At 51.4% G+C, this 57671-nt stretch carries 48 protein-coding genes and 1 pseudogene (1 of these 49 cut by a window edge); 23 read left to right on the forward strand and 26 right to left on the reverse strand.

What is annotated here, in order from left to right; all coding sequences use genetic code 11:
* A pseudogene (locus tag PPL9_RS33305) lies at window positions 1-1504 on the reverse strand (1,4-beta-glucanase); the annotation flags it as partial.
* A gap of 625 nt (window positions 1505-2129) precedes the next feature.
* Here PPL9_RS33305 and PPL9_RS13230 point away from each other — a divergent pair.
* On the forward strand, window positions 2130-2345 hold the full coding sequence (locus PPL9_RS13230) for a hypothetical protein (RefSeq protein ID WP_057463122.1): 216 nt from the start codon (window positions 2130-2132) through the stop codon (window positions 2343-2345).
* 92 nt (window positions 2346-2437) lie between these two features.
* On the opposite strand, the gene PPL9_RS13235 is transcribed toward PPL9_RS13230, so the two are convergent.
* Genes PPL9_RS13235 through PPL9_RS13245 form a run of 3 tightly spaced genes read right to left on the reverse strand, consistent with a single transcriptional unit; the run spans window position 2438 to window position 5290 of the window.
* Entirely contained in the window at window positions 2438-3250 is an 813-nt protein-coding gene (locus tag PPL9_RS13235) for a heme ABC transporter ATP-binding protein (protein WP_057463123.1), read from the reverse strand.
* A 21-nt stretch (window positions 3251-3271) separates the two neighbouring features.
* Complete coding sequence (locus tag PPL9_RS13240) at window positions 3272-4363, reverse strand: iron ABC transporter permease (RefSeq protein WP_057463124.1); 1092 nt, start codon at window positions 4361-4363, stop codon at window positions 3272-3274.
* Window positions 4364-4375: 12 nt separating this feature from the next.
* Window positions 4376-5290 (reverse strand): ABC transporter substrate-binding protein, encoded by a 915-nt coding sequence (locus tag PPL9_RS13245; protein ID WP_244273391.1) that lies wholly within the window; start codon window positions 5288-5290, stop codon window positions 4376-4378.
* 412 nt (window positions 5291-5702) lie between these two features.
* Here PPL9_RS13245 and PPL9_RS13250 point away from each other — a divergent pair, with 412 nt between their 5' ends.
* The 4 genes from PPL9_RS13250 (at window position 5703) to PPL9_RS13265 (ending at window position 8192) form a co-directional block, all read left to right on the forward strand.
* The gene (locus PPL9_RS13250) at window positions 5703-6026 is read left to right on the forward strand and encodes an antibiotic biosynthesis monooxygenase (protein WP_057463125.1); all 324 of its coding nucleotides are present in this window, start codon (window positions 5703-5705) and stop codon (window positions 6024-6026) included.
* Between the two features lie 122 nt (window positions 6027-6148).
* Window positions 6149-6553 carry a MarR family transcriptional regulator gene (locus PPL9_RS13255; RefSeq protein WP_057463126.1) on the forward strand — a complete coding sequence of 135 codons (405 nt, stop codon included), beginning with the start codon at window positions 6149-6151 and terminating at the stop codon, window positions 6551-6553.
* A gap of 118 nt (window positions 6554-6671) precedes the next feature.
* Entirely contained in the window at window positions 6672-7109 is a 438-nt protein-coding gene (locus PPL9_RS13260) for a PaaI family thioesterase (protein ID WP_057463127.1), read from the forward strand.
* 366 nt (window positions 7110-7475) lie between these two features.
* Window positions 7476-8192 (forward strand): GntR family transcriptional regulator, encoded by a 717-nt coding sequence (locus PPL9_RS13265; protein WP_057463128.1) that lies wholly within the window; start codon window positions 7476-7478, stop codon window positions 8190-8192.
* Between the two features lie 91 nt (window positions 8193-8283).
* On the opposite strand, the gene gyrB is transcribed toward PPL9_RS13265, so the two are convergent.
* The 11 genes from gyrB to mtnA form a co-directional block, all read right to left on the reverse strand.
* Entirely contained in the window at window positions 8284-10737 is a 2454-nt protein-coding gene (gene gyrB, locus PPL9_RS13270) for a DNA topoisomerase (ATP-hydrolyzing) subunit B (RefSeq protein ID WP_057463129.1), read from the reverse strand.
* Between the two features lie 244 nt (window positions 10738-10981).
* Window positions 10982-11578: a LysE family translocator gene (locus PPL9_RS13275; protein ID WP_057463130.1), complete on the reverse strand. Its 597-nt coding sequence runs from the start codon at window positions 11576-11578 to the stop codon at window positions 10982-10984.
* A gap of 89 nt (window positions 11579-11667) precedes the next feature.
* Window positions 11668-12288: a LysE family translocator gene (locus PPL9_RS13280; RefSeq protein ID WP_057463131.1), complete on the reverse strand. Its 621-nt coding sequence runs from the start codon at window positions 12286-12288 to the stop codon at window positions 11668-11670.
* A gap of 13 nt (window positions 12289-12301) precedes the next feature.
* Complete coding sequence (locus PPL9_RS13285) at window positions 12302-12934, reverse strand: LysE family translocator (RefSeq protein ID WP_057463132.1); 633 nt, start codon at window positions 12932-12934, stop codon at window positions 12302-12304.
* Window positions 12935-13101: 167 nt separating this feature from the next.
* A complete protein-coding gene (gene recF / locus PPL9_RS13290) occupies window positions 13102-14232 on the reverse strand; it encodes a DNA replication/repair protein RecF (RefSeq protein WP_057463133.1) in 1131 nt (376 codons plus the stop codon).
* Between the two features lie 120 nt (window positions 14233-14352).
* Window positions 14353-15471 carry a DNA polymerase III subunit beta gene (dnaN, locus tag PPL9_RS13295; protein WP_057463256.1) on the reverse strand — a complete coding sequence of 373 codons (1119 nt, stop codon included), beginning with the start codon at window positions 15469-15471 and terminating at the stop codon, window positions 14353-14355.
* 347 nt (window positions 15472-15818) lie between these two features.
* On the reverse strand, window positions 15819-17285 hold the full coding sequence (gene dnaA / locus PPL9_RS13300) for a chromosomal replication initiator protein DnaA (RefSeq protein WP_057463134.1): 1467 nt from the start codon (window positions 17283-17285) through the stop codon (window positions 15819-15821).
* A gap of 176 nt (window positions 17286-17461) precedes the next feature.
* The gene (locus PPL9_RS13305) at window positions 17462-17896 is read right to left on the reverse strand and encodes a rhodanese-like domain-containing protein (RefSeq protein WP_057463135.1); all 435 of its coding nucleotides are present in this window, start codon (window positions 17894-17896) and stop codon (window positions 17462-17464) included.
* A 680-nt stretch (window positions 17897-18576) separates the two neighbouring features.
* Window positions 18577-18843, reverse strand: a complete 267-nt coding sequence (gene rpsT / locus PPL9_RS13310) for a 30S ribosomal protein S20 (RefSeq protein ID WP_057463136.1) — start codon at window positions 18841-18843, stop codon at window positions 18577-18579.
* 178 nt (window positions 18844-19021) lie between these two features.
* Window positions 19022-19795 (reverse strand): enoyl-CoA hydratase, encoded by a 774-nt coding sequence (locus PPL9_RS13315; RefSeq protein ID WP_057463137.1) that lies wholly within the window; start codon window positions 19793-19795, stop codon window positions 19022-19024.
* A gap of 90 nt (window positions 19796-19885) precedes the next feature.
* Window positions 19886-20992, reverse strand: a complete 1107-nt coding sequence (mtnA, locus tag PPL9_RS13320; RefSeq protein WP_057463138.1) for an S-methyl-5-thioribose-1-phosphate isomerase — start codon at window positions 20990-20992, stop codon at window positions 19886-19888.
* A gap of 237 nt (window positions 20993-21229) precedes the next feature.
* Between mtnA and PPL9_RS13325 the strand changes: the two genes are divergently transcribed.
* Window positions 21230-22084, forward strand: coding sequence for a GNAT family N-acetyltransferase (locus PPL9_RS13325; RefSeq protein ID WP_057463139.1), 855 nt, complete (start codon window positions 21230-21232; stop codon window positions 22082-22084).
* A gap of 20 nt (window positions 22085-22104) precedes the next feature.
* On the opposite strand, the gene PPL9_RS13330 is transcribed toward PPL9_RS13325, so the two are convergent.
* Both PPL9_RS13330 and PPL9_RS13335 read right to left on the reverse strand, forming a co-directional pair.
* A complete protein-coding gene (locus tag PPL9_RS13330; RefSeq protein WP_057463140.1) occupies window positions 22105-23406 on the reverse strand; it encodes a hypothetical protein in 1302 nt (433 codons plus the stop codon).
* A gap of 117 nt (window positions 23407-23523) precedes the next feature.
* Window positions 23524-24447 carry a LysR substrate-binding domain-containing protein gene (locus PPL9_RS13335; protein ID WP_057463141.1) on the reverse strand — a complete coding sequence of 308 codons (924 nt, stop codon included), beginning with the start codon at window positions 24445-24447 and terminating at the stop codon, window positions 23524-23526.
* Window positions 24448-24757: 310 nt separating this feature from the next.
* On the opposite strand from PPL9_RS13335, the gene PPL9_RS13340 reads away from it, so the two are divergent.
* From PPL9_RS13340 to PPL9_RS13350, 3 genes are all read left to right on the forward strand, one after another.
* Window positions 24758-26296, forward strand: coding sequence for an aldehyde dehydrogenase family protein (locus tag PPL9_RS13340; RefSeq protein WP_057463142.1), 1539 nt, complete (start codon window positions 24758-24760; stop codon window positions 26294-26296).
* 12 nt (window positions 26297-26308) lie between these two features.
* The gene (locus PPL9_RS13345; protein ID WP_057463143.1) at window positions 26309-27508 is read left to right on the forward strand and encodes an acyl-CoA dehydrogenase; all 1200 of its coding nucleotides are present in this window, start codon (window positions 26309-26311) and stop codon (window positions 27506-27508) included.
* Between the two features lie 175 nt (window positions 27509-27683).
* Window positions 27684-28868, forward strand: coding sequence for an FAD-binding oxidoreductase (locus PPL9_RS13350; RefSeq protein WP_057463144.1), 1185 nt, complete (start codon window positions 27684-27686; stop codon window positions 28866-28868).
* A 10-nt stretch (window positions 28869-28878) separates the two neighbouring features.
* Here PPL9_RS13350 and PPL9_RS13355 read toward each other — a convergent pair whose 3' ends face one another.
* On the reverse strand, window positions 28879-29829 hold the full coding sequence (locus PPL9_RS13355; protein ID WP_057463257.1) for a LysR family transcriptional regulator: 951 nt from the start codon (window positions 29827-29829) through the stop codon (window positions 28879-28881).
* 46 nt (window positions 29830-29875) lie between these two features.
* Here PPL9_RS13355 and PPL9_RS13360 point away from each other — a divergent pair, with 46 nt between their 5' ends.
* Both PPL9_RS13360 and PPL9_RS13365 read left to right on the forward strand, forming a co-directional pair.
* Window positions 29876-30859: an aldo/keto reductase gene (locus PPL9_RS13360; protein ID WP_057463145.1), complete on the forward strand. Its 984-nt coding sequence runs from the start codon at window positions 29876-29878 to the stop codon at window positions 30857-30859.
* A gap of 650 nt (window positions 30860-31509) precedes the next feature.
* A complete protein-coding gene (locus PPL9_RS13365; protein ID WP_057463146.1) occupies window positions 31510-32358 on the forward strand; it encodes a hypothetical protein in 849 nt (282 codons plus the stop codon).
* A gap of 40 nt (window positions 32359-32398) precedes the next feature.
* Here the strand turns inward: PPL9_RS13365 and pap are convergent, their stop codons facing one another.
* Entirely contained in the window at window positions 32399-33943 is a 1545-nt protein-coding gene (pap, locus tag PPL9_RS13370; protein ID WP_208989351.1) for a polyphosphate:AMP phosphotransferase, read from the reverse strand.
* 273 nt (window positions 33944-34216) lie between these two features.
* Here pap and PPL9_RS13375 point away from each other — a divergent pair, with 273 nt between their 5' ends.
* Window positions 34217-36220: a bifunctional DedA family/phosphatase PAP2 family protein gene (locus PPL9_RS13375; RefSeq protein ID WP_057463147.1), complete on the forward strand. Its 2004-nt coding sequence runs from the start codon at window positions 34217-34219 to the stop codon at window positions 36218-36220.
* Between the two features lie 11 nt (window positions 36221-36231).
* On the opposite strand, the gene PPL9_RS13380 is transcribed toward PPL9_RS13375, so the two are convergent.
* The gene (locus PPL9_RS13380; protein ID WP_057463148.1) at window positions 36232-36549 is read right to left on the reverse strand and encodes a metalloregulator ArsR/SmtB family transcription factor; all 318 of its coding nucleotides are present in this window, start codon (window positions 36547-36549) and stop codon (window positions 36232-36234) included.
* Between the two features lie 438 nt (window positions 36550-36987).
* Here PPL9_RS13380 and PPL9_RS13385 point away from each other — a divergent pair, with 438 nt between their 5' ends.
* The 4 genes from PPL9_RS13385 to PPL9_RS13400 all read left to right on the forward strand — a co-directional run bounded on the left by PPL9_RS13385 (window position 36988) and on the right by PPL9_RS13400 (window position 41915).
* Complete coding sequence (locus tag PPL9_RS13385) at window positions 36988-38358, forward strand: DEAD/DEAH box helicase (RefSeq protein WP_057463149.1); 1371 nt, start codon at window positions 36988-36990, stop codon at window positions 38356-38358.
* A gap of 29 nt (window positions 38359-38387) precedes the next feature.
* The gene (locus PPL9_RS13390) at window positions 38388-39440 is read left to right on the forward strand and encodes a hypothetical protein (RefSeq protein ID WP_208989352.1); all 1053 of its coding nucleotides are present in this window, start codon (window positions 38388-38390) and stop codon (window positions 39438-39440) included.
* A 75-nt stretch (window positions 39441-39515) separates the two neighbouring features.
* Window positions 39516-40016, forward strand: coding sequence for an MmcB family DNA repair protein (locus PPL9_RS13395; protein ID WP_057463151.1), 501 nt, complete (start codon window positions 39516-39518; stop codon window positions 40014-40016).
* A gap of 252 nt (window positions 40017-40268) precedes the next feature.
* Window positions 40269-41915: a GMC family oxidoreductase N-terminal domain-containing protein gene (locus PPL9_RS13400; protein ID WP_057463152.1), complete on the forward strand. Its 1647-nt coding sequence runs from the start codon at window positions 40269-40271 to the stop codon at window positions 41913-41915.
* A 59-nt stretch (window positions 41916-41974) separates the two neighbouring features.
* On the opposite strand, the gene coaBC is transcribed toward PPL9_RS13400, so the two are convergent.
* From coaBC to PPL9_RS13415, 3 genes are all read right to left on the reverse strand, one after another.
* Window positions 41975-43177 carry a bifunctional phosphopantothenoylcysteine decarboxylase/phosphopantothenate--cysteine ligase CoaBC gene (gene coaBC / locus PPL9_RS13405; protein ID WP_057463153.1) on the reverse strand — a complete coding sequence of 401 codons (1203 nt, stop codon included), beginning with the start codon at window positions 43175-43177 and terminating at the stop codon, window positions 41975-41977.
* A gap of 149 nt (window positions 43178-43326) precedes the next feature.
* Window positions 43327-43692 carry a hypothetical protein gene (locus PPL9_RS13410; protein WP_057463154.1) on the reverse strand — a complete coding sequence of 122 codons (366 nt, stop codon included), beginning with the start codon at window positions 43690-43692 and terminating at the stop codon, window positions 43327-43329.
* 159 nt (window positions 43693-43851) lie between these two features.
* Window positions 43852-45084, reverse strand: coding sequence for a penicillin-binding protein activator (locus tag PPL9_RS13415; protein WP_057463155.1), 1233 nt, complete (start codon window positions 45082-45084; stop codon window positions 43852-43854).
* A 357-nt stretch (window positions 45085-45441) separates the two neighbouring features.
* Here PPL9_RS13415 and rsmI point away from each other — a divergent pair, with 357 nt between their 5' ends.
* The 7 genes from rsmI (at window position 45442) to PPL9_RS13450 (ending at window position 55737) form a co-directional block, all read left to right on the forward strand.
* Window positions 45442-46362, forward strand: coding sequence for a 16S rRNA (cytidine(1402)-2'-O)-methyltransferase (gene rsmI, locus PPL9_RS13420; RefSeq protein WP_057463259.1), 921 nt, complete (start codon window positions 45442-45444; stop codon window positions 46360-46362).
* On the forward strand, window positions 46328-46735 hold the full coding sequence (locus tag PPL9_RS13425) for a YraN family protein (protein WP_152986685.1): 408 nt from the start codon (window positions 46328-46330) through the stop codon (window positions 46733-46735). The genes rsmI and PPL9_RS13425 overlap by 35 nt, the downstream gene beginning before the upstream one ends.
* A 118-nt stretch (window positions 46736-46853) precedes the next feature.
* The gene (gene gshB, locus PPL9_RS13430; RefSeq protein ID WP_082596816.1) at window positions 46854-47828 is read left to right on the forward strand and encodes a glutathione synthase; all 975 of its coding nucleotides are present in this window, start codon (window positions 46854-46856) and stop codon (window positions 47826-47828) included.
* Between the two features lie 179 nt (window positions 47829-48007).
* Window positions 48008-49534 carry a YifB family Mg chelatase-like AAA ATPase gene (locus PPL9_RS13435; protein ID WP_057463156.1) on the forward strand — a complete coding sequence of 509 codons (1527 nt, stop codon included), beginning with the start codon at window positions 48008-48010 and terminating at the stop codon, window positions 49532-49534.
* A gap of 64 nt (window positions 49535-49598) precedes the next feature.
* Complete coding sequence (locus PPL9_RS13440) at window positions 49599-51836, forward strand: response regulator (protein ID WP_208989353.1); 2238 nt, start codon at window positions 49599-49601, stop codon at window positions 51834-51836.
* 360 nt (window positions 51837-52196) lie between these two features.
* Window positions 52197-53039, forward strand: coding sequence for a GNAT family N-acyltransferase (locus PPL9_RS13445; protein WP_152986692.1), 843 nt, complete (start codon window positions 52197-52199; stop codon window positions 53037-53039).
* A 295-nt stretch (window positions 53040-53334) separates the two neighbouring features.
* Window positions 53335-55737: a PBP1A family penicillin-binding protein gene (locus PPL9_RS13450; protein WP_244273392.1), complete on the forward strand. Its 2403-nt coding sequence runs from the start codon at window positions 53335-53337 to the stop codon at window positions 55735-55737.
* On the opposite strand, the gene PPL9_RS13455 is transcribed toward PPL9_RS13450, so the two are convergent.
* The 3 genes from PPL9_RS13455 to phaZ form a co-directional block, all read right to left on the reverse strand.
* Entirely contained in the window at window positions 55738-56481 is a 744-nt protein-coding gene (locus PPL9_RS13455; protein WP_057463158.1) for a SprT family zinc-dependent metalloprotease, read from the reverse strand.
* A gap of 176 nt (window positions 56482-56657) precedes the next feature.
* The gene (locus PPL9_RS13460) at window positions 56658-57071 is read right to left on the reverse strand and encodes a DUF2852 domain-containing protein (protein WP_057463159.1); all 414 of its coding nucleotides are present in this window, start codon (window positions 57069-57071) and stop codon (window positions 56658-56660) included.
* Between the two features lie 108 nt (window positions 57072-57179).
* Window positions 57180-57671: the final stretch of a polyhydroxyalkanoate depolymerase gene (gene phaZ, locus PPL9_RS13465; protein WP_082596818.1), read on the reverse strand. 1068 nt of this gene lie beyond the right edge of the window; the window shows 492 of its 1560 coding nt (coding positions 1069-1560); its start codon lies beyond the right edge, outside the window; its stop codon occupies window positions 57180-57182.

Below are 57671 nucleotides of genomic sequence, written 5' to 3' on the forward strand. Positions count from 1 at the left end.
GGTCTGGCACTTCAACGGTCTCACCAATGGCAGAGACAACTTCGTTGAACGCAGACTGGTCTGCGACAGAGAAGTTTGCCAAAGACAGATCGGAGAGTGTCACCCCCTGGAAGATGGTGGTGGACATGATGTTACCGAACTGATCAGTGATCACAATGCGGACTGTTTGTCCGAGTGCGTCGCCACTTTCCTCGAAGATTTCAAACTGTTCGCCAGTCACACCTTCCAGAATATGGATCATGTCAGAGGATGGATCGAAGTCTGCGATGACCTGAGACTCACTGTCCAGACCGAGCATATACATGTCGCCAGTATGGCCACCATGTCCATCATCGCCATCGCCTGGATGACCATGACCATCGTCACCATCACCTGGATCAACCGGGTCGACAGGATCTACCGGGTCAACGGGATCAACCGGATCCACAGGGTCTACCGGATCAACAGGATCGGTTGGTTCTTCAGGCTGAGTGTTTCCGCCAACAAGGTCTCTGATCAATTCAGCTGCTGATGCATCCTGAATGGAGAAGTTTGCCAGTGTCAGGTCAGCAAGTGCAACCCCGGCCAGGAGCAGCGTCTGCCCGCCATTGGACGGAATAGAGAAGAGCACACCGTCTGGTGTCTCGGTTACTTCGAGCTGGTCAGCGCTGATCCAGTCAACGAAGATCACGCCATCTTCTGTATCGAAGTCGTTGACGACTTCCTGTTCACCATAGGACCATGTGACAACCACATCGGCATCTTCTTTTGGAACACCAACGCCTGGCAGAGTGCCGTTCAGGCCTTCTTCACCAGTCAGACGATCCTGGAAGTAGTCGATTGCTTCATCAACAGTTGGGCTTTCGAAGCCGCCAAACTGCTCAACATACTGCAGAATTGAGGTGCCGTATTCATCCTGAGAAACGTTGCCGCCTTGCAGGAGAGCAAGTGTACCGTATGCACCACGCAAGTGGGCAGCAGCCAAAATACCCGTCAGTGTGAGGGTTACGCTGACATCCTGACCGTTCTGCTCGTAGGTAAAGTCCTGTCCAATAAAGTCGTCCAGTGACTGGCCGCTGTTGGACAATCCGTTTTCGATAATCTGGAGATTGAAGCCAAATGCTTCCTGAATGGCAACTTCCTGTGCTTCAGGAGTCATAAACTCTTCTAGTGAGTCGACGCCGTTTTTACCGGTCCAGGTGCCATCCCAAGTGTTGGTGGATGCGCCGTTGCCGTAAAAGACATCATCATCATAGTAGCCCAGATCGATAAGCAGAGCTTCACCGAACTGGTAGCCGACGAACCCAAGTGAGTTGGTGGAGCGATAAGACATCGCACTCCATTGGTCGTCGTTCAGATCCCCCCAACTGTCATACTCTGGAAAGAAGTCTTGCACCGGACCGCCTGCCCATTCAGTGAGCTGCCAATCCTGAATTCTGCCGTCGTTGTATCTTTCGCGATCCCAACCGGATTCGAAAGCCCGCAATGCGTCACGGAATTCGTCATATGTGCCACGATAGTCCATTGTATTCCCTCAGTTTTTATTGAGAGGTCCCAGACAACTCCGAAATTAAAGGAGCAAGCCGAATTGCTAAGGTCCGGAAGGCTCACCGAGCCGCTCTCGTTAAAAACGAACGCTGATGCGATCTGACTGCAATTTTGATCTTTGCGTTTCCAACAGCGCATTGTTTGCAGTGCATCTGATCGCTTCCGCGTTCGACGAGGCTGATTTTTCTGGAAATTGGGGCCAAATTTCGAAAGAAAAATGGAGTATTTATTACAGACGAATTTAAAAAAATCTCTGAGATTCAATGTTTTACATCACAGAATACCGTTTTTGGAATCTGACGATTCTGTTTTCTCTCAGTATTTCCGCGGCTTAACGATTCTATTGATTTAGAAAGATCTTTGGTATTTTATTGGCGTTTAAGGTGCCTTATTTGCCTTATTTGGCTTGTATTACTTTAGGATATGTACCTACACATTCTTGTGAATTATGCGGATATCACAGGTGCTGAACGCACTATCAAGCTTCCGACTCAAAGTGCCTAAACAATCCCTAAAATTCTACCCGCATACATTGCTGATTTTAGGGATCGGCATTTGCCCCTAAAATGAGAATGGTGACTAGTTCATTCTGGGAGGAAGCTATGGCCACAATCGCTATCAGCATGGCTTTGGCTCTGTGCTTTACGTCCATTGCCCTTTTGTTTCTTGCCGTGAAAAACAGGTGGTCTGCCCGCTACAGGGTTCTCAGGCGCAAAGCACCGATCAAAGGGGAGTTTTCCCTCCACCCGCTTAATCTCATTCGTGAAGAAGAAGAGAAGATCGAGAAAGAGCGCCTTAAGCGGCGGGACGATCTTTAAGGGCGCTTGCTCTGCTTTTGTATAGTCAGAACAGCAAACGGCCTGGGTTGCCCATCCAGGAACGCAGGCCGCAAAGCGTGATTATTCTGTACTTAGGACGGACGTAGCTCTGACCAGGATTTGCCGAGGTTCCGGCCCTTTGCCAGATGACCCCACTTGGTTTTCAGCATGCGGTCATCAAGATGGTAGACCGAGCGGAGTAGGTCGGTTGTTACAACAGCCTGCGGCGTGCCGTGGGCAACCAGATTGCCGTGGTCCAGCACAAAGATCTTGTCGGCATAGACGCAGGCCAGATCAATATCATGAAGGACTGCGATAACACCGCCGCCTTCATTCGCGTATTTGCGGCCTGTCTCCAGTACGTCGATCTGGTGCTTTAGATCCAAACTCGCGGTCGGTTCATCCAGAAACAGATAGTTGGTACGGCTATTTTGTCTTGGTTCCCAAACCTGACAAAGCACACGGGCCAAATGAACACGCTGTTTTTCGCCGCCAGACAGTTCCTGATAGTACCTGTTCAGGTACGACGTGAGGCCGACACGATCCAGAGCTTCCAGAACGCGTGGACGTAGTTGCTTTGCGCTTAGGCCGTGACTGCCGGAGACCAGACCCAGCATAACAACCTCTTCAACCGAGAACGGAAAGGACAGCTGCGAGCTTTGAGGCAACACCGCACGGCGGCTTGCAAGCTCAACTGCCGGGACTGACCAGATAGACGTTCCATCCAGCATTACGTCGCCTTCAGATGGCGACAAATCACCCGTCAGGCACTTGAGAAGCGTCGATTTGCCGGCGCCATTGGGGCCGATGATTACTGTCAGTTCTCCCGGACAACTGCGGAAGTGGACGTCTCGGAGAAGTTTTTTTGTGCCAACGCTAACCGTGATGTTTATTGCCTCAAGCATCTGGGATCCTCACAATTGGACTTAGTTTTTGCGGCCAAGCAGGATGGAAAGGAACACAGGTGCGCCAATGATTGCTGTGATGATGCCGATTGGCAGTTCAGCAGGCGCAACCACCGTTCTGGCAACAACATCAGCGGCAACCAGTAAGGATGCACCGAGCAATGCACAGGATGGCAGGAGGAAGCGGTGGTCTGGTCCAATGAGCAGTCTCAAGACGTGGGGCACAACAATCCCGACAAAGCCAATTGCACCAGCCGCCGCAACAGAGGCTCCGGTTGCACCCGCAACTAGAATAATAATCAAACGTTTGAGGTGCTGTGTGTTGAACCCCAGATGAAAGGCTTCAGCTTCACCCAACAGAAATGCATTCAAACCTTTTGCGATGAATGGGAGAGAAACGAGCACAGCCAGAGCAAACGGAAGTGTGGACCAAACTCTTGGCCACGTGGAACTTCCCAGTCCGCCCATACCCCAGAATGTCAGGTCTCTGAGTTCTTCATCTGTGCTACCGAAAACGAGAAACCCTGTGACAGCACCAGATAATGCGCCAAGCGCAATGCCAGCCAGCAACATGGTCGCGATGGAGGTTTGACCTCGACGGGTTGCGACTTTGTAGAGCAGGGCGGTTGTTGCAGCACCGCCGACAAAAGCGCCCCACGGAAGGAGATAGACCGAGTAGCCATCCAAAATCCATGCCGGCAGACCGGAAGACAGAGTGATCACGCAGACTGCGGCGAGGGCTGCACCTGATGAAACTCCCACCAAACCCGGATCAGCAAGGGGGTTTCGGAACAAGCCTTGCATCATCGCACCGGAAGCAGCAAGAGAGGCGCCGACAAGACAGCCAAGAACCGTTCTTGGCATACGAATATCCATCAGAACGACTTTGTCTCGGAGCGTGAGTGCGGTTTCATCACCGAAGAGCCAGTAGTTAATTGCACCGAGGATATGTGAGACCGATACCTCAGTTGGCCCAACAGCCAGCGATACGAAGCAGACAACCAAAAGCAACAGAGTCAGTGCCTTAACAGCGTACTGCTGGCAGATTTCTCTGCTTGTTCTTGCATGGGTTACTGGTGACTTGAACGCCTCAGACAGTGTCATCTCACTCATTGCAGCCTGACCTCACGATTTTACGTCAGATTTAGCTGCGATTTTCACAAAGCGATCGCTCAGATCTCGAAGGGCTTGCGCTGTGCGAGGGCCAAAGCCGAGGAGATAGACGCCGTCCATGACGATGAGGTTGCCGTTTAGGCCTGCAGGGGTGAGGTTGAAACCTGGTTCTTTGAGAATGTCTGATTGGTCGCTTGAGCCCGGACGAGACATCATCATCACAACATCAGGAGCGGCTGCAATCAGCGCTTCTTTGGAGACTGGTTTGTAGCCGCGCAGGTTTGCAAACACATTGGTTGCACCAGCCAGTCCGATTACGGCATGAGCCCCTGTTTCGCGGCCTGCAACCAGCGGTTTTCCACCCCCTTCAGAGATGACAAAGACAACTTTGAGCGGTTTTGCTTGCTGATGTGCGTAGGCTATTGCCTCATCAAGATCTGCTTTGACCTTCGCTTTCAGCGCTTTTGTTTCCTCTGGAAGCTGCAATGCGGTTCCGACCACATCAATCTTCTCAAGAATGCCTTCCGGGGAGTAAACCTCTTTCACTTCCGTCAGCTTGATAGAGGCCGCTTTGAGGACATCAACCGCTGTTGATGGGCCTGAACCTTCCATCATGAGGATATGATCTGGATTGGTTGCGAGCACACCTTCTGCACTGAGAGCTCTCATGTAGCCGACATTGGGAAGCTTTGTTGCTTCCTCGGGATAGAGACTAGTGGTGTCGACAGCGGCCAGTCGATCCTGAGCTTCCAGTGCGTAGACAATTTCTGTCAGAGATGAGCCAATCGAGATAATGCGCTGATCATTTTGTGTGCCCTCAGCCTGGACCTGACCGATGAACATTCCAAAGAACAAGCTCAGGAGCGCTGCGGCCACATAAGGAAGCATGAGAGAAAATGAATCGAGGGCTCTGGTTAGAACACGCATGGTAGCACCCATTTGAGAGGAGGTATTTCATTCCTTCGGGCATGAGTGGCTTCTGGCTTCCCAAATTCGCCCAGTTTGTAAAACGCTATCTTTCAAAATAACATGAGTGAAATACTCATATTTATATATCGGGTCAATCTCTAAATTGAGCTGGGAAGGAAGACAGGCAAATATAAGAAATAATACTTGACTACTAGATTCATATTTTTCTACATACGCGGATCGAGAGCCTTTTAAAGGCGTATCGTTAAGACCATTTTGCCAGCCAAGCGGTTTAAATCGCTAGCCAGCCTCCGCATACCCCTCCCATTCCTATTGTGGTATGTGTTTTGAGAGTGGCTCTGAAGACCTGAAACTTTGCTGAGCTTTTGACTGGAAAAGCTCATGTACTAATTGGCTAAGGAGTTCCGGCGTGTACATCGCAATGAACCGTTTCCGCGTGGTGCGGGGCAAAGAAGAAGAGTTTGAAACCGTTTGGAAAAATCGTGAGCGTCACCTGAGCTCCGTTCCCGGCTACATCGAATTTCGTATGCTCAAAGGCGAGACAGCTGAAGACCATACCCTTTATGCATCCCATACCACCTGGGATACCTATGAGAATTTTGTCGGCTGGACGAAGTCTGAAGCGTTTGCGTCTGCCCATAAAGGCGCTGGCACCCGCATGAACTTCTATCTGGGAGGCCCACACTTTGAAGGCTTTGAAGTCATCCTGACCGAGACCCGCGAAGTCGCTTAAAGCCTTCCTGACTGGAAGCTACAACTTGCTGTAGCTTCCTTTCTCCCCCGTCCAAAGTATCAATTGCGCCGCTATACTTTGTATGCAAACTATTTGCATGCAAAATTTATGGAGTGTCTGAGATGCGTTTAGATAATTGCATTTTTTATCTGCTTTCCCGCAGCGCCAGAAGTGGTGCGCGGTTCTACAAGAAGCAACTGGAAGAACTGGGGCTCACACCGGTCCAATCTATTGTGTTGCAAGCCCTTGCTGTTCAAGACGGATGCACAACGTCTCAATTGGGCAAGGCTGCCGAACTGGACAATGCAACACTTACCGGTGTGCTGGACCGGCTTTGCCCCGCCGGGTATCTGGAGCGCAAAGCAAGCCCGGAAGACCGACGGACTCAGCATATTTTCCTCACCAAGCAAGGTCAGGAAGTTTCCGAAATTCTTGACAGTTTAACCGAAGACGCGAACGCCAGATTTCTTGCGGAGCTGAGTGATCGTGAGAGGGACGATCTCAAGGCGCTTCTCACCCGACTTTAGGCTGGGCGCTCAAATTCATTTGAGCATTATTTTCATTGCGTAATCTGATTGAACACCAGCAATCACTTGCAGGATTACGCCTTTATCTCAAAAATTTTCAATAGGACGGATTGAAAAGATGGATGTAAAAGTGATGTCAGGACTGGAGTTCCTGAAAGCCATGCAGAAAGCGGGCAATCGTCCGCCAATGGCGGAAACCATGAATGTAGACCTTGATTGCATCGAGGATGGTCTGGTTCGTTTTAAATGCATGCCAACGAATGATCATCTCAATCCGGGCGGCACAGTGCATGGCGGCTATGCTGCGACAGCGCTGGATTCCGTTCTTTCTCTTGCGGTTCAGACCAAGCTCAAAGACGCCTTCAATTTTCGCGGCACCTCAGAACTCAACGTCAAGTACATACGTCCCATTAAGGTAGGGCAGGTTCTTTACGCTGAAGGCCGCGTGGTCAGCATGACGCGCCAGACCGGGATCTCTGCCGGAGAAATCGTCGACGAAGAAGGCAAAATTTACGCCTACGCTTCTGGAACTGTGATGATCAAACCAGAATCCTGATCGCATAGTTTTGGATAGGAGCACATAATCGCCTCTATGTGCTCCTTCTTTTGTGGACAAATTAGCTGGCTAAATTAATTTATTTTTGTCTGCTATATTTCCTGTTCCGTTGGTTGAAACTCTTCAAAACTGCCAATTAATTAGAATTTATAGCCTTGAAATTGTGTCTTTTTATTCGATTAAATAATAGTTACAATGAAGGGCGCAACAATACGCCCTACCCCTAAGGAACTATATTTTACAATTGCACGTAACATAGTTTACACGCTATACGTGCTTATGGTGTTCCTGTGATGAGAAATCCGAAGCTATTTAGTGTAATGTGCTCTCGGATTCGTCTCTATCCAAAAAAAAGCGCTTTCTGTCATGCTGCACTCGATCTCGGACCGCTCCCTCGTTTCTCGCTTTGGAATTTCTCCCTGGTCATCCACCAGCAATCGTAAAAGTGACGCTGTCTATCTTTATCTGGAAGAACAGATCATCGTTGGTGCTCTTAAGCCTGGTGAAGCAATTGCCGAACAGACGGTAGCTGATGCGTGTGATTGCGCGCAGGGAACTGTACGTGAGGCCTTGCTTAAACTTCAGCAGTCCGGCTTGGTGGTACGGCACGATTACAAAGGTACTCGCGTTGCGGGTATCAGCCGCGCTGAAGCTGTCGAGATTGTCAAAATCCGCATGCAGCTGGAAGAGCAAGCCGGACGAATGATTGCCTCTAACATTTCAGGCGAGACGCGCGACCGGCTCTTTGAAATTCTGGATGCTATGTGCCAGGCAGCCGATGACAACGAGGTGTTTCTTTGCAGCGCTTATGACCGCCTCTTCCATGCAACCCTGTTCCGTCAGGCAAACTTACGCGGATTAGAGCCAATTCTGGAACGTTGTGCGCTCCATATGCATCGTGTGACGCTGTCTCACCGAGACATTCCACTCAATGGTGCTGACATTCATGAAAAGCATATTGCGATCATCGAAACGCACTGCAATGGTACGCCTGAAGAAGCTGCAAACGCTGCGCGTGGGCATGTGAGCTTCCTGTTCGATCGCTGGATGTCAGAGCACACCTTCCTTAGTCTTTCCATTTAGACCGTCACCAGCTTTCCGCTGGAGCAGCGCATGAAAAAAGCCGGAGTGCAGAAGCATCCGGCTTTTGTTGTTTGTTACGCTTGTGCGTTGCTTAGACGTCGAGGTTCGCAACAGATAGAGCGTTGGTTTGAATGAAATCGCGGCGTGGTTCAACTTCATCGCCCATCAGCTTGGTAAAGATGTCATCAGCTGCGTCAGCTTCCTTGATCTTCACCTGCAGCAAAGAGCGTACATTCGGGTCTAGCGTGGTTTCCCAAAGCTGTTCTGGGTTCATCTCACCCAGTCCCTTATAGCGCTGCATGGAGATGCCACGACGCCCTTGCGCGTAAACAGCCTCCAGTAGGGCTTGTGGGCCGCGAATTTCGACAGACTTGTCTTTGCGCACCAAGGATGCAGCCTTGTGATAGACCTCATCCAGATGCTTGAAGTAGCTGTCGAGACGACGGGCATCTGCGGAACCGAGCAGAGCAGCATCAATCGTGGTGACTTCTTTCACGCCGCGAACAACACGGCTGAAGATGAGATCACCCTCTTCAGTTGCTTCACCTTCCCAACCACGCTCAAACTCGTCAGCCAGAATGTCCAGGCGACGCGCGATGTAAGCAGCAGCTTCCTGCGCTTTTTCGTGGTTGTGCAGGTTGTCGGAGTTCAGCGCACCGGCAATTGCAGCCTGTTCGACGACAGCTTTGTTGTAGCGGGAATGCAGGCCGTTGAGAACGTCGGAGATTTCACGAGCCTCATTAACGACGCTACGCAGGTCTTCACCCATGCGCACTTCGCCGCTTGCAAGGCTGAGTGACGTCTCATCCAGACCACTGCCGATCAGGTATTCTTCAAAGGCCGCTTCATCTTTCAGGTACTGCTCGGACTTGCCGCGCGTAACCTTATAAAGCGGAGGCTGAGCGATATAGACGTAGCCGTTTTCAATCAGATCAGGCATCTGACGGAAGAGGAAGGTCAACAGAAGCGTACGAATGTGCGCACCGTCGACGTCCGCATCGGTCATGATGATGATCTTATGGTAGCGGAGCTTTTCGAGGTTGAATTCCTCGTTGCCGATACCTGTTCCCAATGCAGTGATCAGCGTGCCGATTTCCTGCGAGGAGATCATTTTATCAAAACGCGCGCGTTCGACGTTCAGGATCTTACCCTTCAGCGGCAGCACAGCCTGATTTGATCTGTCACGGCCCTGTTTGGCAGAGCCACCCGCGGAATCACCCTCCACTATGAAGAGTTCAGCTTTAGAAGCATCGCGCTCCTGACAATCGGCCAGCTTACCGGGTAGGGACGCGATATCCAGCGCGCCTTTGCGGCGTGTGAGCTCGCGAGCTTTACGAGCAGCTTCGCGAGCGCTCGCAGCTTCCACCACTTTGGAAACAATGGACTTTGCTGGGGCCGGGTTTTCTTCCAGCCATGTAGACAGCGCTTCACCAACGAGGTTCTCAACCACCGGACGGACTTCTGAGGAAACCAGCTTGTCTTTGGTCTGGGAGGAGAACTTTGGATCAGGCACTTTTACAGAAAGCACGCAGGACAGACCTTCGCGGCAATCTTCGCCAGTTGGGTTTACTTTCTCACGCTTCAGGATCCCTGATGAATCTGCATAGCCGGTCAACTGACGTGTCAGAGCGGCGCGGAAACCAGCAAGGTGCGTACCACCATCACGCTGTGGGATGTTGTTTGTGAAGCAAAGAACGTTTTCGTGATAACTGGAGTTCCACCACATCGCCACTTCTACAGTGATGCCGTCTTTTTCGGCAATCATTGTAACAGGCTCTTCGATGAGTGGGTGCTTGGCACGATCCAGATAACGAACGAAAGCTTCCAGACCACCTTCGTAGTAGAGCTCTTCAACGCGAGGCTCAACACCACGATTATCTGTCAGGATGATACGGGCACCGGAGTTGAGGAAGGCCAGCTCGCGCAGGCGGTGCTCAAGGGTGTCGTAATCAAACTCAATTTTAGTGAAGGTTTGAGGAGATGGAGTGAAGGTCACCTCAGTACCGGATTTACCCGGAGCGTCGCCGACAACTTTCAAAGGAGCTTCAGCCTCACCGTGATGGAAGCGCAGGAAATGCTCTTTGTCATTGCGGAATACACGCAGCTCCAATGTGGTGGACAGTGCGTTCACCACAGAAACACCCACACCATGCAGGCCGCCGGATACTTTGTAGGAGTTGCTGTCAAACTTACCACCAGCGTGGAGCTGAGTCATAATAACTTCAGCCGCAGAAATTCCCTCTTCCGAGTGAATATCTACCGGAATACCGCGTCCGTTATCGGTTACCGAGACAGAACCATCAGCGTTCAACGTAACGGTCACATAATCAGCATGACCGGCCAGCGCTTCATCGATGGAGTTGTCGACAACCTCATAGACCATATGGTGCAGGCCCGAGCCATCATCGGTATCACCGATATACATGCCGGGGCGTTTACGTACAGCATCCAGGCCTTTCAGCACTTTGATGGAATCTGCACCGTATTCACCTGCGCCATTTTCCTGCTCAGGTCCGCCATTTTCAGGGGTCGACGTTTCGCTCATTCGAATCACTTCACACAACGGTTTTCATTAGGGTTCATGTTATAATTGGTTGGGCAAATGGTTCAAGCAATCTGGGAGTTTAAGCGCTCGTAAACCAAGGGAAATATTGCATAAACACTATTTTTAAGGGGGGATAATTTCCTTAGCGTGCATCCCATGGATTTGCTTGCACGATTAGCACCCCAAGTTTTCATTTTTGTGCCTGGCATTTTCTGAAAATTGAAACGACTTAACGGTGATATTGCTACCGTGTAATCATCAGGACAGCGATGCCGAGAAGTCCCAGAGAAGCTAGTCGATTAATCAGGTACATCGTCTTTTCTGACCTCAAGAACTGGCAAAATTTGACTGCCAGAAATGAATAGGCACCGTTGATGATCAGTAAGATGGCTGACAGCACAGCGGCGAGCTCAACAAAGCCCAGCAGGCTCATTTCCTCAACACTGACCAAATTGGGCATGAGCGCGAGGTAGAACATGATTGCCTTGGGGTTTGACAGGTTGAACAATAACCCAGCAAACAAGGATGTCTTCGCAGAAGATTGTGGTGGGATTGAGTTGCTGTAATCCTCAGAAGGAGCTGCATTTGCACTCTTCCAGATGCCCCATGCAATGTAGGTGAGATACGCAGCACCAAGCCACTGCAACACCGCGAATGCCTCGGAGAAACTGCTGGCAATTGCTGCTAGTCCCAGTGCAGCCATGGAGAACCAGAGCAGATCACCGCTCAACAGCCCCAAACAGAACAGCACTGCACCGCTGCTGCCAAAGCTCATAGCGCGGGCGATGATTGCTAGTATGAAAAGCGTGCCACCGAACAGGGCAAGGCTGGTTACATCCATAAAACTGCGGCCGTTCTTTCGTGGTGACGAGCACTTTCAGTTTACGGCGCCGCAGTCTTCAGCAAGCGCCGTATTAAAAGGCTGATTGCTCAGCGGGTGACCATGGTTGCTGCCACGCCGACCATCACCACGCTGGAACTTCTGTTCAGGCGCTGGAATGCTTTTTGCGACGAAATCAGCTTCTTTGCAGAGACCGCCAGATAGGCATAGATGCCGAAGACGATGAACAACACACTGGCCATAGTTGCTGCCAGTTCCCAATAAGCCAGCAGGTTGATCTTATCCATGGGTACGATGTTCGGCATCAGCGCCATATAAAAGATCACGACCTTTGGGTTGGACAGGTTCATTGAGAGACCAGCAAGCAAGGCTGTAAAACGTGAGGATGCCTCCACAGCAGTAGCACCATCTTGCGTTGGAGTTACGCCTTTTGAGTTCCACATACCCCAGGCGACGTAAAGCAGATAGGCAGCTCCAACCCATTTAAGCGCCATGAAAATGATCGCGTAGTTGGTCGCAATAGCTGCCAGCCCCATGATTGCGAGCGTGAACCAGAACAGATCACCACAGATCATACCGACAACGAACATAGGTGTGCCACGCATGCCTTGTCCGAAAATACGGGCGAGCAAAGCGGCGATGCCGGGGCCCGGTGTGATGGCTGCAGCGAACAACGTTCCTGCAAAAAACAAAAGAACTGCCAATTCCATTTTATTGCTCTTTTTATCGTGCCACGATTGCAGCAGCGGTGCCAAACATTGCGACACTCGCGCTCTTATTCAATCGTTTTACGGCTTTTTCTGAGGTCAGGAGGCTTCGTGCCCGTACGGTCACACCAATATAGATTGCAAAGACCAGTGACAACACAGCAAGCGTAACAAACATCAATTCAACCAAACCAATGGTCGTGATGGTTTCCATAGGCACCACGCTTGGCATCAATGCCGCGTAGAACAGCAGGCCTTTAGGGTTGGAAAGCGTGATCAACATGCCAGAGACCAGCGTTTTGGCATTGCTTTTGGTGTTTGGCGTTATGGCGGCGGTGCCTTCAGTTGCCTGCGCTGTCTGCAGACCACTGGCACGCCAGAGCTTCCAAGCCAGAAACAGCAAATAGGCAGCGCCTGCATACTTAACGATGGTGAACGCCAGTACATAAGTACTCGCCAGTTTTGCCAGGCCCAGGATTTCCAGAATAAACAGACACATGCTGCCAATCAGCATGCCAGAGACAAATGTGAGAGTGCCTTGCAACCCAAAACCGAGTGTACGCGAAACCAGTGCCGTAATCGCAGGGCCAGGTGTGATGGCAACAACAAACAGAGTTGCCCCAAATACGAGGAGAATTTGCAAGTCCATGGGGATCACTTAGGTCAGAGATAGAGCGCTTAACGCAGTTTGCGTATTCTCATCGGAAAGCTTGTCTCTGCTTTTCCAGAATACCACCCAAGACTAATCACAAGGATATTTCTCTGACAAGCGAGATAAAAGCGGCTTGCCTTCAAGCCAGCTCAATGATGGCACTTTTAGCTTAGCGCAATACCACCGTTTGCAACCTCAAAAATCTGTGCGGCACTTGGCAGGTCTTTGAAGAGGTTTTCATCGGTGCCAGTCATGAAAACCTGACCACCCAGAACTTCCAGCCGTGTAAAGAGAGCTTCGCGGCGGCCGGGGTCCAGATGGGCCGCAACTTCATCCAGCAGCAGGATCGGGGTCATGCCGGAGATCGATGAGGTGAGGTCTGCATGTGCCAAAACCAAGCCAATCAGAAGCGCTTTTTGCTCTCCAGTTGAAGCTTGCGCGGCGGGCATTTGCTTTTCGCTATGAACCACGTAAAGGTCAGAGCGGTGCGGACCATCCAGAGTACGTCCGGCGGCACGGTCGCGGAAGCGGCCTTCCACCAGCAAATCCCGATAGCAATCTTCCCGATCTGATGCGCTCATGCCGATGGTCGCGGTTTCAAACGCGCCTTGCAGGTGGATTTCTGCGGACGGGAAGGGGAGGCCAAGCTGCTTTTGTGCTTCCAGTGTTTTGGCCAGCAAACTCACGGTTTCACTACGAGCCAGAGCGACAGCGGTGCCCAGTTCAGCAACCTGCGCTTCGATGGCATCCAGATACTCGGGTGTTCCGCCCTCAGACAACAGGCGATTTCGCTGGCGCAATGCTTTTTCAAAGCTTGCAACCATTCTGCCATGAGAGGGATTGAGGGAGAGGACCAGACGATCGAGAAATTTGCGTCGATCAGAGGCTGAGCCCGTAAACAGGCCATCCATGGACGGGACCAGCCACAAAACACGAAGGTATTCCAGAAGAGCTTCGGAAGAACGAGCTTCTTCGCTGTCAATGCGGACGCGGCGTCCCGGTTCTCCGGCAGTTAAACCTGTACCGATGCGGGTCTCACCAAATTCTCCATCCAAGATCGCGCTGACAGCCCAGCCGCCAGATCCGTCGGCGCGGGCGATATCACCCAGTGTTGCGCGGCGGAGACCACGACCAGCGGAGAGAAAGGAGATTGCTTCGAGAATATTGGTTTTGCCTGCGCCGTTATCGCCAACAAAAGCGACCATTCGGCTGTTCAACTCAACGCTCGTTGCGTTGTAGTTTCGAAAATCCGTTAGCGCGAGGCGAGTAAGCGCCACAGGCACTGGATCCGACATTCAGGCTCTCTTTGGTTACATGAGTTTTGAGCATATTCTCATCCAAAAACTGGCTGCTATTTTTCGGGAATATGTAGCAGAAGAAAAAATGCCCCCGGCTTAGGACCGAGGGCAAAACATTTAAACGCGCATTGGCATCAGCACATAAAGCGCTTCATCACTGCCTTCATCGCGAACGAGGGTCGGAGAACCGGAATCCGCAAGTGTGAAGAGCGCAGAATCTGCTTCCAACTGAGCTGCGATATCCAACAGGTACTTGGAGTTGAAGCCGATCTCGAATTCTTCGTTGTCGTACTCAACTGCAACTTCTTCAGTCGCAGAACCAGAGTCTGGGTTGGTGACCGTCAGAACGATCTTGCCTTCGCTCAGGGACATTTTGACTGCACGGCCACGATCAGATGCGATGGTGGATACGCGATCAACTGCTTCCTTGAAGGCATCACGATCAACGCGCAGTTCCTTGTCGTTTCCTTTTGGAATGACGCGCTCATAATCCGGGAAGGTTCCGTCGATGAGTTTTGAGGTCAGGATGATATCACCAATGGTGAAACGGATCTTGGTTTCAGAGATCTCAACTTTGATCTCAACCTCCGGATCATCCAGCAGCTTCTGAATTTCGCCAACGGTTTTACGCGGTACGATGATACCAGGCATACCCTCGGAGCCTTCCGGCGCCTCAAGCTCAGCCTGAGCGAGGCGGTGTCCGTCCGTTGCGACAGCGCGGAAACGCAGGCCTTCTCCGATATCCAGAGAGTGCATGTAGATACCATTGAGGTAGTAGCGGGTTTCTTCCGTAGAGATCGCAAACTGAGTGCTGTTGATCAACTTGCGGATGCCGCCGGCGGTCATGGTGAAGCTGTGACTGAACTCACCTGCAGTCAGGTCAGGAAAGTCGGTGACTGGCAGGATCTGCAGCGCGAAGCGGGAGCGCCCGGCGCGAATTTCCATAGTGCTGTCATCACCAGACGTTTCCAAAACAACCTGAGAACCATCTGGCAGTTTGCGTACGATCTCGTAGATCATGTGAGCTGGCACTGTGGTTCCACCTGGCGTTTCGACCATTGCCGCGATGCTTTCCACGACCTCAAGATCCAAATCGGTTGCCTTAAGCTTGAGGTTGCCACCTTCAGCCTGCAGCATCACGTTGGAGAGGATCGGAATGGTGTTCCGCCGTTCCACCACACGGTGTACGTGGGTCAGAGACTTCAAAAGCTCGGTCCGCTCAAGTGTCACTTTCATGCGAAACGTCCATTCTTCTGGGCGGAGCATCGCGCCGGTGCAGCGAACTCCGCGAATTACTAATACAAATTGCCCAGTTTCAGTGCAGAGGCCCACTTGGTCTGCACTCGCCCACTATGCCGAGTTTAACCTCGTGCAGGGTCGTTCAAACTGCACGTTTAGCTCGCAAAATGCAAGAGGGGCGCTGCAAGCAGCGCCCCAATAATCACCAAATTCCTGCATGGAGTCCAGATGGCTCCGTGTAGAGGACGCTTATTAGAGCACGTTGCATTCACACATCGTGCTCTAAGTTCTTCCCTTGAGCTCATTCAGATCATTTGATTGAAGCCAATCAAATGGAATGCGCTCTAGGCGTCCAGCATACGCTTCAGCAGCTCCAGCTCCTGCGCAAGACCGTTATCTGCCTTGGAGAGCTCTTCGATTTTACGAACTGCATGGAGTACTGTTGTGTGGTCACGATTGCCGAAGCGACGACCGATCTCTGGCAGAGAACGTGGGGTCATCATCTTAGCGAGATACATAGCGATTTGACGAGGACGCACGATGGTGCGTGTCCGGCGTGCAGAAAGCAGATCTGCTTTTGTGACGTTATAATGTTTTGACACAACGCGCTGAATGTCTTCGATTTTAACGCGGCGTGGTTCAGCTGCACGGATGAGATCACGCAGAGTGATTTCAGCCATTTCCAGAGTTACCGGAGAGTTTGTCAGCTGATTATGCGCAACGAGACGGTTCAGGGCACCTTCCAGATCGCGACCTGAAGAGGTTACGTTACGAGCAACGTAGTCCAGAACGGCCTCCGGCACAGTGAAGTTCGGGTATGAGCGCTGCTGAGCACGCATACGATCTTCAATGATAGCGCGACGAAGCTGGAAATCTGGTTCGGAGATATTTACGACCAGACCACCTGCCAGGCGGGAGCGAACGCGATCATCCAGGCTTTCCAATTCAGCCGGAGCGCGGTCAGCTGCAACAACAACCTGACGAGCACCATCAATCAATGCATTAAGAGTGTGGCAGAACTCCTGCTGCACCTGCTTGCCATGAAGGAACTGCATGTCATCGATCAGAAGAAGATCGATAGAACGCAGAGTTTCCTTGAAGGACATTGCAGACTGCGCCTGAAGCGCGGCAACGAAGCGGTACATGAAATGCTCTGCGGTGAGGTACAGAACACGGCGACCAGCCATACGGGCCTGATTTGCAATCGCCTGCATCAAGTGGGTCTTACCAAGACCTACAGAAGCATGGAGGTAAAGCGGGTTAAAGGTTACGACACCGCCGCCTGCAACTTGCTTTGCTGCTGCAAGAGCCAGAACGTTGGATTCACCTTCAACAAAACTTTCGAAGACGTATTTCGGATCGAGGGATGCCCCTTCGAGTACGTCTTTAGAGGAAAGGTCGGAACGACCACCTCGACCGCCCATCATGGATGGCATTGGGGACGTTGCGCGCAGACCAACAGGATCATTTACCTGAATTGGGCGCATATCAGTCTTGCCACCCAGTGCTGGGCGTGCAGCTGGCTTAGCCGCTGCAGGACGGGGACGAACGGCACCGCGAACGGTGAGCTCGATCTTATGAATGTCATCACATTCATTTTTCCAAAGTCCCATCAGACGCTCTGAATAATGAGACTGAATCCATTGCTTCAAAAACCGCGTAGGAACAGACAAACGAACGGTGCCGTTGGTGTGCCCTTCCATGTCTACACGTGCAAACCAGCTGGAGAATACATCTTCACCCAACTCAACACGTAGACGTTTCTTAACGCGATCCCATTGCTCCGGCCCTGGAGCTTCCTGAACGTGCATGCTCGCCTCCTTGCAGCCGTTGAGTATTCCGCCACAGATACTCAACCATCAAATCTATTGCGCTCATTTCGAGCTTTGTTGAACCAGACGCTTTTTTATTTCGTTGCCATTAGACAAAAACATCACATCGGTGTGGCGCCCACACACCGTTGCTAAATTCTAATATTTCTTGGGAGCTATCCTTGGCTCCACGGAAGACCTTGAGCCTTCCACCCAGAAACCGAGCCTCGATGACCTTCAGCATCATGACCGCCTTCAAAGCCGTCTGCCACGTTGTAGCAGTTTTTATAGCCAAGGGCTGTCATCGCGATCGCTGCTGCCTTACTCCGAACTCCAGAGCGGCACAAAAAGAAGATTGCAGCGTTTTGGTCAAGTCCTTTTTGCGTCAATGCGTCAGAAAGTTGACTCGCAAAGCCCTCATGAGGGCCATTGGATGGGAAACCCTGCCATTCAGCAAGGATGACTTCCTTCTCCAATTTGGAAAGATCCGGAATGCCTACGAAGGTCCATTCAGCGTTGGTTCTTACATCTACAAGAATTGCAGAACCATCAGCTTTAAGGCTCTCGAAAACTTCCGTTACGCTTCGATCACCTGCATAGGACTCATGCATAGATACTTCCATTTACTAACCTAGACGCATTACGTTTACTCACCCAAATGAGTAAGCCACTATAAAAAGACTCAAAATCGAAATTCAAGAAAAATCAGAAGGAAAAGCAACAATAGCAGCAAAATGACGCAACAACTCTAGTAGTCTAAATTGCAATTACTATAAAATGCAACGCCTAGACTTTACGCCATCTGACCAGCTTTGCCCGACCCTGGTTCGATTCTTCTAACTTGTATGCTGGGATCGGGTAGCAACCCGACTTCTTCTTGACCATACACAGCCGATTTTGGTCCCGCAATAGCGGAAAGTTTACAAAACGCAAATGCCCTTTCTGTGACGCAAGGTCAAGCTCATATGTCGTCAACGGCTAAGTTCGGCAAAAAGCAGTGAACTCAACAACTTTCTCGATATGCGCTTGGTTAATGGTGGGCCCGGGAAGCGAATAAAAAAAAATTTATCCGCCCATCTCTTGACTCACCAAGAATCTGCTCATTTCAACTGTGACAATTTTAACCTAGAGCCAATCCATTGTTTTTTAAGGATTTTCCTTGACAGGCTCCGAGACTAGTCCACAGGCTATCCGCCGTGAAAATGCCCCAGTTTTATCCTAGGGTAAGCTTATCCAGCTAACAAAAAAGCCCGGCCATACGACCGGGCTTTTTTAGTCCAAAAAAATTGGATTAGGCGCCGAGTGCCTTAATGCGGGCATTCATGCGGGATACTTTGCGAGACGCAGTGTTCGCATGCATAACGCCTTTAGTAGATGCACGCATGATCTCAGGCTGTGCAACTTTGAATGCTTCGTTAGCAGCTGTCTGGTCACCCGCGACAATTGCTTCTTCCACTTTACGAACGTATGTACGTACGCGGCTACGGCGAGCCTTATTAGTGGCCGTCTGGCGAGCAATTTTACGTGCCGCCTTCTTGGCCGAAGGAGTGTTGGCCATGGGCTCTGTCCTGATCTGTCAGTAAGAACTGTTTTCAAATCGCGAACGAGACCGCCCAAAGCCGCCCCGATCAAACGAATTCAGTGACGAACAAAATCCGCCTCTGGTTGTGGAGCGCTTATAGTTGGGAGTCTTAGCCTCGTCAACGAAAAAAGGTGTAGACCTGCCTAAAAACGGCTTATCCGTCTTCGAATTCAGGTTTTCTCTTTTCTATGAATGCCTTCATACCTTCTTTTTGATCGCTGGTTGCAAACATAGAATGGAACAAACGACGCTCAAAACGAATGCCTTCAGCAAGTGTTACTTCGTAAGAACGGTTTACACTTTCCTTCGTCATCATAACAATTGGAGTCGAGAAACTTGCAATCTTTTCAGCAGCTTTGATTGCTTCAGCGACCAGATCTTCATTTGCGATAACACGAGAAACCAGACCAGCGCGCTCAGCCTCTGATGCATCCATCATACGGCCTGTCAAGCACATTTCCATTGCTTTTGACTTGCCAACAAGTCTTGTTAATCTCTGTGTACCACCTGCACCTGGCATAACGCCAAGTTTGATCTCTGGCTGACCAAATTGCGCAGATTCTGCTGCCAGAATGAAATCACACATCATGGCAAGCTCACATCCGCCGCCCAGCGCGAAGCCTGCGACCGCTGCGATGATTGGTTTACGCTTTTGCGCGATCTGATCCCAGCTGGTGATGAAGTCCATCAGATAGGTCTGCGGATAGTCGTATTCTGCCATCACTTTAATGTCAGCGCCCGCCGCGAAGGCTTTCTCGGAGCCGGTGATGACTGTCGCGCCAATTTCAGGGTCACGATCAAATACGTTCAGTGCTTCATCAAGCTCAGCGATCAGGTCGCTGTTCAATGCATTCAATACTTTCGGGCGATTTAGCGTAATCAGGCCAATCTTGCCGCGTGTCTCAACCAGAATATTCTCGTAGGACATATGTCCCTCCCAATAAAATCAACTTGGATTTCTGCCCTAACATTGAAGAGTGATGGCTTAGCGGCAAGGTATCCGTTTGTCTTAGTTCTATCAGGCGTCTGTGTTTGCCCGCTCTGGAAACAGCGCTGCGAGCCCTTCTTTGCTAGCTGCACAGGCACCACGCTCAGTGATCAAGGCAGTGACGTACTTTGATGGCGTCACATCAAACGCGAAGTTGGACAAAGGGGTCTCTGGCGGGCAAATGCGCACCTTCTCGACCTTGCCCTCCGCGTTTTCGCCCGAGATCCACGCGACCTCTTCGCCGCCGCGCTCTTCAATCGGAATTTCCTTCAGGCCATCAGCAACGGTCCAGTCGATGGTTGAGGAAGGCAGAGCCACGTAGAATGGGACGCCATTGTCATGGGCTGCCAGCGCTTTGAGGTAGGTGCCGATTTTGTTGCAGACATCGCCGTGTGCAGTTGTTCTGTCTGTTCCCACGATGCAAAGATCCACCATGCCATGTTGCATGAGGTGGCCACCTGCATTGTCGACAAGCAACGTATGAGGCACGCCGTGCTCTCCCAGCTCCCATGCGGTCAGGCCAGCGCCCTGATTACGTGGGCGGGTTTCATCAACCCAGACATGGACCTTGATGCCTTTGTTATGGGCCTGATAGATCGGAGAGGTGGCTGTCCCCCAGTCCACAGTCGCCAGCCAGCCTGCATTGCAGTGGGTCAGGATGTTGATGGTCTCGCCCGGGCTCTTTTGCGCAGCGATCTCTTCAATCAGCTTGAGGCCGTGCTTGCCGATGGATTCGTTGCAGGCCACGTCTTCATCAGAAATCTCGACGGCCCGCTTCCATGCAGCTGCCGCTCTTTGCTCCAATGGCAGCTCTGAGAGCAGGCTTTGCATGTCATTCAACGCCCAGCGCAGGTTAATTGCGGTGGGGCGGGTTGCATGGAGCACCTGCCACGCATTGCTTAGTGCTGCGTCGCTTGGGTCTCGCGCCATTTCCAGAGCAACACCAAAGGCGGCTGTTGCGCCAATTAGTGGGGCGCCTCGAACCCACATGTCCTTGATGGAAACGGCTGCATCTTCCAGATTGCGCAGTTCAACCTCGACAAAACGATGAGGTAGGCAGGTCTGGTCGATGATCCCGACAGATTTTCCAGCTTCCAGCGGCCAAATGGAACGGTATGCTTTACCATGAACCTTCATCGCGACGTCTCCTACCCATGTATGCGGTTTGTGCGTCAGATTATCGGATTTTTCCGTGGCTCCATCTGCATTTTATCGCGTCCGGTTTCTTTTCCTCATAAAGTTCTGCAGTCCGCGGTTTCCGCATGGTCCAATTAGATGAAAGCCTTTCATCTCCTCTTTAACCATACTGCGCTACGCTGACTCTCTTACGTTAGTTTACACATAACTTTGCCGGGTTGATGAAAGAGGCTTCCGATGGCTCCGCTGGACACTGAAATTCGCGTTATGGATGAAGATGGCATTCTGACCATGTTGGATTGGGCCGCCCAAGAGGGGTGGAATCCAGGTGAAGATGATGCACAATCCTATTATGCGGCGGATCCCGGCGGTTTTCTTGGCTGCTATCTAAACAATCAGCTGGTCTCAATGGTGTCTGCCGTTCAATACGGTGAGGCCTATGGCTTTCTCGGCTTTTACATCTGTCATCCAGAGTTTCGCAGGCAAGGCCTTGGGGCCGTTATATGGAATGCCGCCATGAAACGGCTGGAAGGGCGGACGATTGGCCTTGATGGCGTGGTGGAAGAGCAAGACAATTACGCGAAGTCCGGCTTCAGGCTCGTTCACCAGAATATGCGTTACAGCGGCTTGTCTGATGTCACCATGCCTATGGATCAGCGTATTTCCATCATTGGCAAGGGCATTTTGCCAAGCATTATAGAATATGACCGCAACTACTTTCCCGCAGAACGCTCCGCCTTTCTGGAACGCTGGATGGAGCCCATGAACCCTATGCGCCGGGGCCTATATCTGGTTGAAGAGGGTATTGTTCGCGGTTACGGCGTTATCCGTGCGGCCCGTGATGGGTATCGCATTGGCCCAATGGCCGCTGAAACTCCTGAAGGGGCTGACCTGCTGTTCCGCGCCCTTGCTGGCAGCGCCAAAGGGCAGATGATCAACATTGATCTGCCTTTGCCTAATGAACAAGCCGTGGAACTGGCAGAGCGCTACGACCTATCACCCGTGTTCGCTACCGCCAGAATGTATAAGGGCCAAGACCCCAACCTCCCCCTCGACAAGATCTACAGCTTTGCGAGTTATGAGCTGGGGTAGGATCGGGTGTAGGGTCATCATTACTTATCCTTAGAGAAGGCTTTTAAGGCCTGACTCGTAGTCGAGCTGGCAAGCTCGAGGGCTTTTTCAACTGTCGTGTCTTTTACTCCTGACGATGGCTTTTCGTCGATTACTCTGTCTTGGCCAAAAATTCTCTCACTAAGTTGCTTTTTAAGTTCCTGCTGTGTCTCAATTGGCAAAGAGCTTATGAAAGGATCCAAAGCCTTCATCTCAAGGAAAAACCAACTCATCCTCTGCTCGTTCAATCGATGAAGCCGTGATTGACGAGAAGCAAATTGGGCAGCTACAAACGCAACACCCGTCACAGAAAGAGTAGTGATAATTGTTGGCCAATCGATGCTTCCAGACTGCGATAAGCCAAATCCAAGCTTACCCTTAAAGACAACCCAAGCCAATGTTGCTAGATAACATGCCATAGTAATCCAGCGCCAAGTAGACGCTTGCTTCCTTTCTAGCTCTGCGCCAGATTGATAGTGTCCTGCGACACCATCAGAAGCAACCAATCCATGAATGTCTAGGATCGATTGGTGCTTTGAAGAAATGTCTTTTTCAGTGGTTTCTATGTTCGTCTCGAATGCATTGAGCGCGTTAGCAAACTTCTCTCGATGTTCATTGGCGATATCTGTTCTGGTTTTTACAGCCTCATCCATCGTATTGCGAATAAACTCAGAAAACTCTTTTTCTCGCTTTATTGTTGCGTCGGAATGCTCTTTTGCACGCGCAGTTTCAGCTTCTGTGAACTCGGTTTGCCAGTTAGCCAGAAGGTTCCTTTGAGAAATATCCAAATCATTCAATGCTTGTTGAAGTGTGCTTTCTTTAGCCTCGACTTCACTAATTTGCTGATCATTTGCATCAATACGAGTTTTTAAGTTAGACGTTGATTCTTCGATTTCCGTACAAAAAGCGTTGAACACCTTTTCTACTTCTCGGACAATTTTGGAAGATTCTGTTCTTTTAGTCATCCAAGCTAGCTGGTGAATTGTTGCAAACTGGCTATCTAACTGATTGTTTGCATTAATTAAATGTTGCTTTTGACCACTATTACTAAAACTGTAAAGCTCATTCCAAAAATGTTGTTGTCGAAGGTGGTTGTTTAGATTGGTAAGTTGCGGCGTAGGAGAAAGTTCAGGGTCTAATATGTCTAGAATACCAGAGAGCATTTTTAGAAACTTAACTAAACGTAATCGTTCCACCTCAACTGCTCGGTCCGTTTTATCGAACTTTGTTTCCACCCACTCTAAACTCTGCTGGACAGTTTCGTGTATTTGGTGCCCTTTGTAAGCGTCTACCCAACGTGTCATAATTATCCCTGCGTACAAATTGTAGAAATTACACCGTATAGTTGCATAAATTAAATAGCACAAACTCTCTTGATACATCACATCTGAAGACGGCTCATGCTTTAACAGTACCTATCCCTACTGCGGCAGCAGGGTCTCCCGATCCAATTGCTGTTCGTGGGCTTCTTCCTGGAGCCATGCTTTGAAGGATTTTACGACTGGGCGCAGGGTGCGGTTTTCGGGGTAGACGAAGTGGTAGGCGGAGGAGAGTTTGAGGCTGATGTTAAACAGGCGGACCAGTGTACCTGCGGCGAGCTCTTCCTCAATAAAGAACTTTGGCACCAGAGCCACACCCAAACCGGAGGCGGCGGCTTGTGAGATCATGGTGAACTGATCGAAACGCGGGCCCTGGAAGGCCCCATCTGTTTCTACACCTGCCAGAGAGAACCATTTTTGCCATGCATCTGGCCGTGTTGACTGGTGCAGGCGCATAACGTCGATCAGGTCCTCCGGCGTGCGCAGGCTGTGTCTGTCGCGGAATGCTCTGGAGGCGACTGGAATGACTTCTTCCTGAAACAGCGGCTCTGCGATGGCACCTGCCCAGACAGGTTCTCCGTAATGGATCGCTCCATCAAACGGTTCTACCGAGAAATCGAAGGGGCGCAGACGAACGGAGAGGTTGAAGCTGGCTTCCGGGTAGCGCTCGTGGAAATGGGGGAGACGGCGGGCGAGCCAACGGGTGCCGAAGGTTGGGAGGACGGCGACGTTGAGCACATCCTCACTGCCCGCAAAGGACATCACCTGACGGGTCGCGCTGGTCATCTTTTCCAACGTGCCGCGGATGTCATGCAGGTAGATACGCCCGGCATCCGTCAGAACAATGCGCTGGCGAATCCGTTTGAACAGCTCAACACCCAAGCGACCTTCCAAAAGGCGCACCTGTTTGCTGACTGCCCCTTGCGTCAGGAACAATTCTTCAGCTGCACGCGTGAAACTGCCGTGCCGCGCTGCGCTTTCGAATGCGATCAAACAGTCTATCGGGGGGATAAAACCACGCTTCATGCTGACCTCTCATGATGCCGTGAACAGCTCGAAACTCCTGAAATCGCGAGGTTAAGCACACCCAACACGATTAAATTTCGTTCTATCTGGCATCATCTCCTTCTTAAAACAGAATCTCAAATAGGCCGATACCCATTATTATCCTACTGATTTTAAGCAGTTTTCTCACTAGCGCAAGATCCAAGCGAAATTATCAGTCATTCCATATGCGAATGAATAATGGAAAAGACGTAGCTTTTACCCGTGAACAGGACAAGAGAAACTCTGCTCAAATTTCGAACTGACTGTTTCTCACTCTTTGGGGGCTTCAATGACCGTAGGTCTGGATACCGCGCAATTCGCAAAAGAAACAATGGAACTCATGGAGCGTATGGGTGTTGCCCGCGCTGCTTTGGAAGGTGGCACACTTGCTGCAACTTCTCCAAACTCCGGTGAAACACTGGCGATGATCAAAGAAGACAGCGCCGCGGAAACCTCCGCTGCGATTGGTCGTGCTCACGATGCTTTCAAAGAGTGGCGCAAGCTGCCTGCACCTCGTCGTGGTGAACTGGTTCGCCTGCTGGGTGAAGAGCTTCGCACTTATAAAGATGACCTCGGCAAGCTGGTGAGCCTGGAAGCAGGCAAGATCACCTCTGAAGGTCTGGGTGAAGTTCAGGAAATGATCGACATCTGCGATTTCGCAGTTGGGCTTTCCCGTCAGCTGTACGGCCTGACCATCGCGACCGAGCGTCCGGGTCACCGCATGATGGAAACCTGGCACTCATCCGGTGTCATTGGTGTGATCTCCGCGTTCAACTTCCCAGTCGCGGTCTGGTCCTGGAACGCAGCACTGGCCTTTGTTTGTGGTGACTCCGTTGTTTGGAAGCCATCTGAGAAATCTCCTCTGACAGCAATGGCATGTGCTGCGCTGTTTGAGCGTGCGGTTGCCAAGTTTGGTGATGATGCGCCGAAGGGCTTGCTAGAAGTCATCGTGGGTGGCCGTGAAATCGGTGAGACACTAGTCGACGACAAGCGCGTTCCTGTTATCTCCGCAACCGGTTCCACTCGCATGGGTCGTCAGGTTGGTCCACGTGTTGCGCAGCGCTTCGGCAAGTCCATTCTTGAGCTGGGTGGCAACAACGCAGCGATCGTGACCCCATCTGCTGATCTGGACCTGACCCTGCGCGGCGTGGCCTTCTCTGCAATGGGTACTTGTGGTCAGCGTTGTACTACTCTGCGCCGTCTGATCACGCATGACAGCGTTTATGATGCGCTGATCCCACGTCTTATCAAGGCATATGCCTCTGTGAAGATCGGCATTCCGACCGAAGAAGGCACGCTGATCGGTCCGCTCATCGACAAAGACGCTTTTGACAACATGCAGAAGTCTCTGGAAGCTGCGAAAGCTGCTGGCGGCACCGTGCATGGTGGCCAGCGCGTGATGGCGGATGAGTATCCGGATGCCTATTACGTTCAGCCTGCTGTTGTTGAAATGCCAGGTCAGGTTGGTCCTGTACTGGAAGAGACTTTTGCTCCGATCCTCTACGTCGTTCGCTACAGCGACTTTGATGAAGCGATTGAAATTCAGAACGGTGTTGGTGCTGGTCTGTCTTCTTCCGTCTTCACCAAAGACATGGGTGAAGCTGAAACTTTCGTTTCTGTTGTCGGCTCTGATTGCGGCATTGCAAACGTCAATATTGGCCCATCCGGTGCTGAAATTGGCGGCGCATTCGGTGGTGAGAAAGAAACTGGTGGTGGCCGTGAAGCTGGCTCTGATGCCTGGAAGGCATACATGCGCCGCGCGACCAATACCATCAACTACTCTGGCGCTCTTCCATTGGCGCAGGGTGTGAAGTTTGACGTTGAATAAGGAATTTTGAGCATGAGTAGTGATCCAACCGGCGGAGGCGTCTTCAATTGGGAAGACCCTTTCCTCATGCGCGACCAGTTGAATGAAGACGAAGTCCTCATCATGGAAAGCGCGCGTGCCTACGCTCAAGAAAAGCTTCTGCCACGTGTGATGGAAGCCTACCGCGAAGAGAAGACTGACCGCTCCATCTTTAACGAGATGGGCGAGCAGGGCCTGCTTGGCGTGACCCTTCCAGAGCAATACGGTGGTTCAGGTGCGTCTTATGTGGCTTACGGCCTCGTTGCCCGCGAAGTCGAGCGTGTGGACAGTGGCTACCGCTCCATGATGAGTGTGCAGTCCTCGTTGGTGATGTACCCAATCTACGCGTACGGCTCTGAAGAGCAGCGCATGAAGTATCTGCCGAAGCTTGCTTCTGGCGAATACGTTGGCTGTTTTGGTCTGACTGAGCCGGATGCAGGGTCTGACCCGGCTGGCATGCGCACCCGCGCTGTGAAGACCGAGAGCGGATACCGCATCACTGGTTCCAAGATGTGGATTTCCAACTCTCCAATTGCAGACGTGTTTGTGGTTTGGGCGAAGTCTGAAGCGCATGACAACCAGATCCGCGGTTTCGTTCTTGAAAAGGGTATGGAAGGTCTTTCAGCCCCTAAGATCGAAGGCAAGCTGTCTCTGCGCGCTTCCATCACCGGTGAAATTGTGATGGACAACGTTGAAGTGGGTGAAGATGCGCTGTTGCCTAACGTTTCTGGCCTGAAAGGTCCGTTTGGCTGTCTGAACCGCGCTCGCTACGGCATCTCCTGGGGTGCGCTGGGCGCTGCGGAAGATTGCTGGATGCGTGCTCGTCAGTACGGCATGGACCGCAAGCAGTTCAACCGTCCTCTGGCACAGACACAGCTGTTCCAGAAGAAGCTGGCAGACATGCAGACCGAGATTACTCTCGGCCTTCAGGCTTCCCTACGTGTTGGTCGTCTGTTTGACGAAGGCCGCGTTGCTCCTGAGATGATTTCCATTGTGAAGCGCAACAACTGCGGCAAGGCGCTGGATATCGCGCGTCAGGCACGTGACATGCACGGTGGTAATGGCATCTCCGAGGAATTCATGGTGATGCGCCATGCTCAGAACCTTGAGACCGTCAACACTTATGAAGGTACACATGACGTTCACGCCCTTATTCTGGGTCGTGCGCAGACTGGCCTTCAGGCTTTCTTTTAAGCCCTGATCAGCATCGTAGTCTCATGAAAGTGCTGGGAGGCCTTTTTTGAGATTACGCTTGATGCTCTTGGGAGGCGTTTCGCCTCCCTTTTAGACCGGCGCTCGCAAATACCCGCCTAATTGTTTCGGGCGTCGGTTCTTACTCTTTTCCATTTCTCAGTATTCAGGTGTGACTATGGCGATAGCTTCAGTGGATGTTGCTATTATTGGGGGGGCTGTCATCGGGTCATCGGTGGCGTACCATCTTGCACAACGCGACGACTTTAAGGGTAGCATTGCGGTCTTTGAGAAAGACCCGTCTTACCAACATTGCGCTTCGGCGCTTTCTGCCGCTTCTATTCGCCAACAGTTCTCCTCTGCCGTGAACATCGACATTTCGCTCTACGGCATCGATTTCCTGCGCAATATTGGCAATCTTCTGGAAGTTGACGGAGAGCAGCCACGCATTGATCTGGTTGAGGGCGGTTATCTGTTTCTTGCAACGCCAGACAAACGCAGCATTTTGGAAGAGAACCACGCGCTGCAGCAGAAGATGGGTGCTGACATCAGTTTTCTGGGGGCTGATGCGCTGAAAGCCAAATTTCCGTGGCTCAACGTCTCTGATCTTTCTGCTGGCTGTCATGGCCTGTCCGGCGAAGGCTGGTTTGACGGCTATGGCCTGATGCAGGCGTTTCGCCGCAAAGCGCGCTCCCTGAACGTGCCTTATGAGCCGTATCAAGTGGTTCACCTTGAAAAGATCATGGGAGGCAGCTGGATTTTGACGCTCTCCAACGGAGAACAGGTGGAAGCTGGTGTTGTGGTGAATGCAGCAGGGGCGTCAGGTGGTACTCAGATTTGCATGGAAGCAGGTTTTGAAGCGCCTGTGCACTCCAAAAAGCGCATGATTTTCACCTTTGAATGCCGCGATGAGGTTCCGGGTCTGCCGTTGCTTGTTGATCCGAATGGCACCTATGTGCGCCCTGAAGGGACAGGCTTTATCTGCGGCAGCTCACCAGATGAAGAGCAAGACCCGGATTCCTTCGACTATGATGTCGATTATTCCTTCTTTGAGGAACACCTTTGGCCAACACTCGCCAATCGGATTCCTGCATTTGAGGCCATCAAACCCGGTGCGGCTTGGGCAGGGCACTATGATGTGAACCTGTTCGATCACAACGCATTTACCGGTCCGGTGCCCGGCATTGAAGACTTTTACATCGCGCTGGGCTTTTCCGGTCACGGCCTTCAGCAAAGCCCAGCGGTGGGGCGCGGTCTTGCCGAACATATCGTAACAGGCCGCTATGAGACGCTGGACCTTTCCGAGCTTGGTGTTGAGCGCCTGACCGCGAACAATCCGCTGATTGAGCGGAATGTGGTTTAAGAAGATCGGCCTACTGAGGTGGGCCGCTTAATCTGACTCGGTTTTTGATGATCAGGTCGGCGAGGAAGTCTGCCATGACGCGCATTCGGGGGGAATGGGCGAGATCAGAGTGCATGACCAGATAGATTTGTTGATCAACGCCGATGTTGGCTTCCACGCAGACAAGCCCGGCTTCTGCTGCAAGGAAGTGAGGGAGAACCGCCAGACCGAGCCCGGCTTTGGCGGCGACCACTTGCGTGGCGAGTGATGAGGTTAAAACTGCAGGCTCACGGCCTTTTAAAGCACGTCGAATCCATTGTGCTGCGGCAAGGTGAGCCTGCGCTTCACTCCAGGATATGCAGTCGTCGTCCTCATAGCTCTCAGGCTTTTCGAGTTCGGTCCGCTTGAGCAGATATTCTTTGCTCGCATAAAGGCCGAAGCCGAGTGTTCCCAAGCGGCGCAGTGTGACATTGCCGCTTTCTGGTTTTACCATCCGTATAGCGAGGTCTGCATCACGGCGGTGCAGGTTGACTGAGCTTACGTCGGTCAAAATTTCGATATACAGGTCCGGATAGTTGGTGCGCAGCTCGGGCAGTGCAGGCAAAATCAGGTGAGTGGCGAGGTTTTCAGCTGTGGCAAGGCGCAGTTTTCCGGAAATGCCTGCCTGAGCCTTTGCGCCGGAGGAAAATGCTGCGGCTGCGGCTTCCAGCGCTTCTGCTTTTGCCAGCAGCTCACGGCCATCCTCCGTGAGCTGATAGCCGGACTGGTGCCTGACGAACAAAGGGATTTTCAGCGTTTCTTCGAGACGATCAATCTTTCTCGACAGCGTCGCCATACCGATCTGTAGGTGTTGAGCAGCCGCGCTGAGTGTTCCTGTTCTGGCGACAGCCAGAAAGGCTTTGGTGTCATCCCATACAAGGTCGCGCAGAACTTCATTTCCAAATTCGGAAATCAGCTTTCCATTTCTACTCGTATTTTCCATTTTTGAAACATGGCAAGTATTCAGCAGCAACACAAGGAAGCTTCTGATGAAAACGCGCCAACTTGGATCTAAACTTAACGTCTCAGCGCTTGGTCTGGGCTGCATGGGTATGAGTGAGTTTTATGGCTCACACGATGACAGCGTGTCCTTGGGTGTGATGGCACGAGCCGTTGAACTGGGCATAGATTTTTTCGATACGGCTGACATGTATGGCCCTCACCACAATGAGGAGTTGATCGGCCGTTTTTTGAAGGAAACAAAAGCGCCTCTCAAAATCGCAACGAAATTCGGCATCAATCGGAAATCCGGCGAATACAAGCGGACAATCGAGAATAGTCGGCAATATGCGCGGCAGGCTTGTGAGGCCTCTCTGAAGCGTTTGGGCGTTGATTACATTGACCTTTACTACGTTCATCGCGTTAACCCGGAGCAACCCGTTGAGGATGTGATGGGCGAGCTTTCGCGGTTGGTTGATGAAGGAAAGATCGGCAATATCGGGCTTTGTGAGATCAACGAGACAACACTGCGCCGGGCGCATGCGGTTCATCCAATTGCAGCTGTGCAGACAGAATACTCGCTGTGGTCACGTGATGTCGAAAGCGCAATCCTGCCTGCATGCCGTGAGCTTGGCATTGGATTTGTCCCTTATTCTCCATTGGGGAGAGGTTTTTTGACGGGCAGTTTCAACTCGAAAACGGAGTTTGAAGAGGGTGATTTTCGCGCCAATCTGCCGAGATTTTCGAAAGAAGCCCTGCTCATCAACGAAGGTATCGCGAAAGTGATTACAGCGGCCGCACACCAGAAGAAATGCACGCCTGCACAGCTCTCCCTTGCCTGGTTGCTGGCAAAGGGAAACGATATCGTGCCAATTCCGGGAACTAAGAGGCTGAAGTATCTGGAAGAAAACGCTGCTGCACCTGAGATTGAATTGACCGCTGAAGAGGGGCTCGCACTAGACGCTGAGATTGCTCACATTCCTGTTGTGGGTGAGCGGTACACGCCTGAGGGCATGAAAGGCCTTAATGCGTAAGCAGCTGAGTGATCTATAAAACTTATTCCCCTCCCAGTTTTCTCCCATATTCTGAGAGACATGCCCACGCAACGGGCTGCTGGCGGACCGTCCGTCAGTGAGGCGTGGGTTGGGTGGGGCTGTCAGGAGAGGTAACGCATCTTTCTGGTGGTCCGGTGAACCGAACTTCAAACGTGACCGCATGGTTTGAGGGGAAGGGCCCAAGTTTGTAGGGTATCACGCGGCGACAAGTGCAAATGTACCGGCAGTAAAACCTGCTTTTGCAGATGTGTTTGTCAGAGACGGAGGAACTGTTCGATTAGGGAAACCTGATTGGATAAGCCATTGTCTTTCCGGGAAACCGGCTATCGTGCCTTACAGGCAAAGAGGCGACGTTGTTCATTACAAGAAAGCCCGGGCGAGGCGAGCAGCCACTGCCGAAGACTCATATTTAAACAAGTAGCGCAGGCACTGCCTGCTCGCCTTGCTCATCCCAAGTTTGGGAACCTTAGCTTCAACACTGCATGGGCTGCCATGTGGTGCTTTTAGTGCATGTTTTTGTTGTTCTAGTGCCATTCAGAACAGCGCAACTCTGCAACTTCCTGCACAATCTTGGTGTCAGGCTTATAAAGCCCTGCATGACCAGTTGACCGCGTTCAGGAGGGTGGAACATGTCATCTTCAGTTGCTTTGAGCACACCGCAAATTAATCCGCACATCTCAGCGGGGGATCTTGAGAACATCAAGGGAGCCTCGGACAGAGACCATGTTGGGAATCCGGCAACACGGCTCTGGGACAAGATTGTTGACTGGTTTTGCGGGACGGACCGCGTAACAGCGAAGAAACTGGCGTTTGATCTGTACTCGCCGGGTGTGACGGACCAAAACAAGGTCAAAGCCTTTGAGCAACTGCGCGAACTGGCTGGTGCGAACTATCAGGACAATTTCAAAGTCTATGACAGTTCCCATTATCGCAGCTACAGCGTTTTGGATTTCAAGCTGGAATTTGATGTGCGCAGTCCTGATGAAGACCGCGTGGAAGCTAACCTGAAAAACGACATCATGCTGGAAGGGGTCAAGATCCCTGAACAGCAGGGATTGCAGTTTCAAAAGGACTTTGACCGCAGGCAGGAGCGCACTTTTACGTTCGATTCAAAACCGATTGAAGACATGAGCTTCTTTGATCAGTTCTCGCCACAGGAACGTGCCACCATCTTTGCAGTTTGCCATCAAGGGCTGTTTCCGCTGCTCTCTGATGCGGTGATGTGTATGTCCAACAATCAGGACATGCGGTTTGATATCAGCAAGCCGGGGCCAGATGATCTGCGCATTGAGGCCTACATGGAGAAGGACATTTCCATGGACTTCGATGGACCATTCTTCGAGGAACAACAGCAGCAGGTTGCTGACTATGACGGCGTGAAGAAGTCGCTGAAGATTGAAGCCGTGATCAATGTCTGGCGAGGTGGCCAGGAAGTTGACCTGGTTTCTGCTGAAGTCCTGTCACAAAACGAAGTGTGACAGGAGCTGTTGCGGAGCGTTGTAGACGAAGGACGCTGAGTTAGCTCTCCTTGTCCTTCTTCTTCATCGCCTTTTCGAGGGCATTGACGGTGGTTCTAAGCACCTGAATACGAGCGTAGCGCTTGTCTTCGGAAGAAATGAGCGTCCATGGCGCATAGCGGGTGGAGGTGCGGTCCACCATGTCACCAGCTGCGATGGCGTATTCGTTCCACTTGAGGCGATTGCGCCAGTCTTCCTCGGTGATTTTGTAGTTCTTGTAAGCGGTTTCTTCGCGGGCTTTGAAGCGGCGCAGTTGCTCTTCTTCCGAGATCGCCAGCCAGAACTTGCAGAGGACGAAGCCGGAATCTGTCAGCTCTTTTTCGAAGGCGTTGATTTCGTTGTAGGCCCTCATCCAGTCCGCTTCGGAGCAGAAGCCTTCGACGCGCTCAACAAGAACCCGCTCGTACCAGGAGCGGTCAAAGATGGCGCTGTGGCCCTTTTTCGGCAGGCGGCGCCAGAAACGCCAGAGGTACGGGTGCAGCTTTTCTTCCACGGAAGGGGCTGCGATTGGGTGCACCTTGTAGTTTCGCGGGTCCATGGAGCGGGTGAGACGGCGGATTGAACCGCCTTTGCCGGCTGCATCGTTGCCCTGGAAGACGGAGATCAAACCGAACTTTTTGAAACGCTTGCGGTCTGTCAGGTACGCCATCTTGTCCTGAAGCTCTTCAAGCTCTGCCTTGTAGTCTTCTTTGGAAATGGTTGCTGTCAGGTCTATCGCATCCACGGCGTTGGCCTGCGACAGGGTCGTGACCACAGCCGGAGCTGAAACCGGATTGCCGTTGCCGCTTTCCAGCTTCTTCTTCATGGATTGTGCGATGGTTTCGGCCAGCGCGAGATCGCGAACATCCGGATCCTGAGAGGGAATTACAAACCAAGGGGCATAGCCGGTGCTGGTTTGCAGGGATGCCTTTTCGCCAGCCGTCTGCGCAGCGCGATAGTGCTCTGAACCAGACCATTCCTCAATGAAGTTGCGGCCTTTTTTGCCTTTGGCTTCGATATCATGCAGGCGTTCCTGCTGCTCTGCCTTTGGAAGAGTGAACCAGAACTTGAGAAGGAGAATGTTCTCGTAGGCCAGCATTTTTTCAAAGCGGTTGATGGCCGACAGCTGGCGCTCCAGCTCTGCGTCGTCAATCTTGCCCATAACGGCATCACGCAGTGGTTCCTGATACCAGGAGCCAAACACAATGGAGGTTTCGCCCCGCGCAGGCAGATCACGCCAGTAGCGCCAGTAGTTAGGCCTGGCGCTTTCAGACTCGCTGCGCTCTTCATGGTAGGCGTTGCAGAACAGATAACGGGTGTCCATCCATTCATACAAACGGGAGATCGCCGCGCCTTTACCCGAGCCGTCTACGCCAGCGAGCAAAATGATCGTTGCAAAAGCTTTGTTCTCTCTCAGCTTGTGCTGAACTTCCAACAATTCCTCACGGAGTTCAGGCAGTCTTTTTTGAAGCAGCTCTTTGCTAACTGTCTGAGGAATGTTTGCAGACTGAAACATGCAAGTGACCTTCGCATCTGGGGCATGGCGTAAAATGTTATTTTTGCTCATTCGGCTTTGCAGCCAAGAATAGCCATTCTGTATTATTGCTTAAAGAGCTAAACGATGTTTTTCGTCACCAGAATTAACGTATGGGTCTGATTAGTGGGACTATTATGCTTTTTGAAGGGATTAGGGCTTGTTATTTCCCTTTCAAAGCGCCAGATGCCTGCATATAAATGTAACAGAATGCAGACCTTATTTTGGTCACCTTGGCACTATGTATACATTTCAAGCAGTCACCCAGCGATCTAAGTCATTTATGAAAGAGCTAGAGACTTTTCAGTGAACGTCGATTTCGTCACCACATTCCTCAACCACATTGTTGATTTCATTGCAGCAAACCCAGCGTTCGCTGGCCTTATCTGTTTTATCGTCGCAATGGGCGAAGCGCTCTTTCTGATTGGACTGGTGTTTCCAAGCACGGTTGTTCTTGTGGGCGCCGGAACGCTTATTGGCCTTGGCGAGCTGCCCTTTCTGAGCATCTTTTTATGGACAACCGCAGGCGCCGTAACGGGCGACGCGTTTTCCTACTGGTTTGGCTACTTTTACAAAGACAAAGTGCGCACCATCTGGCCATTAAGCAGGTATCCTGATTGGTTGCAACGCGGTGAAGACTATTTTGCCAAACATGGTGGTAAGAGCATCTTTATTGGCCGTTTTGTGCCGGGCGTGAAGTCCGTGGTACCCGGAATTGCTGGTATGGCGGACATGAGTTTTGGCCGCTTTACGTTCTTCAACGTGACATCAGCCTTCGCATGGGCCGCGATCCATCTGATACCGGGTGTGATGGCAGGATCAGCTCTGTTTGCTATTGGCGAGTTCAATACGCGCCTGGCGATTATTCTTGGTGGCTTGCTGCTGGTTCTTTTGATTGCCGTGGCCCTGATCCGCTGGCTGATCATGTTTATTCTGCCAATCGTTGGCGGTTCTCATCAGGCAACAGTCAATTGGTTTGCCCGCCGTCCTGATCGCTTCAGCCAATGGGTTGCACGGACGTATGACCCTGAAAACCCACGTAGTGTGGGGATGCTGGTATCTGCGTTCTTCCTGCTTGTGACGTTGCCCGGTTTCATCTGGTTTACAGGTGCTGTGGCGCCGGGAATGCCGATGGCGCGGGCTGATCTTGCGATCAGCAACTTCTTCCAGATCGCCCGGACACCGATCATCGATAAGGTCATGGTTATGATCACCATGATGGGCGATGGTCATGTCACAGCAACCGTGACGCTGGCTGTTGGGCTTTATCTGTTTGGGCGGAAGGCATGGCGCAGAGCGACAGGCTTTGTCATCGCGATTGTCAGCTCCTCTATCTTTGTGGTGATCACCAAGGCATTGATTGGCCGCGATCGTCCGATTGAGCTGTACTCTGGAGCGGACGCATTTTCATTTCCATCGGGGCACGCAACGATCAATACGGTTCTGATCGGGGTGATTGCGGTTTTGGTGGCTCATGATCGTTCCCGTCTGAGCAAGACGATCATCTATTCTGTCGCGGCAACCTTTGCGATCCTGATCGGGTTCTCACGAGTTTATCTCGGCGCGCACTGGCTTTCAGACGTGCTGGCTGGTCTCTTGTTTGGCTCCGGTACGGTCTTCTTCTTCTCGTTCGTGTTTGGGCATATTCACAACGAAAAAGTTGGCAGAACTGCGCTGACGATCATTTCGCTGAGTGCACTGGCGATTGCTTCCGTCTGGCACATCAGCACCAATTATAAGACAACTGCTGAGGCTTATGAGCCGCGCAGTGAATCCGTTGTGATCCAAAAATCCAGCTGGCGCTTGCAGGACTGGCGTTTGCTGCCTGCCAAGCGTGTATCCATTACGGGTGAACTGGAAGAGCCGATAACACTGCAATGGTCCGGCACGCCGGAACAGTTGGAAAAGCAACTGACAGACCTGGGATGGCGTAAGGCTCCGGAATGGTCTGTTCCAACGGCGACTGGATACCTGAAAGGCGAGACACCTGCTGGCGAACTGCCTCCGGTACCACACACCAATGCAGGCTTTCTGCCTGCGCTGACGATGGTTTATGAAAGCGATCAGGACCACAGACAGGTGTTCTGGCTCTGGGAAACCCGGTTCAAGCTCTCCGATGTGAGCGGAGAGATTTCCAATCTGTATATCGGCGGTGCGCTGGACGAAGAAACCGTCCGTCTGTTTGGTGAGTTTTCAGGTCTGAAGTCTGAAGATGAAATTCCGGTGGATCTTCACATGTTCAACCAGCTACCAAATGCAGAAGAGAAGCGCAGGTGGGATGGTAGCTCTGTGGTCATTGCGGGGCCTTAAAGCAGGCCCTGCTAGGCTTTTTCCTGAGGAGCGCAATACAGGCCGTAGAGAGTTTGCAGAACGGATTCCACTTCGGCACTTGCCAGAGAATAATAGATTGTCTGGGCGCTACGGCGGGTGGACACCAGATTGCTGGCGCGCATCTTGGCAAGGTGTTGTGACAGCGCGGACTGACTAAGATTAACAGCTTCTGCAAGTTCACCTACAGTACATTCGCTCTGTACCAGTCGACACAACACCATCAAGCGCTTGGGATGCGCCATGTTAGCAAGAAGCCGCGAAGCTTCCTCAGCGTTTTCTTCTAAGTCTTCAAAATTTGCATCAATCAAAGCTCGAACCCTAATCTTTAATGTTATTAGCAGCAGGCCATTTATAGGATGTGGGCCATAAAAGCAGCGTCATTATTCTTGGTCCCCATACATAAAGAAGAACATGAAACATGCAAGTAGCTGGACTGCTCTAACCAAATTTGTCGTCCTTTTCTTGTCGGGACAACCAGAATATTATGCTCTCCTGCAATAATTCTAGCATAATGTGGCGGGTCTATGTTAATAGCCCGATCAAACCGAGCCTCAGAGACTATCCCAGTAGAATTAATTGAAGCTGCCTGCTTTTGTGCTGGATTTCTCGAAGGTAAACTTCTTCAAGCTTGTTTTGTGCGCATCCTAAAACGAAAAATGGTTTCTGATTTTCTGGAACACGCAAAAAACACATGATGAAATCAGCAGAACCGGCTTCGGACACTCTGCTCATTCGAAAGATCACTTTTGACCGACTTCGACAAACTTGGCGTTGCAAAACCATTTCAGATCGCCCTGAAATCTAAAGGTTATGACGAGCCAACACCTATTCAGGAAAACGCTATTCCATACATTCTGGATGGCAAGGACCTGCTTGGTCTTGCTCAGACCGGAACGGGTAAAACCGCAGCTTTCGCAGTGCCGCTTCTTCAGCGCTTGCTTGAGAGCCGGTATCGCGCAGCGCCGAAGAGCGTGCGCAGCCTTATTCTGACGCCAACTCGCGAGCTGGCGGATCAGATTTCAAAGAACATCAAAGCCTATTCAGGCCGCACCAAAATGTACTCCAGCTGCGTTGTTGGCGGTGTGCCATTTCCTCCGCAGTTCCGTGCTTTGCAGCGTGGTCTGGATGTGCTTGTGGCGACACCTGGTCGACTGCTCGACTTGCACCGCAAAAACGGCGTCAGCTTTGATGAGCTGGAGATTTTCGTTCTCGATGAAGCGGACCAGATGCTGGACCTCGGCTTTATCGCAGAACTGGAAGAGATTGCTTATCTACTGCCGGAAAAACGGCAGACACTGCTGTTCTCAGCAACGATGCCTGCAGAAATTCGTGAGTTTGCTGGTCGCTTCCTAAGTGATCCTGTTGAGGTGAGCACTGCGCCACCAGCAACAACAGTAGAAGCCGTTATCCAGAAGATCGCGCATCTGGAAGATAACGCCAAGTATCCTCTTTTGAAGACGCTTCTTGAAACGGAAGAGTGCGAGCGCGCTCTTGTGTTTACGCTCACCAAAAAAGGAAGTGCGCGGCTTGCTGCCCGTCTGAATGCAGACGGTGTACCAGCAGAAGCTATTCATGGCGACATGTCTCAGGCAGAACGCCAGAAGACGCTGGACAAGTTCAAAGGCGGTAAGCTGAAAACCCTTGTTGCGACTGATGTTGCAGCCCGCGGGATTGACGTTTCAGACATTTCGCATGTGATCAACTTTGACATGCCGAACGCGACCGAGAACTACGTGCATCGCATTGGCCGTACGGCGCGTGCGGGTAAGAGCGGAAACGCGATTACATTCTGTTTGCCTGAAGATCGCGGTATGCTGCGTGCTGTTCAGAAGCTGATCGGCAAGAAGATCCCAGAGATGGATGGATACACCTTCTTCCCATCAGATCGCGAGCCGAAAAGCGCACGCAGCAGTGCGCAATTGGCGGGCAAAAAACAGAAACTTGGTGGACAACGTAAAGGCCCGGGCGGCGGCAAGTTCGCTCAAAAGCCAAAGGGCAAATCTTCTGCCAAGCCGAGTAAAAAAGCACCTCCACGCCGGTCGCCAAGCAAGTCATCTGACACGTCTTCAGCACCTGCTTCCGGTGGTGGCGTTTATCTCAAGCGCAAGAAACCTTAAGCCTCCGCTCAATGCAGGGGCTTACGACAGTGCCGAGTGTATCTCACGGATTGGAAGTGAAGTTCCAATCCGGTGGTCGCAGCGGTGTGTTACTGGTTGTTTTCTCTCAGGTCCGGATACCCTCTGGTAAATTCGGGCTGGAGCGCTTGTTTGCAAAGACACAGCATTCCTGTGTTTTTCTGAATGATACCCAGTCACAATGGTACCTAAGTGCTCAACAGGGCATTGACCGTGCGATTGACGAAGCGATTGCGCAAGAGAACCCGGAGCGCGTCATCTATTACGGCGCATCCATGGGGGCCTATGGGGCGTTGGTGACTGGCCTGCGGCGTCAGGACGGTGAGATTTATGCGTTTTCACCGGAGCTGGAGCTGGGTGTGGTTGGTTCACAGAGCGCTGCATACCTGGCACCTTCTGCTCCTGATAAGGCAGATCTGCTGGCGCTTCTATCAGGGAGTATGAAGCATCCTGTTCATCTCTTCTTCGGGCTATTCGATTGGATTGACACGAACGGATACCTTGCCGCGCAGCAGTTGCGGCATTGTGCAAACCGGTTTTGTTATGGGGTTGCGGGACCGCATGCGTTGCATGATCAGCTCTACTCTCTCAACATTATTCGCCAGCTGATCAAAACGTTTCAGCGCGATGTTGCTGAGCTGCTTAGGGCGCGGGGTCTCCTTATCACGCCAAGCCTTGCTGACTGCGTGGAGTTTACACGTCTGGGGCAGGAGCTCGCAGAAGGCAGAGTAATGCATCTGCCAGATGTATCGAGAGCACTCTCTGCAAATCCGGGCTACGGGTTGCTAAAGGCCGAACATCTTGCGTTGCAAGGAAAGCCTCAAGAGGGTGCTGAACTGCTTCAGGAGTGGCATAGTACCTTGCAACGTGATGCCGTGTTGAAGACAACACCAAAGCGTTGGCGCAAGAGTTTTTTGATAGGTGCAGCCGAGTTGTATTCAAGCTGCTTTGAGCACACAAAAGCTCGGGAAGCCCTTGCTAACTGCGCAGCACAGTTTCCGATTGATGAACGGATGTTGCAGTTGGCAGCAAAGCTGGATTTCGTTTTACCTGAAACTCAGTGAAGCCCTGATCTAATCTTGGATTGAAATTATCAGACAGCTTGATAGTATCACTAAGAACAAAGTGGGAACGGTTTCATGGAATTTGTGAAGGGCTCAAATCGCGTTCAACTGGATGATCCGCTGGTCGATGGTCGTCAATCCGAGCGTGCGTTGAAAATCCAGCGTGGGGTGCAGCGCTATCTGCGAGTGCTGGGTCATACGAGCCTGCCAGAAATCACATTGGCCTCAGGCCGTCGGGCTGATCTGGTGGTTCTTGGCAAGAAATCCGAGATTTGGATTATCGAGATCAAGTCATCAATCGAGGACTTCAAAGCAGACAATAAATGGCATGAGTATCGCGATTATTGCGACCGGCTATTTTTCGCTACCAGCGCAGACGTTCCGCAAGAGATTTTTCCAGAAGAAACCGGCTTCATTCTGGCTGATGACTACATGGCAGAAATCATTCGCGAAGCACCGGAACACAAGCTTTCTGCTGCAACCCGTAAAGCGGTGATTTTGCGATTTGCGCAGGCTGCGGCGAACAGACTGCACGATCTGACTGACCCGAACCAGAGAAACCTGCGCAGGGGATAAACTGGGGAAGAACCTCAGCAAGCCTCTGCGTTCAAATGTTATTTTCAAAGAACGCCCTCAGAGAAGTTTAGCGCATAACATACTCACCAGAATGTTCAGGTTTCCGTTTGGGGAAAGGCTCACTAACATTGAAACATAAAACAGCTTGTCCGTATTGGGGTGAGTGGAAAATGCGTTAGACATTTTTGCTGTGTCATTTCCGGGAGAGGTGAGGGCTTTCGGGCGTGTGGTGTGTTTCTGGGGAGGGGCGCAATGGATTTTGATTATGTGATTGTTGGAGGCGGCTCAGCAGGGTGTGTGCTTGCAGCCCGACTTACAGAAGACCCTTCAATAACGGTTTGCCTGCTTGAGGCTGGAGGTGAAGGAAAGTCCGTTCTGGTACGGGCACCTCTTGGCATTGCAGCGATGGTTTCCGCAAAGCCCTTTGCCATCAACAACTGGGCTTTTAACTCGGTTCCACAAACAGAGCTTAACGACAGAACCACATTCCATCCACGCGGCAAGGCTTTGGGTGGTTCCAGCGCAATCAACGCTCAACTTTATATCCGTGGCCAAAAACAGGATTATGATGGTTGGGTGGAGCAGGGTGCCGAAGGTTGGTCCTTTGATGATGTGCTGCCCTACTTCAAAAAAGCCGAATGCAATCAGCGCGGTGAAAGCGGGATGCATGGAGCTGATGGGCCTTTACACGTTTCCGAGCAACGTTCGCCTCTTCCAATCTCGCACGCCTTTCTAGCGGCAGCTGAAGGCAGGCAGATTAAACGCAACAATGACTTTAACAGCGGTGATCAGGAGGGTGTTGGGCTTTATCAGGTCACGCAGTTCCATGAGGATGATAAAAAAGGCGAGCGCTGTTCGGCTGCTGCTGCCTACCTTCACCCAGTTATGGATCGCTCCAATCTGACTGTGATTACCCATGCACGCAGTACTCGAGTGTTGTTTGAAGATAAGAAAGCCGTTGGTGTTGAATACAGCCGGAAGGGCAAACTTGCGACGGTGAAAGCAGGTCGTGAGGTTATTGTCTCAGCAGGCGCTTTCCAGTCTCCGCAGTTGCTTATGCTTTCTGGCATTGGGCCAGCGGATGAGCTGGCGAAACACAACATTCCGGTCCTGCATGACCTGCCTGGTGTGGGTAAGAACCTGCAGGATCATCTGGATTACACCATCAGCTACCGCTCTAATAAAACGGATATGCTGGGACTGGGCTTGAAGCCGGGCATTCAGCTGATCAAGGAAATACTGCGCTGGCGGAAAGACGGCTCTGGCATAATTGCTTCTCCGGCAGCAGAGGGTGGGGCTTTTTTGAAGACCAACCCGGAACTGGACAGGCCTGACATTCAACTACATTTCGTCATCTCCATCATCGATGACCATGGTCGAAAGCTCTACGGTGGATACGGGTTTGGCTGTCACGTTTGCGTTTTACGACCAAAATCAACCGGGGAAGTTGGGCTCAACTCAGCAAACCCGATGGATGCTCCGCGTATTGACCCGAAATATCTGACAGAACCGGAAGACATGGATGTGTTGGTGAAGGGTATCCGCATGACACGGGATATTCTGGAAGGACCAGAGCTCTCGGATTATCGGGAGGACATGCTCTACGAGTTTGGCCGTGATGAGCGCAGCATCAAGCAAGCGGTGCGGGAGAGGGCGGAGACGATCTATCATCCTGTTGGCACTTGCAAAATGGGCGCAGATGAAATGTCGGTCGTCGGGCCGGACCTGAAAGTGCACGGACTGGAAGGCCTGCGAGTGATTGATGCTTCTGTGATGCCTTCGCTGATCTCAGGCAATACGAATGCGCCGACAATCATGATTGCCGAAAAGGCTTCAGATATGATCCTCGGTAAACCGGTTTTGAGTGCAGAACACGAGAGCGAACAGGTTTCGGCCTAAACAGCAAAAAGGCCGGTACGAACATACCGGCCTTCTAACGAGACAGTTCGGCGAATGGATTAAGCCAGCTCTGCAATCTTTTTGACAAGCTGGCGAGCGACTTCGTCCTTACCCATTTTCGGCCAATCTTCCACGCCGTTTTGGGTCACGAGACGGACGGTGTTGTTGTCGCCGCCCATGACGTTATTCTCTGGGCTGACATCGTTTGCTACAATCAAATCAGCGCCTTTACGCTCCAGCTTTCCGCGGGCGTTGTTGATCAGGTCATTTGTTTCGGCAGCAAAACCAACCACTAGCTTCGGTCGTTTGCCTTGCAAGTGCCCTACTGTTTTCAAAATATCCGGATTTTCGACAAGGCTCAGCGCTGGCGGCAAGCCTGTTCCGTCTTTCTTGATTTTCTGGTTGCTATCGTGAGCAACCCGCCAGTCTGCTACGGCTGCAGCCATGATCGCGATGTCAGCTGGTAAGGCACATTCAACCGCGGCCAGCATGGCGCTTGCAGACTCTACGCGGATTGTCTCAACGCCTTTCGGGTCTGACAGAACTGTTGGGCCTGAGACAAGCGTCACTTGCGCTCCAGCATTTGCCGCAGCTTCTGCAATGGCATAGCCCTGTTTGCCGGAGGACCGATTGGCGATGTAACGCACTGGATCAATTGGCTCATGGGTTGGGCCAGCGGTGATGACAATGCGTTTGCCCTTCAGGGGCTGTTCTTTGGGAGAAAGGAGATCTTCAATCGCGGCAACAATTTCCAGCGGTTCTGACACGCGGCCATAGCCTGCTTCGCCTTTTTCCGCCATCTCGCCTGCGTTGGGGCCAACAAAATTCAGGCCGTCCGCTTTCAACTGAGCAACGTTGCGTTGGGTGGCCGGGTGGCTCCACATTTTGGAGTTCATAGCAGGAGCAACGAGGACCGGTTTGTCATTGGCCAGCAATACGCAGGAGGCCAGATCGTCAGCCAATCCATGTGCCATCTTTGCCATGATATTTGCTGTAGCTGGGGCAACAACGACGAGATCCGCCTCTCGCGACAAGCGGATGTGGCCGACATCGTGCTCGGCTTCTCTGTCAAACAGCTCGGTGAAGACTGTGTCGCCCGTCAGCGCACCAACAGCAAGCGGTGTGATAAACTGAGAACCACCGTTGGTCAGAACTGCCCGAACCTTCGCACCTCGCTCTTGCAGGCGGCGGATCAGATCCAGCGATTTGTAGGCTGCAATACCGCCTGTGATGATAAGGAGAATGCGCTTATCTGAAAGCATTTTGAAACCACCTTTTGCGCAGGCTTGATCACCATCAGGCCCGCCAACTCATTTCCTGAGGTATTTCTATCCGTTTTCACTCCGGATTTCATTAGTTTCCTAAAGGCCTTTCGTCCCATTGGGTAAATCGCGGTAAAAGTGCAGCGCCTTCAGATCCTGAATTTTCCGGGATGAGGCCAAATTTCTTCTTCGGGCTTGTCAAATTGCATGAGTTCGATGAGGTTTCTGCCCTCCAGAATGAAGGCGACCCAAACGCCTTTGGCCGGACTTTCCGGAGACAAAATAACATTCTTACCTTGCAAAGCTTCGGTAAGGTCATCAACCACATAGGCAACATGAGGGGTTGTCTTGATTATCTCGGGGAGTGGGTTGTCATCATCAAAGTTCATCCACTCAATGGCATAGGGACCCTCAAAATAGCCTGTTGCAGTGAGTTTGAGGGTTTTGTTGTGGTGCGTTTCCGGCAGCTTTTCGCTGGTTGGAATACCGACATGATGAAAGCGTAGTTCCTGCATGGCTCCTTGCCTCTAATGGCGATTTTGCCAATGCAGATTAGGCTTTTTCGATCACCACAGCCCCAAGATAACAGGTGCAATTGGAGAGAGTTTTCAGAGCTAAACACAAAAAAGCCCCGCTCTTGCGAGCGAGGCTTTCAGCATCAGAAGTTCCAGAGCCTAGAATTGGCCGGAGAAGCTGCGAGGTGCTGGAGCAATTGGTTCTGCAGTTCTCTTGCCAGAAACAGCATAAACCGCAAGTCCACGGTCATTCAGGCCATCTTGCTGGAAGCGGAAGATACCATCAATACCGAGGAAACCATCACGATTGGTCAACACACGGTCAGAGAAACGATCAGGCCCAGCGGAGCGGACCAGTCCAGCGGCCAGAATGGTTGCATCATAAGCCAAGGACGCGTTGCGCGGTGGCTGGGAGCCGTAGGTTTCGCGGTAACGGGTCGCGAGACGCTCGAAGCTCTGGTTATCCGGACCCGGGAACCAACTGCCAACCATGACAGGGGACTGGAGGATGTCCGGTGTGTTCCATTGACCACTGCCGATCATCTTCACTTCACCAAGGCTTGCACCCATTTCGGTCATCACCTGCATCACAAACGGAGGAACACCGCCCCCTTCAGGAACAAACAGAGTGTCCACCTGCGAAATAGAGCGGCTCAGGCTGGCAACGCGGGCGCGGATGTCTTCAGCATTGCCCGGGATATAGCGCTCGATGGTGATGATACGGCCATTTGTTTGCCCAACAGCCTGACGGAATGCAGCTTCAGCCACTGCACCATAGGCATTGTTTGGCAACAGCGCAGAATAGGAACCGCGCTCTTGTTCTGCCGCGTAAGACACGATGCGGTTTACGTCAGATACTGGCAGGTAGCTGAGCAGGTACGTGCCCGGCTTTGCTGCATTGGTATCAGAGGAGAATGCAACGATTGGAACACCAGAGCGTCTCGCAACAGCGGAAGCCCCCTGAACAGCTGGGGCAAAAACCGGACCGATAAGGAGTTCTGCGCCTTCACTGATCGCCTGCTGAGCAGCAATGCTTGCACCCTGTGAGGTTCCGCCAGTGTCTTTTACGAGCAGCTGGATGTCAGCACCCTGAAAATCCTCAAGTGCAAGCTTGGCGGAGTTTTCGAAAAGAGTGGCAACAGAAGAAGCGGATTGGCCTTCGCCAGAATATGGCAACAACAGGCCAACACGAACAGAACCATTGCCAATGGCACGGCCTGAAACCAGTTGCGGCTGGCCGTTCGGGTTCAAATCAGGCTGAAAAGGAGTGTTCACCGATGAGAAGTTAGGTGAATTAACACAGCCAGCCAACAAGAAGGAGACGCCAAGTGCAGCCCCTGTCACAAGTTTGCGGAAGCTCATTCCACGCAGTGTGGCTGATCCTAAGCTCATGGATGCCCCATCTATTCCGAAGGCCGTTCGATCAATCCCTCATTTTGCAAGGGACGAAATCCGGCAATTTACATTTAGAACTCGTCGCGATTGTTCCCGCGCCATGCTCTAATCGATTATTTTACGCATACTCTTATCCGAAAACCGGACCCCACTTCTCGGAGATGCGCCTTAGTTTGGTTTATTTCTACAGATCCAACGCAGTTAATACAGCCTCAACCCAAGGAAATCCGCGATTTTTTTAAGGATTCTGTCAAAAACTCCCCGTTGTAATTAGTCATTTTGCGGTTTGTTGGTTAGATGTGCACTCTCTACTGTGCAAAACTTGCTCCATTCTGGAGCTTTCACGAGGCGACCATGGATCATTCCGAAGCTGCATCTGAGCGGAAATACTACATTAGCGAGCATTCGCTAACGGCTAAACGGATTGAACCGGGACTGCACATCGTTTCAACCCCAATCGGCAATCTGCAGGACATCACAATCCGTGCGCTGGAAACTTTGGCGGCTTGCGATCTTATTGCCTGCGAAGATACCCGTGTGACGGGTGTTTTGTTACAGCGTTATGGCATCCGCACGCAGATGATGACCTATCATGAGCACAATGCCCACAGACAACTGCCTAAGATTTTGGAGGCATTGGGTGCTGGACGAGCCGTTGCATTGGTTTCCGATGCTGGTACGCCGCTCATTTCTGATCCAGGTTTTCGGCTTGTAGGTGATGTGGTAGAGCACGGACACAAGGTGGTGCCAATTCCAGGTGCCTCAGCCATGTTGAGCGGTCTGGTTGGCGCCGGTTTACCCTCTGACACTATTTTGTTTGCTGGTTTTCTGCCCAATAAGACCCACGGCAGAAAGAAACGTCTTGAAGAACTGAGAGATATTCCGGCGACACTGGTGTTTTATGAGAGCCCTCACAGAGTTGGGGCTTCTCTTGTCGACATGACTGAAATTCTTGGGAAGCGTAAGGCTGCTGTTGCACGTGAGCTGACCAAGCGGTTTGAGACCTTCCAGCGTGGTACCCTTGCAGAACTGAGTGATTTCTATTCGGGGGATCGCCCTAAGGGAGAAATTGTTATTCTTGTTTCACCACCTGAAGAGCAAGAACTGACCGAGGTTGATGCAGACGAACTGTTGCTCGAGGCATTGAAAGAAATGCCAGTGAGCGCAGCAGCGAAGAAAGTCTCCAAAGCAACCGGGGTGGATCGAAAGACGATTTATACCCGTGCTATGGAGCTGAAAAATGCAGGAACGGCAGAAGAGCCCGAGAGCGACTAAAAGCAACCTTCTTAAGAAGCAGGCTGCTTATCGAAAAGGACTGCAGGCGGAGCTGAAAGCAGAGATGCTGCTTCGCCAAGCAGGCTGGCAGATTCTTGAAAGACGCTACAAAACCAAGCAGGGCGAGATCGATTTGATCGCCGAACAAGACCAGACGATCGTGTTTGTAGAGGTGAAAGCCAGGCGGGGTGTGGATGATGGCTTATATGCAATCACGCAACGCTCTCAACGAAGGATTGCAAATGCCGCCCGAGAATGGGTTTCGCATCACAACGATGTGGTTGGAAAAACCTTGCGATTTGATGCGGTTATTCTTCCCAAACACGGAGAAGCCCAACACTTTCCTAATCTTTTTGAAGCTGAAATTTTTTAGGAAACAAATATTTTATCGCAAAAATGTAGACAAATTGCTTTCTGACCCACATATCTGCAGCTAACATCCATTTTTATTTACATGGATTTCTATCCCAGCGTTATTTCAGGAGTGCCTCATGTCCCAAGCAGCTTCTTCTGGTGCCAAGCGGCCGCTTAAAGTCGCCGTACAGATGGACCATATCTCTACCATCAACATTGCGGGCGACAGTGCTTTTGCTCTGATGTTAGAAGCGCAGGATCGTGGTTATGAACTGTATCACTACACACCAGAGCGTCTGGCGCTGTGGGGTGAAAAGGTTATGTGCCGCGTTGAGCCGGTAACCGTGCGCGACGAAGCAGGCAATCACTTCAGTTTTGGTGAACCGCAGCGCGTTGACATGTCTGAAATGGACGTCATTCTGATGCGTCAGGATCCTCCATTTGATCTGGCTTACATCGCTGCGACCCACATTCTCGAAAAGCTTTCCGAGACAACGCTCGTTCTGAACAATCCAGTCTCTGTGCGTAATGCACCAGAGAAACTGTTTGTGACCCAGTTTGCGGACCTGATGCCACCAACGCTGATCACCCATGATCGCAAGGAGATTGATGAGTTCCGCAACATCCATAGCGACATCGTGATGAAGCCGCTGTTTGGGCATGGTGGAGCTGCTGTTTTCCGCGTGACCAAGGATGACCTGAACTATGGGTCTCTTTACGACTTCTTCTCCGTCACGTTTCGCGAACCTTGGGTCATTCAGAAGTTTCTGCCGAATGTGAAGCACGGTGATAAGCGGATTCTCCTGGTTGATGGTGAGTTTGCTGGTGCAGTAAACCGTGTGCCTGCAGAAGGTGACTTACGCTCCAACATGGTGCGTGGCGGATCTCCAAAAGACAGTGACCTGACCGAGCGCGAAAGAGAGATTTGCGCACGCCTTGGGCCGACACTGAAAGAGCAGGGACTCATTCTCGTTGGAATCGATGTGATTGACGGAAACCTCACTGAAATCAACGTGACTGCCCCAACTGGCATTCGAGCGATCCAGAAGCTGGGCGGGCCAGATGTAGCCGGTATGGTCTGGGATGTGCTTGAAAAAAAGCTGGAAGCCTAAAAAGTAACAAAAGCCCTGTTCTTCAACAGGGCTTTTCTTTTTCATCATGAACTCCGAGAATTCAGGTAGAGCTTCTTATGGGAGCTTTCGTATTTCTGAGTATTCAAGGCTTGTGTGTTTCTCATTCGTTCCTGCTTAATTACTACAATGATGATTAATTGTGGCCGCAGGAGTGTCAGGTGTTTGCTCGCATCTCTACCGTTTCCTTTCAGGGTGTCGACGCTGCAAATGTTGACGTGCAGGTCCAGATTAGCCCCGGATCCGTCTATTTCACTCTTGTTGGCCTGCCTGACAAGGCAATTGCAGAGAGCAAAGAGCGGGTTCGCTCAGCACTCATAGCCTCCGGCCTGGCGCTACCAGCCAAACGTGTGACGGTTAATCTTGCTCCGGCTGACCTGCCCAAGGAAGGATCTCATTATGACCTTCCAATTGCACTTGGCCTCTTGGTGGCGATGGGGGCACTGCCTGCGGAAGCTGTCGAAGGCTTCCTCGTACTAGGTGAGCTCTCACTGGATGGCAGCATTTCGCACGTAAACGGAGCCCTCCCAGCTGCAATCGCTGCTGTTGCAAACGAGAAAGGTTTGATCTGTCCGGCAAGTTGCGGCTCTGAAGCGGCATGGGCGGATGAGAACCTGAAGATTATGGCCGCGGGATCACTGGTTCAGCTCTACCGCGCCTTGAAAGGTGATATTACTCTTTCTGCCCCAAAACCGCGTAGCTCTCCACAAGTTGCCAGTTCACTGGACCTTGCCGATATTCGAGGTCAGGAAACAGCGAAGCGGGCACTGGAGATTGCTGCAGCTGGCTCTCATAACCTGATGATGGTTGGCCCACCAGGTTCTGGAAAGACCTTGCTCGCAAGCAGGTTACCCGCTCTTTTGCCACCGCTCTCAGCTCGCGAACTTCTGGAAGTATCCATGATCGCTTCCATATCAGGCGAGTTGGAAGATGGCGCTTTGAGCAATCAACGCCCCTTCCGAGCACCGCATCATTCTGCATCCATGGCCTCACTGGTTGGCGGAGGCATAAAGGCCAGACCCGGTGAAGTGTCCATGGCTCACAATGGTGTGCTTTTTTTGGATGAATTGCCAGAATTCGATAGTTCCGTTTTGGACAGCTTGAGACAACCTATTGAGAACGGTGTGGCAACGATTGTGCGAGCCAATTATCGCGTGAGCTACCCATCCATAGTGCAAGTGGTTGCTGCGATGAACCCTTGCCGTTGCGGGTATGCGGGAGAACCGGGACACACTTGCAGGCGAGGCGATAAATGCGCCAGTTCTTATCAGTCGCGAGTGTCCGGGCCATTCCTTGACCGGATGGATCTGCAACTACATGTTCCCGCGGTTTCTGCAAGAGACCTGATCAGCCCGCGCACTTCTGAGAGTTCGCAGGTGGTTGCTCAACGTGTTGCGCGTGCTCGTGCAATACAGCAAGCTCGCTATGCCTCTCTTGGGTTAGATATCACAGTCAACGCACATGCCAGTGCACGGACCATCGAGCAAATTGTTGCATTGGATCAAGGCAGTAAAGAGTTGATTGAACAGGCCTCCATACAATTTGGTCTTTCTGCACGTGGATACCATCGTGTTTTGAAACTATCACGGACAATCGCAGATATGGACGGGTCAGAGTCCGTTCAGCGTATTCACCTGGCCGAGGCCCTGAGCTTCAAACGCTCTTCAGCCTATTTGGCCGCTGCATAATCTGTTATATCCTACCAATTGAATTTTACTGATTAACCGAAATAGTTCGGGTGGAGCAAAAGCTGTGTTGAAACGGAGACTGAAAACTGAGGAGAGCACCCATGTTGTTACTCAGGCTCGCGTGTCTCTGATTAAGCAAAGCGAAATCACCGAGAAATCCTCCTTTGTTCTAAAGAGCCTCTCCATTTTCGTGGGCGTTATATGCTTGCTGATTGCGTTGTTGCTGACCGATTGGCAGTCCTTACAAGGTTTCTATGTTGTGTTGCTTGCTTTTGGAGCTGGCGCTGTCTTGTTTCGCCGGTTTCCAGCAAGTGATGTTATCGCACAAAGTTGGAAGACAGCTCAAATCCAGAGTGAAGTGGAGCAACTTGAAGACCCGTCTGAACTAGCTAGCGATACTGACTGGCAATTACGTGAAGCGGATGATCGGCATCGTTCCATTCTGGATGCGCTGGGCGCTATCGTGATCCGTTGTGATAGCAATGGGGTGGTGCTGTCCGTCAATGATGCAGGAAAACGCAATTTTCCGACTGGGTTTGGAGTTGAGATCGGAAGGGCTATACATCTGCCTTATGCCGAAGACTTTACTCCTGATCTTGAGGAAGGGGCTGCTGGGACTACTGAAGACGTTGCTTTGCGTACAAAACATGGCACCCGCTGGTATTCACTCCTGCGCCTGAGCATTCGCGATGGCAGCGGTGGAGCTCCTATCATTCAGTGGATCCTGACGGATGTCACAGATAGGCGACAAGCTGAGCAAAAGCTGCGAGAAGATCGCGACCATGCAGCAAATGCCAGCGAGGCAAAATCTCGCTTCCTTGCGATGGTCAGTCACGAAATTCGCACCCCCCTAAACGGTGTCTTGGGCATGGCAGATTTGTTGGATGACACGACAACCACTGCAGAGCAGCAAAATTACATAAATGCGATCAGAACTTCAGGCTCCACACTTTTGATGCTCATTGATGAGGTACTTGATTATTCCAAGATCGAAGCAGGAAAGCTGGAGTTGGAGACTGGCAATGTTGAGCTTGCTCCGTTAGTGGAACGCGTTGTGGAGCTGCTCTCTCCCAAAGCCCATGCAAAGGGATTGCAGATTGGTTCATTTATCAATCCAGCCGTACCAAAAACCATCCAGAGTGACCCCGCACGGTTGCAGCAAATCCTATACAATCTAGTTGGAAACGCGATCAAATTTACAGAAGAAGGCGGAGTTTCTTTAGTCCTGCAAGTCGCTACGGATACCACAGGCCATCATCTACTGGAGTTCGCTGTTCAAGATACTGGCCCCGGTATGGATGACGTTACAGCAGCTCGCATCTTCCGGGAATTTGAACAGAGTGAATATGGGCGTGACCGTAAGTTCGATGGAGCTGGCCTGGGCTTGGCAATTTCCAAACGACTCGCGGAGCTTATGGGAAGTTCTCTCACCGTTCAGAGCCAACTGGGTTGTGGCTCCACTTTCCTTCTTGAGATGCCAGTTGATGAGATTTCAGAGGACTTTGTAAAAGACCATGATAATCGTATCGCGATCATAACCAGTAATCAGATTGAGGCCGACCTCGTCTATAAAACGCTGAGCACAAGCGGTTACAATCACACCAAGGTTCTGGCAGCAGATGAACTTGAAGGTTTGCCTCTTACGACACAATTTGACCGTTTGCTTGTTGGTGAAGAATATGTAGAACGCATTCGCAATTTCTATGGGCAGCAATCTGAGAGTGCACCGGAGATCTTTGTCCTCATTAAACCACAGGAGCGGGCGCGGATTGCAGATATCAAGACCGGGGAGTTTTCTGGTTACTTGACCCGTCCTGTTCGTCGCAGCTCACTGCTTCGGGTACTCTCCCCCGGTTTGCTGCAGACTGACGCGGTAGATAACGATGTAATAGAAAAAGAGGTGGCGCCTATACAGCAAGGCCAAAACACAAATCTCAATGTATTAGTGGCCGAAGATAATCCAATTAACTGGATGCTGGTTCAAGCACTACTGGACAAACTGGGCCACAGATCGGAGCTTGCGGAGGATGGGCATAAGGCTGTTTCGCTCTGTGCCAGCGGCACGTTTGATATTGTGCTTATGGATCTGCACATGCCCGGTCTGGATGGACTTGAAGCCATCTCCAAAATTAGAGGCAGGGAAGACAAATCTGCGTCGCAAGTGCCAATTTATGTTGTTTCAGCAGATGTTATGCCGGAGGCAAAAGAAGAGGCTATTAAGGCCGGAGCAGACGGTTTTTTAAGCAAACCCCTAAAAAAGCAGGATCTCGAGGCTGTTTTAAAACGCTATGCTAAGGGATAGCTCGGTATATTTAGCCTGTTCAATATCACGAGGCGGTTGTTATACTCAGATTAACCGCGACCGCAGCATTGTTTAGCAAATGTGAGCGTCGTTACGCGGGTAAATGTTGGTGTTGTGTCACTCAACTGTCCTAAAATGGGCTTATATCACAGATTGACTACCCAAAATTGACATGGGTGACTCAATTGGTGCAAATTCAGAAAGGCGTTCTCATTATTGCAATGTTTCTTAAGCACCTAAGCAATATGAGATAATAATAGTATGGCTGGATCTGGACATATTTCCCCGATGAAAGTCCTAAAAAAGTTCACACCGAGTAAGCTGTCAGGGCGACCTGCGCCGCGGTGGATCCCTCAGGCAATGCTTGGAAAAATGCCGGAGGCAGGACAAAGCCTCGGTAAGGTCGGCCCACTCGAGGTTCGTCTTTCCAACGGAGCCAAAGAACTCAAGCAATCTCAGCGTTTACGCTACGAAGTGTTTTACGAAGAGATGTCCGCTATTGCAGATGCACAAACTCAGTTATCGCGTCTTGATCGCGACAGTTATGACGAGATTTGTGATCATCTATTGGTCGTTGATCACAACAGTCAGGTTCGCAACAAACCATTTTCCAAACTCAAGCCGCAGATCGTAGGCACTTACCGATTGCTCCGTCAGGAACTTGCACAGCTCAATGGCGGTTTCTACACAGCAGGCGAGTTTGATATTCAAGGGATTCTGGATCGTCACAGTGATCTGAATTTCATGGAACTCGGTCGTTCTTGTGTTTTGAAACCTTATCGCACCAAGAAGACCGTAGAATTGCTATGGCATGGCATCTGGTCTTATGTGCTGACGAATAATGTAGATGTTATGATTGGCTGTGCCTCTATCGAAGGTACTGATCCTGATCTTCTTGCTGAGCAGCTTTCCTTCCTGCATCATTTTGCTAGTGCGCCAGAAGAATGGCATGTATCAGCACTGCCGGACCAGTATGTAGAAATGAACCGCATTGCGAAAGATCAGGTGGATCAACGCGCTGCGCTACGTTCTCTGCCACCGCTGATTAAAGGATATCTACGCCTTGGCGCCTATATCGGTAACGGAGCAGTTGTTGATCACCAGTTCGGTACCACTGATGTTTTGATCATCATGCCAGTGTCCAAGCTGAACTCACGCTATGTGAACTACTATGGTCAAGATGCCAGCCGGTATTCCAGCTGATCACAGAGCTACTAGTATCTCAAAATGGAGAGGGCGGGTTTCCGCCCTTTTTTATTTGCGTAGAAGCGCTAACATCTCTTCATATTTGTGGCATTTCCCGGCCAACTCCGCGCAATTCACCTCAATAGCTTAACGCTCAATTAAGCGTGTTTCCCTAAAATCGTTCGTGTTTTGTATCCAGGTTGCGACCTCCCTCCCAAGTGGTCAGTAGCCTGAGTTTGTTCAGGCTTGCTCAATCTTTAATGGCAATATTTGCCCAAAATTTGAGTGATTGGTACTGGGGTGTTTTAAAGTTATGGCGACAGGCCAAAATGGAAATGGCAAAAAACGGAGGCCAGTGCGCCCCGGGCAACGCCCTTCCGGCAGGCCGCCTCAACACCCTGAGGGACAGCGTCTTAAACGCCCAGCACAACCTCAACGCCCACGCTTACAAGGCGTCGCATTGCGTCCGGACGAGGTGGAAGATTATATTCGCCGCCCGAGCAAAACCAACGCTCCAAGCAAGCAATCATCATCAGGGCAACGCTCTTCACCGCAAAACCCAACGGCACAGGCCAGAAAACCTGCACCTCAACGTCCCAGACCTGCGCAAGGAGCGCCAGTCAAGAAGCCTGCCAAAAAGCCTAGCCGCAAGGCACGTCAACAGACACTGGCAGCTCTTGATGCAGCAACCTCCTCTGGCAAGCCAAAGAGCCAAAGCAAGTTTCGACGGTTCTTGTGGAAGTCCTTTCGCTTTTCCATGTATTGGAGCGTCGTACTTGGCATTTGGGGGATCGTCGTTGTTGGCGGTATTCTCACCTATTACGCTGCGCATTTGCCACCAGCATCGGAGTGGGCTGTTCCGCAACGCCCACCTAACGTGCGCATCGTTTCAGCAAACGGCACTTTGATTGCCAATCGTGGAGATACCGGCGGAGAGGCCGTCCGTCTTGAGCAGTTGCCTACGTATCTGCCTGAAGCTGTAATGGCTATTGAAGACAGGCGGTTCAGGTATCATTTCGGCATCGATCCAATTGGTCTCGCCCGCGCTGCATTTGTCAACTACACCAGCGGGCGAACTGTACAGGGCGGATCAACACTCACACAGCAGCTGGCGAAGAACCTGTTCCTAAAGCCTGAGCGCACCATGCAACGCAAGATGCAGGAAGTGGTGATGGCGCTGTGGTTGGAGTGGAATTACAGCAAGGACGAAATTCTGGAGATGTACCTTAACCGGGTGTATCTCGGTGCCGGGGCTTATGGTGTTGATGCCGCCTCGCGGGTTTACTTTGGCAAATCCGCTCATCTCATCAATCTTGCTGAAGCGGCAACCATTGCAGGACTTCTGAAAGCACCTAGTAAATATGCACCCACACGCAATGCCGCTCTTGCAGAAGGTCGTGCGCAGGTGGTGATCGCATCAATGCACAAGGCTGGCTTCATCACCGCTGATGACGCCAAGAACGCATTGTTCAACCCAGCGCACGTGGTTACAAGCCACAACAGTAGCAGTGGCAATTATGTTGCTGATTACGTGATGGAGTTGCTACCCGGCTTCGTCGGCTCTATTGGTGAAGACATCATCGTCGATACCACCATCGATTGGGATATGCAGCAAGCGGCAGAGACAGCGCTGACCACTCGAATTGCGGAGTCTCGCCGAGAGTTTAATGTCACTCAAGGCGCGGTTGTTACGCTCAATCGCAGCGGTGCAATCCGTGCTCTGGTTGGTGGTGTTGATTATCGGAAAAGCCAGTTCAACCGCGCTGTTTATGCACGCAGACAGCCGGGATCCGCCTTCAAACCGTTTGTTTATCTTGCGGCATTGGAACGGGGTATGACCCCTAATACTGTCCGCAGGGATGCTCGTGTCACCTACAGGGGCTGGACGCCGAAGAACTACACCAAGCGATACTACGGCGATGTGACACTGACGCAAGCGCTTGCATTTTCGATCAACACCGTTGCAGCAAAGCTGGCGCATGAGGTCGGTCCGGCCAACGTGGCGCGTACAGCACGTCGTCTGGGCATTACATCTGCGCTCAAGTCCAATCCGTCCATCGCTCTTGGAACTTCAGAGGTTACCCCGCTTGAGATTGCAGCTGCGTATGTGCCTTTCTCCAATGGCGGATATGGTGTCGTTCCTCATGTGGTACGGCAAATTCGAAATGAACATGGTAAAGTGCTTTATCGCCGTTCCGGTGATGGTACAGGACGCGTTGTTCGCGGAGATAAGCTGAGTGAAATCAATACTATGATGGCACAAACAGTCTATGGAGGCACAGGAAAACGCGCGCTGTTGGCTGGACGACCGGCGGGAGGCAAAACCGGTACAACGCAAGGCTACAAAGATGCGTGGTTCATTGGTTATACAAACTCACTCACCACTGCGGTTTGGCTTGGAAACGACAACAACAAGCCAATGAAGAAGGTGAGTGGGGGTACACTGCCAGCAGAAATCTGGGCATGGGTGATGGAGACAGAGCATCAGGGTATCCCGATTGCCAGACTGCCGGGTGTGCCGATTAATCTTGCCGAAACATCACCATTGTTGAAACCGGGCACTGCGCCTAAGCGTCGTCAACCAACATTTGTGGCAGCTCCTCAGCAACCACAGCCACCAAGGCCTGCAATTCAAGCAACAACAGCTCCGCGCCCGCAAAACAACACCAGCACAAGCCCTCTGGACCTGCTTGGAAGGTTGTTTGGCGGTGGCTAGCTATTCTTGTCCGTAAAGGTGAAGTTGAGAGCCGTGCTCTTTGAGCCAGCGTTGGGCTTGCTTTGTGTGGGGTGCTAACTGCTCACAAACACGCCAGAACTCTGGTGAATGATCCAGTTTCACCAAGTGAGCAACTTCGTGAGCGGCTACGTACTCCAAAATGTCGGGTGGTGCCATCACAAGGCGCCAGGAGAACGATAGTTTCCCATCATACGAGCAGGATCCCCAACGGCTCTTAGTGTCTCGTAGTGTGATGCTATGATAGTTGCGTTCAAGCTTCTTCGTGAAGTGCTGTACGTGTGCCTCAAGATCTTCTTTAGCTAACTTCCGCAGGAAGTCTTTGGTTTTGCGGTGAAAGCTTTGGGTTTCTCCAGGCAGTAACAACAGCGGTTCATCCGTCTCTTCTTCAAGGTCAAGCTTCGCAAGCCCACGCAGTTTGCCAGAAGACCGCAAGGTGTGCAGGACACCTTTAATAGGGATGCGGGCACCCTCTTCAAATTTGATGGTATTCGGACGAGAACCCAATCTTTGCTTCAGCCACTCGACTTGCCGGTTGGCGAAATCCTGGGCTGTTTTCAGATTGCCGCGAGCAGGAACAGTGATGACAGGTGTTGGATCTCCTGGGGGAATTCTAAGGATATAGCGTTTTGCTCTGGAGTTGCGTTTCAGGCGGATTTGCAGAGGCTTATTCCCCAGATCCACCTCAATAAACTCTGGCAAAACCTTTGTCGCAAAGAACCCCATATCACCTCAAAAATTGCACTAGCCGCTCTCGTTATTGCAGAGAAAGGGGCGATTTGAAAGTCGACCAGTGCGAATTACTTTAGCGAGTGTGTTGCTTTGCGAGTAAGCCTCAACGCACAAAAGGGTGCCCTGCAAAAGCAGAGCACCAGATGCTTGTTATGAGCCTTTGAGAACCACTAGATTGCTTCACCAGCAGATGGCTCGCCTGGACGGTTGTGGCGGTTTCTCATGAATCGGTCGAATTCTTCCTGATCTTTAGCCTGACGCAGGTCGTTCATGTAATCGTCGAATTCCTGACGCATGCTATCAAGCTTTCTGCGCTCTTCTTCCAAGCGGGTCAGCTCTTTTTCACGGTAGTCGTCAAATGCAGCATTACCGCTGCGGGTCGCATTTTGCATATTGTCCATCGTATTTTTCAAGTTGCTACGATTCCACTGGCATTTAGCTTCACGCTTCCAGCCATTAAAGTTGTCGCCCCATAAGATGTAGGCAAGCATAGCAAGGCCAAGAGGCCAGAAAACTACGAATCCAAGAACCATAAGTGCAATACTTAGAGGATTCCAGGAGGGTTTTATTGCATTTACATTCATTAAAATCACCCCTTTCTCAAATCAACAAGCTTGAGATGGGATGATTTTATTTTACTTTCAAGAGATAGAATGAAATTTTATTAGACGATGGGTTATCTTCACTTACGTTCAGTTGGAATGCACTGTTTCGTTGAGACGGCGTGCCTGCTCAACCCAATTATCCCGAACCATGCGTCCGCGAATATCCAAACGATCGTCCAGCGCCGCGGCCTGATGTTCTGTCAGATTTGCAATTTGCCAGTAGTGGAAGATACCTGCGCCGTTCAAAGCCCGCTCTAGTTTAGGTCCAACACCGCTGATCAACTGCAGGTCATCTGCAGCGCCTTTTGGCTCAGCAAGCAGGATTTCGCGTAGTGGATCACCCGCAATTTTCTCAGAGGTGTTTTCACGCAGGGTCTTTTTCGCTGCACGTTTGGAAACTTGCTCCGCACGCACGTTTCTTGGATTATCCTGAATGAACTTGACGATACGTGGCGCGATTTCAGAACGATACTTTGAACCGTTAAACACACCGTAGTGGCCTACACCGGGCTGGATGTAGTGCAACCGGCGGTTGGATGGGATGTTTTCAGCCAGCTTTTGAGCCGCTTGGGTTTGGCC

This window comes from Pseudovibrio sp. POLY-S9 (assembly GCF_001431305.1).
Classification (GTDB): domain Bacteria; phylum Pseudomonadota; class Alphaproteobacteria; order Rhizobiales; family Stappiaceae; genus Pseudovibrio.

Excerpts from the sequence above, each read along its gene's own strand:
- PPL9_RS13335 (WP_057463141.1), bottom strand. The coding sequence starts at position 24,447 with ATGAAGCGTGGTTTTATCCCCCCGATAGACTGTTTGATCGCATTCGAA.
- PPL9_RS13340 (WP_057463142.1), top strand. The coding sequence starts at position 24,758 with ATGACCGTAGGTCTGGATACCGCGCAATTCGCAAAAGAAACAATGGAA.
- PPL9_RS13245 (WP_244273391.1), bottom strand. The coding sequence starts at position 5,290 with ATGCGTGTTCTAACCAGAGCCCTCGATTCATTTTCTCTCATGCTTCCT.
- PPL9_RS13315 (WP_057463137.1), bottom strand. The coding sequence starts at position 19,795 with ATGTCCTACGAGAATATTCTGGTTGAGACACGCGGCAAGATTGGCCTG.
- PPL9_RS13355 (WP_057463257.1), bottom strand. The coding sequence starts at position 29,829 with ATGGAAAATACGAGTAGAAATGGAAAGCTGATTTCCGAATTTGGAAAT.
- PPL9_RS13450 (WP_244273392.1), top strand. The coding sequence starts at position 53,335 with ATGGCGACAGGCCAAAATGGAAATGGCAAAAAACGGAGGCCAGTGCGC.
- PPL9_RS13275 (WP_057463130.1), bottom strand. The coding sequence starts at position 11,578 with ATGGATGTAACCAGCCTTGCCCTGTTCGGTGGCACGCTTTTCATACTA.
- PPL9_RS13460 (WP_057463159.1), bottom strand. The coding sequence starts at position 57,071 with ATGAATGTAAATGCAATAAAACCCTCCTGGAATCCTCTAAGTATTGCA.
- PPL9_RS13425 (WP_152986685.1), top strand. The coding sequence starts at position 46,328 with ATGCAGGAACGGCAGAAGAGCCCGAGAGCGACTAAAAGCAACCTTCTT.
- coaBC (WP_057463153.1), bottom strand. The coding sequence starts at position 43,177 with ATGCTTTCAGATAAGCGCATTCTCCTTATCATCACAGGCGGTATTGCA.
- rpsT (WP_057463136.1), bottom strand. The coding sequence starts at position 18,843 with ATGGCCAACACTCCTTCGGCCAAGAAGGCGGCACGTAAAATTGCTCGC.
- PPL9_RS13445 (WP_152986692.1), top strand. The coding sequence starts at position 52,197 with ATGCTTGGAAAAATGCCGGAGGCAGGACAAAGCCTCGGTAAGGTCGGC.
- mtnA (WP_057463138.1), bottom strand. The coding sequence starts at position 20,992 with ATGAAGGTTCATGGTAAAGCATACCGTTCCATTTGGCCGCTGGAAGCT.
- PPL9_RS13360 (WP_057463145.1), top strand. The coding sequence starts at position 29,876 with ATGAAAACGCGCCAACTTGGATCTAAACTTAACGTCTCAGCGCTTGGT.
- PPL9_RS13230 (WP_057463122.1), top strand. The coding sequence starts at position 2,130 with ATGGCCACAATCGCTATCAGCATGGCTTTGGCTCTGTGCTTTACGTCC.
- PPL9_RS13285 (WP_057463132.1), bottom strand. The coding sequence starts at position 12,934 with ATGGACTTGCAAATTCTCCTCGTATTTGGGGCAACTCTGTTTGTTGTT.
- rsmI (WP_057463259.1), top strand. The coding sequence starts at position 45,442 with ATGGATCATTCCGAAGCTGCATCTGAGCGGAAATACTACATTAGCGAG.
- gyrB (WP_057463129.1), bottom strand. The coding sequence starts at position 10,737 with ATGAGCGAAACGTCGACCCCTGAAAATGGCGGACCTGAGCAGGAAAAT.
- recF (WP_057463133.1), bottom strand. The coding sequence starts at position 14,232 with ATGTCGGATCCAGTGCCTGTGGCGCTTACTCGCCTCGCGCTAACGGAT.
- PPL9_RS13305 (WP_057463135.1), bottom strand. The coding sequence starts at position 17,896 with ATGCATGAGTCCTATGCAGGTGATCGAAGCGTAACGGAAGTTTTCGAG.
- PPL9_RS13265 (WP_057463128.1), top strand. The coding sequence starts at position 7,476 with ATGCTGCACTCGATCTCGGACCGCTCCCTCGTTTCTCGCTTTGGAATT.
- PPL9_RS13415 (WP_057463155.1), bottom strand. The coding sequence starts at position 45,084 with ATGAGCTTAGGATCAGCCACACTGCGTGGAATGAGCTTCCGCAAACTT.
- PPL9_RS13330 (WP_057463140.1), bottom strand. The coding sequence starts at position 23,406 with ATGACACGTTGGGTAGACGCTTACAAAGGGCACCAAATACACGAAACT.
- PPL9_RS13350 (WP_057463144.1), top strand. The coding sequence starts at position 27,684 with ATGGCGATAGCTTCAGTGGATGTTGCTATTATTGGGGGGGCTGTCATC.
- PPL9_RS13280 (WP_057463131.1), bottom strand. The coding sequence starts at position 12,288 with ATGGAATTGGCAGTTCTTTTGTTTTTTGCAGGAACGTTGTTCGCTGCA.
- dnaA (WP_057463134.1), bottom strand. The coding sequence starts at position 17,285 with ATGCACGTTCAGGAAGCTCCAGGGCCGGAGCAATGGGATCGCGTTAAG.
- PPL9_RS13345 (WP_057463143.1), top strand. The coding sequence starts at position 26,309 with ATGAGTAGTGATCCAACCGGCGGAGGCGTCTTCAATTGGGAAGACCCT.
- PPL9_RS13410 (WP_057463154.1), bottom strand. The coding sequence starts at position 43,692 with ATGCAGGAACTACGCTTTCATCATGTCGGTATTCCAACCAGCGAAAAG.
- PPL9_RS13325 (WP_057463139.1), top strand. The coding sequence starts at position 21,230 with ATGGCTCCGCTGGACACTGAAATTCGCGTTATGGATGAAGATGGCATT.
- PPL9_RS13455 (WP_057463158.1), bottom strand. The coding sequence starts at position 56,481 with ATGGGGTTCTTTGCGACAAAGGTTTTGCCAGAGTTTATTGAGGTGGAT.
- PPL9_RS13400 (WP_057463152.1), top strand. The coding sequence starts at position 40,269 with ATGGATTTTGATTATGTGATTGTTGGAGGCGGCTCAGCAGGGTGTGTG.
- PPL9_RS13255 (WP_057463126.1), top strand. The coding sequence starts at position 6,149 with ATGCGTTTAGATAATTGCATTTTTTATCTGCTTTCCCGCAGCGCCAGA.
- pap (WP_208989351.1), bottom strand. The coding sequence starts at position 33,943 with ATGAGCAAAAATAACATTTTACGCCATGCCCCAGATGCGAAGGTCACT.
- PPL9_RS13260 (WP_057463127.1), top strand. The coding sequence starts at position 6,672 with ATGGATGTAAAAGTGATGTCAGGACTGGAGTTCCTGAAAGCCATGCAG.
- dnaN (WP_057463256.1), bottom strand. The coding sequence starts at position 15,471 with ATGAAAGTGACACTTGAGCGGACCGAGCTTTTGAAGTCTCTGACCCAC.
- PPL9_RS13365 (WP_057463146.1), top strand. The coding sequence starts at position 31,510 with ATGTCATCTTCAGTTGCTTTGAGCACACCGCAAATTAATCCGCACATC.
- PPL9_RS13235 (WP_057463123.1), bottom strand. The coding sequence starts at position 3,250 with ATGCTTGAGGCAATAAACATCACGGTTAGCGTTGGCACAAAAAAACTT.
- gshB (WP_082596816.1), top strand. The coding sequence starts at position 46,854 with ATGTCCCAAGCAGCTTCTTCTGGTGCCAAGCGGCCGCTTAAAGTCGCC.
- PPL9_RS13395 (WP_057463151.1), top strand. The coding sequence starts at position 39,516 with ATGGAATTTGTGAAGGGCTCAAATCGCGTTCAACTGGATGATCCGCTG.
- PPL9_RS13240 (WP_057463124.1), bottom strand. The coding sequence starts at position 4,363 with ATGAGTGAGATGACACTGTCTGAGGCGTTCAAGTCACCAGTAACCCAT.